Below are 44342 nucleotides of genomic sequence, written 5' to 3'. Positions count from 1 at the left end.
GCAACACCTCGACGACGGGCAGGTAGGACGCGGCCCAGGACTGGTAGAGCCATTCCTCGCCGACCGGCCAGCGACCGTGATGGGCCAGCCAGGGCAGGTGGGAGTGCAGGACCAAGGTGAACTGGCCCGGCACGGGGCTCGCTGCGTGGGTACTGCGATCGGTCAAGGCTTCACCGCGATGGCGATCAGATCCAGGCTCGCGTCGATGTCGGCGGCGAGCAGCTCGAAATCGTCCACCGTGACGCTCGCGACGTCCGCGGTGAGTTCCGCGGGCCAGGGCTCTCCGGCCAGCGCCCGTTCGATCTGCGCGTCGATGAACGACCCGCCGTGCTTGGCGTCCAACGCTTTCAGGCCCGGCCCGTGGTGCACGCCGATCATCTCCGCGACCTCGAACCCGGCATCGACCAGCAGTTCGGTCAGCTCGGCCGCGTTGAGTTCCCGCGTGTGGAACGGGTTGAGCGGAGTGTCGCGACCGGGCGAGAAAGTGATCCGGTTGGGGGTGCTGATCAGCAGCTCACCGCCGGGGCGAAGCACGCGCAGGCACTCGCGCAGGAACTGGGACTGGTCCCAAAGGTGCTCGATCACTTGGAAATTCACCACGACATCGACCGAGGCGTCGTCCAGCGGCAGCTCGGCGAGATTGCCCTGGATCATCTCGACGCGGGGGTAGCGCGCGCGCACGTGCTCGACGGCGCCGGTGTCGTAATCCACGCCGATCACCTTGGTGGCAACGCCCGCGATCATGTCGGCGCCGTAGCCCTCGCCCGAACCGGCCTCGAGCACGGTCTTTCCGGCACAGCGGTCGAGCAGGCGGGCGTAGGCGATCTCGTGCCTGCGGAACCAGTAGTTCTCCTCGGCGATGCCGGGAACGGTGCGCTCGCCGGTCAGCGGCAGTGGTTCGACGGCGCCGACGGTCGTCTCGGTAATGCCGGTCGGGTCGCCCACTGCGGCAGGGATCACAGCCTCGCTCATCACTCCGACGTTACTGGCACGGCATCCGCGGGGCATACCCCACCCGGCCGCCCCGGACTGCGGCTTCGCTCGCCGGGAAAGGGGCCGCTGGAACGGCGCACTGTAGTGCGTGGTAACCAATTGTGAGAGAGAAGCCACTAAGTTACCCACGGGTAACTTAACGTAGGGTAATGTCACGGCCTGAGCCACCCACCGGGGCGTACGGCGCAGTTCGTGCGACCACCACATACGTGTAACCAGAACAGGAGGTCGACGAAGACCGATGCCGAACATCGTCGTACTCATCAAGCAGGTTCCCGACACCTGGTCGGAGCGCAAGCTCACCGACGGTGACTTCACGCTCGATCGCGAGGCCGCCGACGCCGTCCTCGACGAGATCAACGAGCGCGCCGTCGAAGAGGCGCTGCTGATCAAGGAGGCCCAGGGCGGTGAGGTCACCGTGCTGGCCGCCGGTCCCGACCGCGCCACCGAGGCCATCCGCAAGGCGCTGTCCATGGGCGCCGACAAGGCCATCCACATCAACGACCCGGCCATCCACGGCTCCGACGCCGTGCAGACGGCGTGGGTGCTGGCGAGCGCGCTCGGCCAGGTCGAGGGTGTCGAGCTGGTCATCGCGGGCAACGAGGCCACCGACGGTCGCGCGGGCGCGGTGCCCGCGATCATCGCCGAGTACCTGGGCCTGCCGCAGCTGACCCACCTGCGCAAGCTGACCGTCGACGGTGACAAGATCACCGGCGAGCGCGAGACCGACGAAGGCGTGTTCAAGCTGGAGGCCTCGCTGCCCGCCATCGTCAGCGTCACCGAGAAGATCAACGAGCCGCGCTTCCCGTCCTTCAAGGGCATCATGGCCGCGAAGAAGAAGGAAGTGCAGACCTTCACGCTGGCCGACCTGGGCGTCGACCCCTCGACCGTCGGCGTCGCCAACGCGGGCTCCGTCGTCACCGCGGCCACGCCGAAGCCTCCGCGCACCGCGGGCGAGAAGATCGCCGACGAGGGTGACGGCGGCACCAAGATCGCCCAGTACCTGATCGGCCAGAAGATCATCTGATCTCGGTAGCGCAGACTTCCTAGGAGAGAACACACATGGCTGAAGTACTCGTGCTCGTCGAGCACGCCGAGGGTGCGATCAAGAAGGTCAGCACCGAACTGCTCACCGCCGCTCGCGCCCTTGGCGAGCCCGCCGCCGTCGTGCTCGGCACCGCGGGCACCGGCGAGAAGCTGGCCGACGCGCTGGCCGCCGCGGGCGCCGAGAAGATCTACATCGCCGAGTCCGACGATGTGGAGAACTACTTGGTGACCCCGAAGGTCGACGTGCTGGCCGCGCTGACCGAGTCGGTCTCGCCCGCCGCCGTCATCGTCGCCGCCTCCGCCGAGGGCAAGGAGGTGTCGGGTCGCCTGGCCGCCCGCATCGGCTCCGGCCTGCTGGTCGACGTCATCGACGTGAAGTCCGACGGCAGCGCCGTGCACTCCATCTTCGGTGGCGCGTTCACCGTCGACGCGAAGGTCACCGGCGACGTCCCGGTGATCTCGGTCCGCCCGGGCGCCGTCGAGGCCTCCGCGCAGGCCGGCGCCGGCGAGAAGGTGACCGTGGAGGTGCCTGCGCAGGAAGAGGGCGTCGTCAAGGTGACCTCGCGCGAGCCGGTCGTCGCCGGTGACCGTCCGGAACTCACCGAGGCGAGCATCGTGGTCTCCGGTGGCCGCGGCGTCGGTTCCGCCGACAACTTCTCGGTGGTCGAGGCTCTGGCCGACTCGCTCGGCGCGGCCGTCGGCGCCTCGCGCGCCGCCGTCGACTCCGGCTACTACCCGGGTCAGTTCCAGGTCGGCCAGACCGGTAAGACGGTCTCCCCGCAGCTGTACATCGCCCTGGGCATCTCCGGCGCGATCCAGCACCGCGCGGGCATGCAGACCTCGAAGACCATCGTCGCGGTCAACAAGGACGAAGAGGCGCCGATCTTCGAGATCGCCGACTACGGCATCGTGGGCGACCTGTTCAACGTCGCGCCCCAGCTGACCGAAGCGGTCAAGGCGCACAAGGGCTGACACGCCCGGAGCGATCGAAAGTGGCCCCGACCGAGACGGTCGGGGCCACTTTTTCGGTTTTTCACCGCTGAAAACGTGATGCCACAACGGATTTGAGCTACTGTTGGCGAGCGTTGCTGCACTGCGGAATGGGGGAAGGGGGGCGATGAGCGACGTCGTGGACAGCGGCGATCTTCAGACGGCGACCGGCGTGGACGGCGGTCTGCCGATCACCGCGCGGCAGGAACAATTCAGCCTCGGTTTCGTGCGCATGGTCGCCGCCGCTGCGGGCTGTTCGGTCAAGAGTCACGAGACCGACTACGACGGAGTCGACATCACGATCGTCGCTTCATCGGATTATGCGAGATACTACTGCCCCGAATTCGAAATGCAGCTCAAGTGCACGACGCAGCAGCACCTGTTGAGACCGCAGGACATTGTGTGGTCGCTGAAACGGGACCGGTTTCTCAAGCTGGTGAATCCCAAGCGGTTCGTGCCGGCAGTGCTCGGCGTGTTGCTCATACCGGACGAGCCGGATGAACTGTTAGACCTTTCCGAAGACGGGCTCAGAACAGCCAGCCGCATGTATTGGGAACGCGCGGCGAACCTCGGCGGGATCGAGGACGATAAAGCAAGCAAGACGGTCCACCTACCGCGAAGTAACCTCTTCGACGTGGGTGGGCTGCGCGGCATCATGCAGTCGATCGGCGAAGGAGGTCAGTGGTGAGAAGTGCTCCGCTCGACAACCTCCGGGAGGTCGCGTCCGCGCTATCGCCCCCAGCTGTGTCCCAGTACCTCGCGACCCATGACTGGCAGCTCGAGGTTCGCGAGCAAGGTGTCAAAGAGATTTGGCAACTTTCGGGCGAGGACGGCCTTCTAGGGCGGATCATGCTGCCCCTGGCGACCGACTACGTCGACTTCTCCCGGCGGTTCCGCGAAACACTGCAATCGCTCGCCACCATCTACGACTGGGACCCTGCACAACTGGTCGAACGAATAGCGGCTGCTCGAGCGGACTTGTTCTTCGTGCGACTCGACCAGGAAATGAGTGACGGCACCATCCCGTTCCGGCAGGCCGAGACAACCTTGGAAGCCCTGTTCACGATGATGAAGGCCGCCGCGACCACTGCCGACGACCCGACCCACTCGCATCGGGGTCGCAGATCGGCCGTGGTCACCAATTTTCTGGAAGACGACATTCGTCTCGGACACACCAAGCGCGGCAGTTTCGTGTTCACCGTGGTGACCCGTCTCGGCGAGATTCCGTTACCGCAAGTCGCCGGGCCACCAGCGGTGCCGTTTCCGCGCAAGGTGATGACAACGTTGGCGACAGGTCTGCAGTCGGCGCGGCAGCTCGCGCTCGACTGGGACGAGCGCGCCTTAGACCACGCGGGACAGTTGGGCCTGAGTGGCAGTTTGGTCGAATCTGTGCTGGACCTGACGCAGCCCGAAGCCCTACGCGCACTCGATCTATCCTTCGACTGGGCAGCCGGCGAGCGGCCGCCGGAGGTCGAGACCTCACGGATCGTTATCGACCGCAACGCGATGGCGGGGTTGCCTCGTGTCCGAGAGCGTTTGGTTCGCCGTGAAGAGCCGCCGCGTCATTTGACCCTGATCGGTCTGGTGCGCACCCTGAACCGGGATGACCTCGGTGACGATGACCAAGAAGCCACGAGCATCGTATTGTCGGCACACGTAGACGGACGTCTGCGAAAAGTGCACGTACCACTCGTCGGTGACGACTATCAGTGGGCGATCCGCGCACACCAGAGCAAGCAGCCGATTGTTGTGTCCGGCGATCTGGTGTTCGAACGCGGTGCTTGGCGCTTGACCGGAACGATAAACCTGGACCCGAGTTATCTGCACCGGGAGGGGTTGACCTAGGGTGCGAGCGACTTCACTGGAACGTCGCGGTCATCGTGGATGCCACCGTACAAATTCGCGCCCCAGCTGACCGAAGCGGTCGAGGCGCAAGGGCTATAGTGCTCTCGCCGTCGAACGGGCCCGGACCTCGTGTCCGGGGCCGTTCGCGTTCCGCGGGTGTGTCTTCTCGGCTTCGTGTTGTGACCGGTCGGAAAAGGCCGGCGCGAAATTGGTGCGAACTCTCGAGGCGTTCCGCGCGGATTCGTGACCGATGCGAAAGAAATTACGGCGCAGGCGATTTCGCGTCGAAGTCGCAGGTCGCGGACGTACACTCGGCCGGTGAGCATCCCAACGGAACCGATCGGTAGCATCCCTCGACCTCACGACCTGTTGGCCGCCATGGCCGACGATTCCGGCGACGCCGCCGCGCTCGCCGAACTCCAGCGGAGCGCAGTCGCCGAGACCATCCGCAAGCTGGAAGAACTCGGCTCTCCCGTCGTCACCGACGGCGAGCAGTCCAAGCCGAGTTTCGCCACTTATCCGATCGCCGGGCTGGAGAATCTGGCCCCTGACGGGGCGATCATCCCGTTCGCCGACGGGCACCAGAGACAGCTGCCCCGGCTGGCCTCGGGCCCGTTCCGCTATGTCGCCCACGCGGCGGACTATCTGCGCGACGCGCAGCAGCACGCCACCGTTCCGGTGAAGCAGGCCGTCATCGCGCCGTCGGCGCTGAGCCTGCTGTATCCGGCCGACGGGATCGAGGGTTACCCCCGCGAGCAGTTCCTCGCCGACCTCGCCGACGCGGCCGAGGCCGACATCCGTGGCTGTCTGGACGCGGGAGCGCACCTGGTGCAGCTCGACTTCACCGAGGGGCGGCTGTCGCTCAAGCTCGATCCGAGCGGCGGCGTGCTCGACCAGTTCATCGAGCTGAACAACACCGTGCTCGAGCGGTTCTCGGACGAGGAGCGGGCCAGGATCGGGGTGCACACCTGCCCGGGCGGCGACCAGGACTCCACACACAGCCTGGACGTGGATTACGTCGAATTGCTGCCGAAGCTGCTGCAACTGCGGGTAGGCGCGTTCTACCTCCAGCTCGCCAGCGAGCCGGACCCGGAGAAGGTGCTCGCCGTAGTCGCGGAACACCTGCCCGCCGAGGCGCGGGTGTTCATCGGCGTCACCGACCCGATCGACCCTCAGGTCGAGACACCCGAACAGGTCCGCGACCGGGTACTGCTCGCCGCCCGCTTCCTGCCCGTCGACCGGTTGGGCACCTGCGACGACTGCGGCTTCTCACCATTCGCAGACGACACCTCCACCTCGCGGGAGACCGCGTTCGCCAAGATCCGCGCGCGCATCGAGGGCACGGCGTTGGCGTCGACGGAATTGCGCGTCTGACCTATAGCGACTCGGACGACCGGCCCCGGGTGGACCTGGGGCCGGTCTCGTCCGGTGAGGAGCCGGGCTGCGGTTGCCCGATGGCTCAGCTCAGATGTCCACCAGGATCGTTGAGTTGTAGCGGAACCCAATAGACGTATGCGGAGCGGCCCCGCTCCGCCCGTGTGATGGGCGGAGCGGGGCCGATCGTTTCTGTCGGCGTGCGAGTAGGGTTCAGGCGGGGCCGAATTCGCCGCTCTGCATGCCTGTGGTGAAGGCGTCCCACTCGCCTGGTGCGAACACCAACGCCGGGCCGGTCGGGTTCTTGCTGTCCCTGACGCCGATCATGCCGCCATCGAGCCATGCCACTTCGACGCATTGCGAACCGCTGGCGCTGCGGCTGCTCTTGAACCAGTTCGCCTCGGATAGGTCACCGTTCACCGCTCGTAACTCCTTGCCACCCGCCGGAGCAGGTCTCGCGATTCCACTTCACCCAGGCACTTGTCCCGGATGGCCGAGGCGAGCTCACTATAGAGCCGAATCTCCTCGGCTTTCTCCAGGTATACATCCTGCGCCGGGCCTCCCTCCAGGTAAACGATCGGTGGTTCGATCGGCACACCTCTGGCGTTCGAGTCGAACTCCATGATGATGAACAGGCCGTGCGGCATCCCCCAAGCCATCCCGGCACTGAAGGGATGGATCCGCAGTGTGACGTTGGGCAGCTTCGAAATCTCGGCCATGTGCCGGTGCTGGACCGACATGATCTTCGGCCCTCCGACCATGCGGTGCAGTGCCGACTCATGCAGCAAAACTTCCAACGCAATCGGCTTGGTCTTGCGAGTGACTATGGCTTGCCGCCTGAGTCGGTGCTCCACACGCCGCTCGATGTCTTCCCTGCTGAATTCCGGATATGCCCCGATCACTGCGCGCGCGTAGTCTGCGGTCTGCAACCACCCAGGGACGTGTTCGTGGTACGTGGTCAGTCGACGCGCGGCCGCTTCGAGCCCGACGTACATGTTGAAAGCGCCGCTGTACAGACCGCCATACGCGTGGTACCAGCTCTTCGTTCTAGCTTGCACCGCAAGGTCCACCGCCGCTTCGGTATCCGGGGCCTCCACGGCGTACAGCTCGCATAGCGCCTGGACGTCCTGTTTACGGACTTTCTGGATCTGCCCGGTCTCCATGCGCTGGAGTACCGCCCGGGATAGATCGACGAGTTTTGCCGCCTCGGCGATGGTGAAGCCAGCCGCTTCGCGGCGGTCGCGCAGGAAGCGTCCGAGTTGGCGACGCGGCAGGGTCGATGAGGGACCTTCTTCATCAAGGCTGGTCACGCAGGTCTCCTAAAAGTGAGTCGTGCGGGATTGCAAACCGATCTGGGTCAGCTCGAGAACCGAGCACCGTCCTGGGCAATTGAGCCGATCAGGAGCGGGTGCTCGTTTTCGAGCGTATTCGCTGGTCACGGGTGGTGTGCTGGTTTCCGGCGTTCGAGGCGGAAACCCGTGCAGGGGGCTGCGCCTCAGGAAAGTGAATCCAAACACGCACGCTGTCAACATGATCCGGGAGCGATGATGCACGCCCAAAAGATCGGGACAACCGGCCGGCTCGCCACGCATAGGAGGCAGCCACCGAATGCCGTAGGACTGATACGAACCGAGATATCCGGACCGCACGCCCCACGGCACGCGCTCGAAATACGCCGCCACGCCGAACGATTGGGCTACCACTACCTCTACACCGTCCGGCCGCCGGAAGGGGAAGTCGATCCGGTCGGGTACGCGCTGGCCGTCGCGGTCGGTGTGCACGCTGCCGCCCTCGTCGTCCACGACCTGACCACCGTGGACAACACCCCCGCGCGGGTCTGCGAGACATGCGACCTCGAAACGGTGTGCCCTGCGGTAACTTGGGCGCGCGCTGAGCCCGGTGTGATCGGCCCTGGCCATACCCACCCTGACCACCCGCTCACCATCGCTGAATCGCATCGAATCATGCAGCAGCACAGAGGATGTCGTGCCGCCACCTGTCCACGGAAGGCGTCGGCGCTCAGCTGCCTGGTGCGGGCGGGCAAGCTCGTTCCGCCGGTTTCCAGCCCACGCGAACGCGCCGCGGCTCGTGGTCTGGCGTTCGAACCCGCCGATCGACTGTCCGTCTCGCCTGGCCCCAGCCTGGAAACACTGCTGAATGTGCTGGACGCGCTCGCCGCCTCCGTCGCGGATTCCCGAACGCTGGTATCCCGTCCGCGCGAAGTCGCGCACAGCGAGCGGGACTGATGTGGAATGCGCGACATCCATCACACCGAAGCCGAGGGCTTTCGGGCTACCTGGCGACCGGAAGGCCACCGCATCGCGATCTTGGTCGTGCGGGACGCATCCGACATGACGCCGATCGCCTTGTACCACCCCGGTTCTTACCCCGACCTCGCGCAAGCCCGCGAACTGCTGCCGGAATTGACCGGACTATGGGACGCGGTTCGCCACGACTTCTGGTCACAGCTCCTGCCCGGCCATCGACCTTCCACCGCCTGTGTCGACGGCTGGATGTGAGCACGTGGGTGGCCGGGTAACAGGCCGCGTCCCGCTCAGCAGCGGTGCAGCGCGGTGAGCAGGGTGTCCAGGATCGGTGAGCGTTTGGCGTCGGCGCGCAGCACCGCCGACACCGGAATCCGCAGCTTGTTCTCGGCCAATCGCAGGACGACGAGTCCTTCGGTGGTGCTTTCGGCGTAGAGGACGGTCCACGCGTCCGGGCGGTTGATCAGCTCCATCGTCGCGGTGTGGTCCGGCGGAATGGGCGGCCCGAACGTAGGCCCGGTGGGGAGTTCGGCGAAGGCGTTGCGAATGACGGTGTGCAGGAGGACCTGCTCCTGCTCCGGGGGCAGTAGCAGCGGGTAGGAGGCCAGATCCGCCAGGGTCACCGCGTCCTTCGTAGCCAGCGGATGCGCGCTGGAGGTGGCGATCACCAGATCCTCGACCCACAGCTGCTCGACCACGAGGCCGGGCTGGTCGACGCGGCCGCGGATCAGGGCCAGATCGCAGTCGCCGTCCGTCACCGCGGTGATGCGCTGGCGGAAGGGTTTGATGACGAACTCGATCTCCGCTTCCGGATGCGCGGCGCGCGCCCCCGCGATCGCGGACAGCGAGCGGGTGGCGAAGGACATGTTCGCGGCGAGCCGGATGCGCGGCCCCACCGTGCGCACGGCGGCGCGGATCGCGGACTCCAGGCTCAGCATTTGTTTCGCAAGGGGAAGTAGCCGTGCGGTGGCGTCGGTGGGCACGACCGACCGGGTCGAGCGCTCGAACAGTTGCACACCGAGGTCGCGCTCGAGCCGGGAGATCTGGTGGCTGATCGCCGACTGGGAGATGAAGCAGCGCGCCGCGGCGCCGCTGAAGCTGAGCTCCTCGCACACTGCGACGAAGTAGGTGAGCTGCCGAAGTTCCACGGCCGCCTCCTCATTAATTACGAATCGAGATAAGAGTCATCTGAATTATGCGCCCACACACCTGAAATATCCGCCCTCCGGATCGCGGTTCGTAATGAGAGAAGGAGGCTGTCATGCAGTACGTGGAAGCGGGAATCGAAACCGCGGGTGTCGTCATTGTCGGATCGGGGTTCGGCGGGCTCGCCGCCGCCAAGCAGCTGGCCAAGTCGGGGGTGGACTATGTGCTGATCTCCAGCACGCCCGAGCATCTGTTCCAACCGCTGTTGTACCAGGTAGCGACCGGTGTGCTCACATCGGAGGAGATCGCGCCGCCGATCGCGGGCATCCTGCGCCGCCATCGGGAGGCCGACGTGCGCCTGGGCACCGTGGTCGACATCGATCCCGACCGCGCCATCGTCACCTACGAGCACGAGGGCGTGTCCCATCGCATCCGCTACGGCTCGCTGATCGCGGCCACCGGCGCGAGCCAGTCCTACTTCGGCCGCGACGACTTCGCGGAGAAGACCTATTCGCTCAAGACCATCGATGACGCGCGGCGGCTGCGCGCGCAGATCGCGCGCGTCTTCGCCGAAGCCGCGCAGGCCGACGAGCAGACCAGGCGCAGGCTGCTGAGCTTCGTCGTGGTCGGCGCGGGCGCGACCGGCGTCGAGGTGGCCGGCCAGCTCAAGGAGCTGGCGAAACGGCACTTCCACCAGGAGGTCTCGGTCACGCTCGTCGAGGGCGCGGGCGAGGTGCTCCCGCCGTTCGGCGGCGGGCTGTCGGAGTACGCGAAGAAGTCGCTGACCAGCAGCGGCGTCGACGTGCTGCTCGGCACCTTCGTCACCGACATCGAGCACGGCAAGGTCACCGTCAAGGGCGCGGACGGCGTCGAGCACGCCATCGCGGCGGAGACCGTGGTGTGGTCGGCTGGCGTGCAGGCGGGCGGGTTCGCGAAGATCCTGGCCGAGGCCACGGGCGTGGCGACCGACCGGGCCGGCCGGCTGCTGATCAACCCCGATCTCACCGTCGGCGGCTACGCCGACATCTACGCCATCGGCGACATGACCTCGCTCAACGGCTACCCCGGCCAGTCGCCGGTGGCCATGCAGGAGGGCAGGCACGCCGCCGACATCATCCGCCGCAAGAAGCAGCCCGGCACCGCCTTCACCTACTGGGACAAGGGCAGCATGGCTGTGATCAGCCGATTCAGCGCCGTCACGAAGCTGAACGACCGCGTCACCTTCCGCGGCCTGATCGCCTGGGTCATGTGGCTCGCGGTGCACCTGTTCTACCTGGTCGGCTTCCGCAACCGCTTCGCCGCGGTCGCGTCCTGGCTGGTCGCGTTCATCTTCACCGGGCGTCCCGGTTTCGCCGAAGAGGACACGACCGCGCCGAAGGTACTCGCCGCGGAGAGTCGAGCCGCCTGACGGCTTCTCGCACCTGAGAATCGCGTCGAAGGCGGCGCGATTCACGGTGCGCGCGGCTTTTCCGCTGCACGGAACCGAACCGCGACTCGCGCGGTAAACGGCATGTCGGAAGCGGTTTCGATGCGGATGGGCGAACGCGGTGGAACCGTTCGGTGAACGCTCGGTGTGACAGCCGTCTCGTTCACCCAACCGGCATCGCGGCGACACTTCGAGGTTGCTGGGCGGCATTGTCGGACTGGCTTCATCGTGGATATGACTATTTCGTCCGTGCTGACGGCCCCGGCTCGACCGACGGACTCCGGGGAGGGACGGTCGCGTTACTCGCTGGTGGTCTCCTCCGACCTCGACCACCGCGTCGCCGCACAGCGCCTGCGCTACAACGTGTTCGCCAACGAGCCGGGCTTCCGGATCCCGGACGACGGCAGCGGTTTGGACGCCGACCGATTCGACGAGCACTGCGACCACATGCTGGTGCGCGACGACGCCAGCGGCGAGTTCGTCGGCTGTTACCGGATGCTGCCGCCGGACAAGGTCGCCGCTGCGGGCGGGTACTACACGGCGACGGAATTCGATCTCGCGCAACTGGATCCGGAGGGCATGCGGATCGTCGAGATGGGCCGCGCCTGCGTGGTCCCCGACCACCGCAACGGCTCGGTGCTCACGCTCATGTGGGCGGGGATCCTGCACTACATCCAGCTCACCGGCTACGAGTGGGTGATGGGCTGCGTGTCGGTGCCGATGCAGAACATTCCGGCCGATCCGCCCGGGGTGAACGTGCGCGGCGTGCGCGACATGCTGCTCGGCCGGCACGCCTCCGACCCGGAGCGCCGGGTACACCCGTACAACCCGGTGATCGTCGACGGCAAGACCCTGGACGAACTGACCCCGCCGTCGCGGCCGAAGCTGCCCCCGCTGGTGCGCGGATACCTGCGGCTGGGCGCGGAGATCTGTGGCGAGCCCGCCCATGATCCCGCTTTCGCGGTCGCCGACTTCGTCGTGCTGCTCGGGCTGAACACCATCAACACCCGCTACCTCAACCGCCTACAAGACGCCGCCGCGTCGTTCGACGGGGGACGGTGAGGACCGTGGTTTTCGACGCGCCACCCGCTACGGCCGCCGCGCACGCTTGGATGCCGTCGAGCCCCTGTGGTCCCGGCTGTATCGATTCGATCGACCAGGTCGGCCCGGCACGGGTGGCCGCCCGGCTGGCCGGGGTCGCCGGAGTGCTGCTCAGCTACCCGATCGCGCACGCGGTGACCCCGCGCGGCAAGCGGGCGCCGTTGCAGCGCGGCTACGCACGCCTCCTGCTCGGTTGCATCGGCCTGCGGTTGCGCATCGTCGACAACCGGGTCACCGCGGAGCGCGGTGTCGCCGATGAGGGCGACACCGCGCGCGCCGGTTTCGGCGCCGGCGACGCAGGCGTGCTGGTCGTCACCGGGCATATCAGCTGGACCGACATCGTCGCGCTCGCCTCGGTGCAGCCGCTCGGCTTCGTGGCCCGCGCCGACATGGTGGACTGGCCGCTGCTCGGCAAACTCGCCGAGCTGATGCGGGTGATCCCGATCGAGCGCGAGAGCCTGCGGCAGTTGCCCGGCGTGGTTGCCGCGGTCGCAGCGCGGTTGGCCGCTGGTGAGCGGATCGGCGTCTTCCCCGAGGGCACCACCTGGTGTGGCCGCGCCTACGGCGGCATGCGCCCCGCGTTGTTCCAAGCGGCGGTGGACACCGGCACCCCCGTGCAGCCGGTGCGATTGCGGTACCTGGACCGGCACGGTGTGCCGTGCACGGTGCCCGCATTCGTCGGCGTCGACACCTTCGGCTCCTCCGCCGCGCGGGTGCTGCGCTCGCGCGGAATGGTCGCCGAGGTGGTGCTGGAGCCGGTGCTGGAACCCGGCGCCGACCGGCGCGAACTCGCCCGCCGCTGCGAGGCCGCCGTCCGCGGCGCCGTGTCGCCGCGACACGGTGAGCTGGAAACCACGGAGTGGATCGAGGCGGGGCACACCCGAGTCCAAGACCCGTCGCTCGCCACCGAGACACCAGAAGTACGCCGACCTCGCCGCCGCCCGATTCTGCGCGGCCGCCGGAGTACTGCGGTCGCGCACTGAGCGGCACGTCCGCGTCCACCACTCGACAGGTCTCACGAGTGGTACACCACCGAGAGGTCTACTCGCGATTTGCCGCATGTACCACTCGCGGACGTTTCGCTGTGCTGCACACAGCTGCGGGGCGGGCCGATGTCGGCCCGCCCCGCAGCAGGGAATGACTCAGAAGCCGCTGCCCGTCGGCGGCCGCCACCTGTGGTCCCAGCCGGGCCTGCCGTGGTCCCAGTCGTCGTGGCGGTCGCGGCCGCGGAACCAGTCGTCGTGGCGGCCACGATCCCAGTCGTTGTGCCTGCCGCGGTTCCAGTCGTCGTGACCGTGGCGGCCGTGGGTCGCGTCGAGCTGGTCGGCGGGTTCGAGCACGATCGGGTCGGCGAGCGCGGGCACCGCGACGGCGGCGACCGGCATCAGGGCGAGTACGGACGCGGCGGCGGCGCGTGCCAGCACACGTCGCGTACGTCCATGGGTGCGTGGTTCCATCGGAACTTCCTCACTATCGATTCGTCCGGGAGTCGACCGCTCGGCGTCCCGGCCCGGATCCGCTCCCGAACGGAACGGATCGGCGATCAACACGCTGAACAACGTACCGCTATATAGCGGCGCATTCAATAGGTGAAAACCCTGAGATTCGGCCGGTCATAGGACGTTCGGGTGTGAATCGGACCGGTGAACGGACCCTGCGCGGGCGCGTGAGCAGGGGGGAATAACCGGCTGGGCGTGACGGCTATCCTTAACTGGTCATGAAGTCGGCTTTTTCGGGTCCGGTCAACGGTGCTGCGCCCCAGACGGTCTACCTCGATCACGCGGCCACCACACCGATGCTGCCCGCGGCCATCGAGGCGATGACGGCTGCCCTGCGCAGCACGGGCAACGCGTCGTCGCTGCACGGCTCGGGGCGCGCCGCCCGCCGGCTGCTGGAGGAGGCGCGCGAATCGATCGCCGCGGATTTGGGCGCCCGGCCGTCCGAGGTCATCTTCACCTCCGGCGGCACCGAGAGCGACAACCTGGCGGTGAAGGGCATCTTCTGGGCGCGCCGCGACGCCGATCCGCGCCGCAACCGGATCATCGCCAGCTCGGTGGAGCATCACGCGGTGATCGACGCGGTGGAGTGGCTGGAGCGGCACGAGGGCGCCGAGGTCACCTGGCTGCCGGTGGACGCCGATGGCGTGGTCGCGGCCGCGGTCCTGCGCGCCGCGCTCGCCGCCCATCCCGACGAGGTGGCGCTGGTCACCGTCATGTGGGCGAACAACGAGGTCGGCACGATCCAGCCGATCGGCGAACTCGCTTCCGTCGCAGCGGAATTCGGCGTCCCGATGCACAGTGACGCGGTGCAGGCCGCGGCGCAGCTGCCCATCGACTTCGGCGCGAGCGGCCTTTCCGCGGCCAGCTTCGCCGGGCACAAGGTCGGGGGACCGCACGGTATCGGGGTGCTGCTGCTCGGCAGGCAGGTGCCGTGCGTACCGCTGCTGCACGGCGGCGGGCACGAGCGCGACCTCCGGTCGGGCACCTCGGACACGGCGGCGGCCATCGGGCTGGCCGCCGCGCTGCGCCAGACCTCGATCGAACGCCACGCTCGGACCGCCGAGTTGGTCGCGCTGCGGGACGCGCTGATCGACGGTATCCGCGCGATGGCGCCCGACGCGGTGCTCAACGGTCCGGCCGGCGAACGGCGACTGCCCGGCAACGTGCACGTCACTTTCCCCGGCTGCGAGGGGGATTCGCTGCTGATGCTGCTGGACGCGGCGGGCATCGAATGCTCGACCGGCTCGGCGTGCACCGCGGGCGTCGCCACGCCAAGTCACGTGCTGATCGCCATGGGCGTCGAGCCGTGGCAGGCGCGCGGATCGCTGCGCTTCTCGCTGGGGCACACCTCGACGCGCGCCGACGTCGACGCAGTTCTGGAAGTCTTGCCGCAGGTGGTGGAGCGGGCCAAGGCCGCGGGCCTGGCCGGTGCGAAAGGAGGTGTCTGATGCGGGTACTCGCCGCGATGAGCGGTGGTGTGGATTCGGCCGTGGCGGCGGCGCGTGCCGTCGACGCCGGTCACGAGGTGGTCGGCGTGCATCTGGCGCTGTCGGCGACACCGGGCACGCTGCGCACCGGATCGCGCGGTTGCTGCTCGAAGGAGGACGCCGGGGACGCCCGGCGCGCCGCCGACGTGCTCGGCATCCCGTTCTACGTCTGGGATTTCGCCGACCGCTTCAAGGAAGACGTCATCGATGACTTCGTCGCGGCCTACGCGGCGGGTGAGACGCCGAATCCGTGCCTGCGCTGCAACGAGAAGATCAAGTTCTCCGCCCTGGCCGACCGCGCGGTGGCGCTCGGCTTCGACGCCGTGGTGACCGGGCACTACGCGCGGTTGGACGACGGTGTGCTGCGCCGCGCCGTCGACGCCGACAAGGACCAGTCCTATGTGCTGGCGGTGCTGACCGCGCAGCAGCTCTCCCGTGCGATGTTCCCGGTGGGCGACACCCCCAAGCCGCAGATCCGCGCCGAGGCCGCCGAGCGCGGACTCGCCGTCGCGAACAAGCCCGACAGTCACGACATCTGCTTCATCCCCTCCGGCGACACCCGTGCCTTCCTGGGCGCGAAGATCGGCATCCGGCCCGGCGCGGTCGTCGACGCCGACGGGCGGGAACTCGCGCGGCACGAGGGCGTGCACGGGTTCACCATCGGCCAGCGCAAGGGCCTCGGTTTGCCGGGTCCCGCCGCCGACGGCAAGCCGAGGTACGTCACCGGCATCGATCCCGAGTCCGGCACGGTGCGCGTCGGGTCGGCCGATGACCTGCGGGTCTGGACGGTCGAGGCGGAGCGAGCGATCTGGACGTCCGGCTCCGTGCCCACGGGTCCGATCGAGTGCGTGGCACAGGTGCGCGCGCACGGCGGCATCGCGCCCGCGGTCGCCGAGGCGGTGGGCGACGGACTGCGCGTGCGGCTGCGTGAGCCGTTGACCGGTGTCGCGCGCGGCCAGGCAGTGGTGCTCTATCGCCCGGATCCCGAGGGCGACGAGGTGATCGGAAGTGGCACCATTTCCGGTACCGCCAGCGAGCCGGTCCCGAGTGACGCGCGGGTCGACGCGCGGCGGTGATCTTCGGGCAGCGTCTCGCCGGCTGCCCGCGCGACAGTGCATCCGAGGACGGTCCAGCCGCTGAACGCGGCGCGGTGGCGTAACGGCGGAATCGAGCGGACGGAGTACGACGAGGGTGGACGAGACCGGCACGGCTGACGTGGCGCGAGACAGTGGGACGGGTACGGCGACCGAGCCGGTGCGCTTCCCGGGCGGCATCGCCACCGGCATCGGTTCCTGGCCGGGCACCGATCCGCGTGAGGCCGCGGCGACCATCGTCGGCGAACTCGGTGAGCTGCCGCACCTGGTGGAGTTGCCGGGGCGCGGTGCGGGCGCGGACCTGATCGGACGGGCCTCCGCCCTGCTGGTCGACCTGCGCTTCGACACGACGCCGAGGGGCTACCGGCTCGCGCAGCGGCCGGGCGCGGTCTCGCGCCGGGCCCGCGATCTGCTGCGCACCGATCTGGACGCGCTCGAGGAAGCATGGGAGAACGCGGGCTTGTCCGGCGGCGACCGGCTGGTCAAGGTGCAGGCGGCGGGGCCGCTGACGTTGGCCGCGCAGGTCGAACTGCCCGGCGGGCATCGCGTGCTCACCGATTCCGGTGCGGTGCGCGATCTTTCGGACTCGCTGGCCGAGGGGCTGGCGCAGCACGTCGCCGAGGTGGGCAAGCGGCTCGGCGCGCGCGTCGTCCTGCAACTGGACGAACCGTCGCTGACCGCGGTGCTGGAAGGCTCGCTGCGCGGGGTGAGCGTACTGAACACGGTACGCGCTGTGCCCGAGCCGGAAGCGCTCGCGCTGTTGGACACGGTGATCGCCGCTCAGTCCGCGCCCGTGCTGGTGCACAGTTGCGCGCAGCCGCCCGCGCTGGGTTTGCTGCGTCGCAGCGCCGCCGCCGCGATCGGCTTCGACCTGAGCGCGATCGGCACCAGGCAACTCGACGAAGTCGGGGAGACCGTCGAAGCGGGCAAACAGTTGGTGCTCGGTGTGGTCCCGACCGAAGTGCCCGCGACCCCGGTCACTTGGCGCGACCTCGCCGAGCCCGGTGTCCGGCTGATCGATCGGCTCGGCTTCGGCCGCCGCACGCTGGCACAACGGGTCGCGGTCAGTCCGGCGTGCGGTCTCGCGGGTGCTCCGCTGGAGTGGAGTCGGCGCGCACTGCGCTTGGCCGCGGAGGTCGCGCGCGCGTATGCGGAAGAGCCGGAAGAGCTTTCCTTCGACTGACCGATCGCACCGTCGAGACGGGCAGGCCGCGCGTCTGTGCCGCCGGAGCGCCTGTGCTCGCGCCGCGAAACGGACCGGCCGGAATTCGTCTCCGCAAGGCGGCGACGTGCGCGAACACGGCGACTCCCTGTCGGTGGCCTCCGCTAATGTGCGATGGGTGAGTGACAGCGAGAGCGCGGCGGCCCCGGCGACGCCAGAGCAGCGGGTGGAGTGGCAGCAACTCGCGGACGAGGTGCGTGAGCACCAGTTCCGCTACTACGTCCGGGACGCGCCGATCATCTCCGACGGGGAGTTCGACGCGCTGTTGCGGCGGTTGCAGGCCATGGAGGACGACCATCCGGACCTGCGCACGCCGGATTCGCCGACCCAGCTCGTGGGCGGCGGGTTCGCGACCGATTTCACCGCCGTCGATCACCTCGAGCGGATGCTGTCGCTGGACAACGTGTTCGACGTCGACGAGCTACACGCCTGGGCCGCCCGGGTGGAGGCCGAGACGGGGCCGGACCTGCACTACCTGTGCGAGGTCAAGATCGACGGCGTCGCGCTGAACCTGGTGTACGAGAACGGGAGGCTGGTCCGCGGCGCCACCCGAGGCGACGGACGCACCGGCGAGGACGTCACGCTCAACGCGCGCACCATCGATGACATCCCCGGCGAGCTGACTCCCAGCGAGGAGTTCCCGATCCCGCGACTGCTGGAGGTCCGGGGCGAGGTGTACTTCCGGCTGGAAGATTTCGAGACGCTCAACGCCGCCATCGTGGCCGAGGGCAAGCCGCCCTATGCCAACCCGCGCAACACCGCCGCCGGTTCGCTGCGGCAGAAGGACCCGTCGGTCACCGCGCGGCGCAGGCTGCGCATGATCTGTCACGGCTTCGGCCGGATCGAGGGCTACACGCCGACCTCGCAGTACGAGGCCTACCGCGCCCTCTCGGCATGGGGCCTGCCGGTGTCGGAGCACACCAGGCGGGTGCAGGGCATCGACGCGGTGATCGAGCGGGTCGCGTATTGGGGCGAGCACCGGCACGACATCGAGCACGAGATCGATGGCCAGGTGATCAAGGTCGACGAGACGGCGCTGCAACGCCGCCTCGGCTCCACCTCGCGCGCTCCGCGCTGGGCGATCGCCTACAAGTACCCGCCGGAAGAGGCGACGACGAAGCTGCTGAACATCCAGGTGAACGTCGGCCGCACGGGCCGGGTGACGCCGTTCGCGGTGATGGAGCCGGTGTCCGTCGCGGGGTCCACGGTCGCGATGGCCACGTTGCACAATGCGGCCGAGGTCAAGCGCAAAGGCGTGCTGATCGGCGACACGGTCACCATCCGCAAGGCGGGCGACGTGATCCCGGAGGTGCTGGGTCCGGTGGTGGACGCGCGTCCCGAGGACGCACGCGAGTTCGTCATGCCGACGCACTGCCCCGAATGCGGCACCGAACTGCGCCCGGAGAAGGAGGGCGACGCCGACATCCGCTGCCCGAATCAGCAGTTCTGCCCGGCCCAGTTGCGCGAGCGCGTCTACCACGTAGCAGGTCGCGGCGCTTTCGACATCGAGGCCCTCGGTTACGAAGGCGCCATCGATCTGCTGAAGTCCGGCGCCATCACCGACGAGGGCGACCTGTTCGACCTGGACGAGGCGGCGCTGCTCACCACCTCGCTCTACGCCAACAAGAACGGCAGCCTCTCCGCCAACGGCAAGCGGTTGCTGGAGAACCTGGCCGCGGTCAAGAACCGGCCGCTGTGGCGGGTGCTGGTCGGCCTGTCCATCCGGCACGTCGGCCCCACCGCAGCGCGGGCGCTGGCCGCCGAGTTCGGCAGCCTCGACCGCATCGAGGCGGCGTCGGTCGAGGAATTGGCCGCCGCCGACGGCGTGGGTCCGACCATCGCGGCCGCGGTGGCGGAGTGGTTCACCGTGGATTGGCACCGGGCCGTGGTGGCGAAGTGGCGGGCCGCGGGTGTGCGAATGGAAGACGAGCGCGACGAATCCATCGAGCGCAATCTGGAGGGTCTGTCCATCGTGGTGACGGGGTCGCTGCAGGGCTTCACCCGCGACGGCGCCAAGGAGGCGATCCTGGTGCGCGGCGGCAAGGCGGCCAGTTCGGTCTCGAAGAAGACCGCGTTCGTGGTGGTCGGTGACGCGCCCGGATCCAAGGCCGCCAAGGCGGAGGAACTCGGTGTGCCGATTCTCGACGAGGAGGGGTTCCAGCGGCTGCTGGCCGGCGGTCCCGAGGCGGTCACCCCGGAGACGGCCGCGGAGGACGCCGAAGCCGAGGAGTGATCGGCGCTTGACCTGAAGATACGTTGAGGTATGAGGATCGACTGGTAGGCGACTACCTGGAGGTCATCATGTCTCGTCCTACCGCACTGATCACCGGCGCATCGGCTGGATTCGGCGCGGCGCTCGCGCGGGCGCTGATCGAACAAGGGTGGCGGGTGCTGGGGACGGGGCGTCGTGCCGAGCGGTTGCGGCGCGTGGCCGACGAACTCGGGTCGTCGTTCCTGGCGGTTCCCGGCGACGTCACCGATCCGGCGGATCGAGCCCGGCTGGCGGATGCCGCGCGCGGCGCGGGAGAACTCGCCCTGGTGGTGAACAACGCCAGCCGCCTCGGGCCGAGTCCGCTGCCCCGCCTCGCGGAGTATCCGCTCGACGAATTCGAGCGCGTCCTGCGCACCAACGTGGTTGCGCCACTGGCTGTGGTGCGGATGGCGCTGCCGCTGCTGCGGTCGGACGGCGCCGTGGTGAACATCAGTTCCGACGCCGCCGTGGAGCCGTATCCCACGTGGGGTGGATACGGTTCGTCGAAGGCGGCGCTCGATCAGCTCACGGCGATTCTCGGCGCGGAACATCCGGATCTCTCCGTCTATGCCTTCGATCCCGGCGACATGCGCACCGAGATGCATCAGGCCGCGTTTCCCGGCGTCGACATCTCCGACCGGCCCGAGCCCGCGACGGTGGTGCCCGCACTGCTGCGGTTGCTCGCCGAGAAGCCGAAGAACGGGCGTTATGCCGCTGCGGACTTCATGGCCGGGCGTGCGTCATGACGGTGCGGACCGAACTGCCGTCTTTCGATCCGACTCCCGAACACAACGCCACCGTCCCGCCCGAAGCCCGGGGCATGGCCCGCGACGAGGTCCGTCTGCTCGTCGCCGACGATGGACTGACGCACGCTCGATTCCGGGAACTGCCCGATCGCCTGCACCCGGGCGACCTTCTGGTGGTGAACAACTCGGCGACCATGTCGTCGGCGGTCGACGCCACGATGGACGGCGAGCCCGTCGTGCTGCACTTCTCCACCTGGCTGGACGACGGCCGATGGGTAGTGGAGGTCCGGACCACCGAGCGCACCCCCTATCCGGCCGAGCGGGTCTCGGTCGGGACCGTGCTGCGGTTGCCGGGTGCGGCGGCGACACTCAGCGCGCCGTGGCTACCCGGCGGACGCCGTCTCTGGAGCGCGGACGTCACCGGTGACGTGTTCCGGTTACTGGCCGCGCACGGCCGCCCCGTCACGTATTCCTATGTGCCGCAGCGATGGTCGGCCGACTATTACACAACGGTCTTCGGCCGGGTTCCGGGCAGCGCGGAAATGCCAAGTGCGGCACGACCATTCACCGAGCGGCTGGTGCTGGATCTGATCGTCGCGGGCGTCGCTCTCGCGCCGATCACCCTGCACACCGGCGTCTCCTCGCCTGAGACCGGGGAACCGCCGAGCCCGGAGCGGTTCGTCGTCCCCGCCCCGACGGCGCGGCTGGTGAACGACACCAAAGCCGCCGGTGGGCGGGTCGTCGCGGTCGGCACGACGGTGACCCGGGCGCTGGAGACCGCCGCCGACGCGTCGGGCCTGGTCCACGCGTCGCGCGGCTGGACCGACCTGGTGCTCGGCGCCGAGCGACCGGCCCGTGTGGTGGACGGTCTGATCACCGGTTGGCACGCGCCCGGTGCGTCACACCTGGATCTCCTGGTAGCGGTGGCGGGGGAGGAAACCGTCGCCGCCGCCTACGCCGCGGCCGTGGACACCGGCTATCTATGGCACGAGTTCGGCGACAGCGCGCTGCTGTTCGGGCCCGACCCGCTCAGTGGACCGTGACCGTGGCGCCCAGCTGGCCCGCGATGTCGAACCGCCCGCAGCGGCCGTCGCTCAGGTCGAGCTTCTGGGTGATGATCTTGCCGCGGCGATTCTTGAACGTCGCCTCGGCGGACACGTCGGCGCTCGCCGTCGAGCACACCTTCGACACCACGCCGGGCGGGTCGTAGCTGACCGTCCCTCCGCCCTGGCAGGTGTTCGTGCTGTTGGCCAGGAACACGCGTGCGGTGCCCTCCGGACAGGGCGCGTCCGCCACCGCCTCCGGCGCCACGGTCAGCGAGCCCAGCGCGAGCGCGGCGACGGCGGAGCCTCCGACCACAACGCGACGAACCGTCGATCCCATCGTTACCCTCATCCCATCGAACAACTTCGGCAGTACGCCGCGGCAAGACCGCAGCGTGCAGGCATGCTAACCCGCTATCACCGCACTTGTCCCGGCGACGGACGCGGCTACCGCGCGCACAAGAGGTCGTCGACGTCGAGTTCGGTATCCGCGTAGCGCACCGGATGCGGTGGCCGGGCCAGTGCGCGATCTGGGCTCTGTGTATTCGCGCCGGTGGCTGCCAATGGTTCCGATGTGCAGCCGGGGCGCAGGTGTATGGCGCGCGACACATGAGCCGTACCGGCGGGTTGCCATGGCCTACCCGTCGCGCAGGCGGAAGTATGGCGGCATGCTGCGCAGTTTTCAGGTGACCAATCACAGATCGCTGGCCGACGAGCAGGAGTTGCGGCTCACCAAGGGGAGCGGGCCGGTGGCGGTGCCGGTGACCGCCGTGCACGGCGGCGCCGCTGCGGGCAAGACGAACCTGATCGATGCGCTGGGGCAGATGCGCGATGCGGTGCTGCACTCGGTGACGGGCTGGGACCCGTACGCGGGTCCGGTGCGGGCGCCGCATCTCGGATTCCCGGACCGGCCTTCGGAGTTCGTGGCGGCCTTCGTCGCCGAGGGGGTGCCGTATACCTACGGCTTCCGGCTGGACAACGCCGACGTCGTGGCGGAATGGCTGCACACCCACCCGCGGTCGCGTAAGCGAATCGTGTTCGAGCGCAACGGGGAACAGATCAAGATCGGTCCCATGTTCGAGGCGGCGCGCTACGGGATCACCGCGCTGGCTCCCTTGGTCCGTCCGAATGCCCTGCTGCTCAGTCTCGCCGGTCAGATGTACTCCGAGGCGCTGGTGCCGGCCTACCGCTGGTTCGAGTCCATGCTCGAGGTGCAGCGCGGTCCCGCCGGACCCGAGGCCATCGCCCACCGGCTGGGCAGCCACCTCTCCCGATCCCCGGACAACGCGGCGCGGTTGCTGATGCTGCTGCGCACGGCCGAACTCGGCATCACCGACCTGCTCGTCGCCGAACCCGACCCGATGTACGCCGACTACCTGCGCGACCTGGACGCCGACATCGCCGGTCTCGGCAAGCAGATCGACCTGTGCGCCTCCTCGCCCGGGTATGCCGACCAGTTGCTGCGCGACAACGGCCTCACCCCGGTGCTGCTCGAGCGCGAGCTGACCAACCTTGGTGCCGCCCGTGACGCCTTGTACGCGCGCATGGTGGCCCGGCGCGGCGTCGGCCTGAGCCTGGTGCACGACGGCATCGATGCCCCGTTCGGGATCGGTGACGAATCCTCCGCCACGCTGTTGTTGCTCCGGGTCCTGCCCGTGATGCTCGACGCGCTGGACGCGGGCCGGGTGCTCGCCGTCGACGACATCGGCGCGTGCCTGCCCGCGGAGGAGACCGATCGGTTGATCCAGCTGTTCCAGAATCCGGAGACCAATGCGCGCGGCGCGCAGTTGATCTTCACCACCGGCAATCGGCTGCTGATCGATCGGGGCAACGGACGCTCCCAGCGCACCCGCACGTCGGTCTGGCAGGTCCGGCGCACCGCTCGGGGCACCAGCGAACTCACGCCGGTGTGACGCGCACCTAGCATGGGGACATGCTGGAGTTCGTCGCGCTGGTGACCCTGACCGCGGTGCTGGTGACGCTGATCGTGTTCGCGATCCGCGGCAAGCGGGGCTATCGCCTGGCGAACCCGGAGGAGGGCACGCTGTACATCACCGGTGTGAGCCCGCCTCCGGACGCTCCCGGCGAGCAGTACGTCACCATCACCGGAAAACTGACCGGTCCTTCGGTCCCCGGCAAGATCGTGTACGGCCGTTTCGCCTGGGACACGGGTTCCTGGCCGTCGATCGGCGATCTGCTCACCGTCGTCTATCCGGCGGGCAAGCCCGACCGCTGGCAGATCTCTCGTCCCGGCTGAGCGGTTGCCGCTGCTCGCGGGCGGCTCCTCGGTCGATCGGCCGAACCACCCGCTCATCAGGCGATGGGACCCCGCGCGACGTAGCCCACACTATGGTCGATGGCATCATGCCGGGTATGGATGAGCGGGACGCGGGTGTCGTCGTCCGGGCGGCACGGCCCGAGGAGTACGCGGCGATCGGCGAGTTGACGGTGGAGGTCTACGTCGGCGAAGGCTACGTCGAGGCGGGCAGCTGGTACGCGGACGAGCTGGCCGACACCGCCCGCCGCGCCGCCTCCGCCCGGATCCTGGTCGCCACGCACGCGGACCGCATCGTCGGCTCGCTCACGGTCGCCGCGGCGGGCAATCCGTACGCGGAGATCGCGCAGCCGGGTGAACTCGAGTTCCGCATGCTCGCCGTCGCGAAGACCGCGCGCGGACTCGGCGCGGGAACGGCGTTGGTGCGCACCGTGATCGACCTCGCCCGCGCGGAGGGTTGCGCGGCGGTCGCCCTCACCACCATGTCCGCCATGGTCGACGCCCGGCGGATCTACGACCGCTTCGGCTTCCGTCCCGTACCGAGCCGGGACTGGCGTACCACCGCCGGAGAGCTGTTGCACGTGCTCCGGCTGCCGCTCGGTCCGTCCGGCGATTCCGCCTAGGTTCCCGCCGGATATCCGCTTCGCGGATGCGACCTTCGCCCGCGACGATGGGCTGTGGAGTATGTAGATGGCGGCGCGCCCAGTCCGACCGCGAACGGCAACCGGGCCGGCTCGTCCGCGATCCGAGGCTCCGTGCAGTTCCCGGGCACGCGCCGGGATTTTCCATCGACGTATTCCTCTGTGGCGCGGAACCTTCAGTGCCCCTGAGGAATTCAGCCGAGGACGGTGGCGACGATCCCGGCGAGGTAGCCGAGCCGGGCCACCTCGGAGGGCCGGAAGTCGGGACCGCCCGGCCGGCCGAGCAGCAGCACCTTCCCGGTGTTGCCGAGCGGAGCGGCGGCGAGTTTGGTGTCCATGTCGCGCCAGATCTGCGGCACCCAGTCGGCTTCGGGGTCGAGCACCGTCGGCTTCTCCAGCGGCATCCACGGCGCCGAACCCGCCTGTGTCTGTGGCGCACTCGGGCTGCCCACCACCCGGTAGGCCCCCTGCGGCCCGATGTCGATGATCGTGCTCCAGCCGACGCGCAGCACCCGCGGCACGCCGTCCACCAGCACCTGCATCCGGTCGTCGCGAGCACCGGCCACCTGATCGATGAGCTCGAGCTCACGGTGGGTGTCGAGCACGCCGGAGTACGGGCGGATCGAGTCCACGTGCACGTCGCCGATCGATTCGGCGGCGGTGATGAGGGTGTCGGGGAGCGCGCCGGAGGGTACCTCGACGACCAGATCGTCGACGGCGTAGCCCGCGCCGCGCTCGACCACGTCCAGCGAGAGGATGTCGGCGCCGACGGAGCCGAGTGCGAGGGCGAGCGCACCGAGGCTTCCCGGTCGATCCGGAAGTTGCACGCGGAGCAGATACGACACGTGCGTTTCCTTTCTTAGGGCGGCCGAGGCTCTGAACGGATACCCGGGTGACGCAATACTTACACCCCTTTCGGCCGGTTATCGAGTCGAAGTCCCTCCAGTGGCGCACGCCACTCGGCAAATTCGCCCGAAAGCGGCGTGTCGGGCTAGTAGGAGTGGCCGTGTCGCGGGCCGGAGGGGTTTGCCGGGGGCCTGCTGGGCGACGGTTCCCGCGCCGCGCCGACGAAGCCCGGGTGCCCGGGTGGTGAGCCGGTCGCCGGTGGCTAGGCTGTGTGGGTTGAGCACTGTTGATAACGAAGCCGAAAGGGGTCCCGCGGTGCCCGCCATCTCCCGCGACGAGGTCGCACACCTCGCCCGGCTGTCCCGGCTCGCGCTGTCCGACGCGGAACTGGATCAGTTCGCCGGACAGCTGGATTCGATCCTGAGCCACGTGCGGACCATTTCCGAGGTAGCCGCCGCCGACGTCCCGGCTACGGCGTCGCCGAACCCGGCGACCAATGTGACCCGCCCCGACGAGGTGGTGCCGGGCCTGACCCCGCGGGAGGCGCTGTCGGGCGCGCCCGCCGTGGACGAGCAGCGGTTCCTGGTGCCGCAGATTCTGGGGGAGGGCGAATGACGGATTTGACGACGCTGTCGGCGGCCGAGCTGGCCGACAAGATCCACGGCCGCGAGCTGTCCTCGGTCGAGGTCACCCAGGCGCACCTGGACCGCATCGCCGCGGTCGACGGCGAGTACCACGCCTTCCTGCACGTCGCGCAGGAGCGGGCGCTGGAGGCCGCGGCAGCGGTGGACGCCGCGATCGCCTCGGGCGCCGAGCCCGCCTCGCCGCTGGCCGGAGTTCCGTTGGCGCTCAAGGACGTGTTCACCACCACGGACATGCCCACCACCTGTGCGTCGAAGATCCTCGAGGGCTGGGTGTCGCCGTACGACGCGACGCTCACCACGCGGTTGCGCGCGGCCGGTATCCCGATCCTCGGCAAGACCAATATGGACGAGTTCGCGATGGGCTCCTCCACCGAGAACTCCGCCTACGGCCCGACCCGCAACCCCTGGGACACCACCCGCATCCCCGGCGGTTCGGGCGGCGGCTCCGCGGCGGCGCTGGCCTCCCACCAGGCGCCGCTGGCCATCGGCACCGACACCGGCGGCTCGATCCGCCAGCCCGCGGCCGTCACCGCCACCGTCGGCACCAAGCCCACCTACGGCACGGTGTCGCGCTTCGGCCTGGTCGCGTGCGCGTCGTCGCTGGACCAGGGCGGTCCGTGCGGTCGCACCGTGCTGGACACCGCCCTGCTGCACGAGGTGATCGCCGGATACGACCCGCGCGACTCCACCTCGCGCGACGTGCCGGTGCCGCCGGTGGTGGCCGCCGCGCGCGCCGGGGCGCAGGGCGATCTCCGCGGCGTCAAGATCGGCGTGGTGAAGGAACTGCACTCCGACAGCTACCAGCCCGGCGTGCTCGCCTCCTTCGACGCCGCCGTGGCGGTGCTGAAGGATCTCGGCGCCGAGGTGGTCGAGGTGTCCTGCCCGCACTTCGAGTACGCGCTGTCGTCCTACTACTTGGTGATGCCGTCGGAGGTGTCGTCCAACCTCGCGCGGTTCGACGCCATGCGCTACGGCCTGCGCGTCGCCGACGACGGGCAGCACAGCGCCGAGCAGGTCATGGCGGCCACGCGTGCGGCCGGGTTCGGCCCCGAGGTCAAGCGGCGCATCATGATCGGTACCTACGCGCTGTCGGCAGGCTACTACGACGCCTACTACGGCCAGGCGCTGAAGGTGCGCACGCTCATCGCCCGCGATTTCGACAAGGCCTATGAGCAGGTCGACGTGCTCGTCTCGCCGACCAGCCCGTTCACACCGTGGAAGCTGGGCGAGAAGGTCGACGATCCGCTGGCGATGTACCTGTCGGACCTGTGCACCCTGCCGACCAACCTGGCCGGTCACCCCGCCATGTCGGTCCCCTCCGGTCTGAGCAAGGACGACGGCATGCCCGTCGGCCTCCAGATCATGGCCCCCGCCCTCGCCGACGATCGCCTCTACCGGGTGGGCGCGGCCTACGAGGCCGCCCGCGGTCCCATCGCCTGACGTTCCTCGTAGAGCCGCTCGGTTTCGCGTATACGCGGAGCCGAGCGGCTCCGCGAGTGATCATGCGGGCCAGGTGAATTCGGGGTCGCTGACGTAGTCGGCGCGGCGTTGGTCCAACGCGAGTGCGACCATCTGGTGCGCGCCGGGCCCGATGATCTTGCGTAGCGGAGGGTTCGGCATGTTCACCAACTCGATCAGGCCCGCGGCGCCGACCTCCGGGGCCGCTTCGATCCACTCGCCTTCGGTGTCGGCCGACTCGACGGGAGCGGCGGGCTCGCTCGACGTATTCCCCGGCGCCGCGTCGGTCGACTCGGTTCCGGTCGCGGACGCCGCGACCGGGTAGTCCGGCATACCGAGGATGGCGCTGCGCAACTGCGTGTAGGCGGGAACGCCGGTGGCGAAGCGCATGCTCGACTTGGCCCAGTCGGTATCGAAGCCGCCCATCTGCGCGAGCGTGACCCGGATGCCGAAGGGGCGCAGTTCATCCGCGAGCGCGGCGCTGAATCCCTCCAGGGCCCACTTGCTCGCGTTGTACAGGCCGAACAGGGGGAGACTGCCCACGGCCCCGACCGTGGAGATCTGCACGATGTGCCCCGAACCCTGCGTGCGCAGATGTGGCGCCGCCGCTTGGGAAACCCAGAGGGCGCCGAAGAAGTTGGTGTCCATCTGGTCGCGGATCTGTGTCTCGGTCAGCTCCTCGACGGCGCCGACCAAGCCGTAACCCGCGTTGTTCACGATCACGTCGATCGTGCCCGTCAGCGCGAACGCGTTGTCCACCGTGGCGATCACGCTCGCACGATCGCGAACGTCCAGAGGCAGCACGGTCAGGCGGTCGTCGGCGATGTTCGCGAGGGCCTCCGGATCGCGGGCGGTCGCGACGACGCGGTCGCCCTCGGCGAGCGCGGCCGTGGTGAAGGCACGGCCGAGTCCACGGCCTGCGCCGGTGATGAACCAGGTTCTGGTCACAGGAAATCCTTTCGTCGCGAGACGCTCCGTCTCGCCGGATACGGTGCCAAGCCGTTCGGGACTTGTCAAGACGAGACGTTTCGTCTCGCTGTCTGCTACCGTGGCGGCATGGCCGACACTCCCACCGCCGCGCGCCGCAGTGAGCGCTCCCGTGCGGCGATACTCGCCGCGACCGCCGAGCTGATCCGCGAGGTGTCCTACGCGAAGCTGAGCATCGAGGCGATCGCGGCACGTGCGGGTGTGGGAAAGCAGACGATCTACCGCTGGTGGCCGTCGAAGGGTGCGGTCGTGTTCGACGCGATGCTCGAATCCGACTCGGGGCCGGAGGGGCCCGCCCTGCCCGACACCGGCGACGTCGCCGCCGATCTGCGCCGGCTGCTGCGCGGTTCGGTCGTCGCGCTCACCGATCCCGGGTTCGAATCCTTCCTCCGCGCGATGTACATCGAGATCCAGCAGGACGCCGAGTTGGGCGCGGCCTACCGAGAGCGCCTGTTGCTACCCCAGCGCGCCGCGGTCGCCGACCGCCTGGCCGCGGGCGTCGCCACCGGCGAATTGCGCGCGGACCTCGATCTCGAACTCGCCATCGACCTGCTGCTGGGTCCCACGCAGATGCGGTGGTCGCTCGGCCTCGGTGGCCTCACCGAGGCATACGCCGACGCCGCGCTCGACGCCGCGCTGGCCTACCTGCGCGCGTGAGTCCGCCCGCCGCGCAACCGCTTTCGCCGATTCGGGACCGGCTCGCCGCAGGAACGACCCACCGGGGTGGGCGGGCGCCTCGTTGTGCGGCATTCGTCCATCGCGCTCAGGGGAATCGCGCGGCGATCGCCGCGGAGATCGCGTCCGGGGCGTGTTCCTGAACGAAGTGCCGTGCGCGCGGCAGCTCGACTACGTCGAGATCGGTGAAGGCGGTACGCATTCGCGGAATACAGGCGTTCGGACGGAACACCATGTCGCGCATGCCCCACGCCAACAGGGCCGGTTTGCCGCCGAGCAGGGCGGGCACATCTCGGGCGAGTTGCTCCAGCAGCGGGCGCGCGGCGCGAATTTCCCTGGGGGTCACCGCGAGTGCGCACCGTGCTTCGGCGGTGGGCTGCACCGCCCGGTAGTGCTCGGCCTCGGCCGCGGTGAGCTTGCGCCCTAGTTCCGCGAGCAGGACGCGCTCGACGAGGAAATTCTGTTCGAGTATCCGCCGCCGCATCGGGCGGCTGCCCATGATCACGCTGAAAGCTCGATTGGCCATCGCTTCGATCGGCCAGAACACGGTGTTGCTCAACACGATCCCGCGCACCCGATCCGCGCGCGCGGCGGCCGCGCCCAGGCCGATGGGTCCGCCCCAATCCTGTCCCATCAGGACGAAGCCGTCGAGACCCAGGTGATCGATCAGCTCACCGAGGACCGCGGTGTGCTCGGCGATCGTGTAGCCGTAACCCGCGGGGCGCTCGGACAAGCCGAAGCCCGGATAGTCGATGGCGACACATCGGTACCGGTCGCGCAGGTCCTTCACGATGTGGCGGTAGAGGAAACTCCACGTCGGAGCGCCATGGCAGAACAGAATCGGCGGTCCGGCTCCCTCGTCGATGTAGTGCACCCGGCCGACGGACGAGTCGAACCAGCGCGACTCGAAAGGGTACAGATTCCCGTCCGGAACGAAGTCGATCAGCATTGGGCCCTCCCTCCCGATGCCAGACTATATGTGGTGCACCTCGGGCGCGGTAGCCCGCGCCGAAACCCTCAGGAAGCGCGCAGCGACTCGGCCTGCTTCCGGATGCCGTCGGTCATGCCCTCGAAACCACGGCGCAAGTTCTCGCCGAGCGACATGACGACCACGGGATGCAGCCAGCCGCCGAGCTCGAAGTGTGATTCGTAGCGCGCGCGGTCGTCCGGGAGCGGCGTCACGGTGTGCGAGCGCAAGCTGTGCAGCGCGCCCAAGGGCACGGGCTTCATCGAGTAGCTCAGCTCGCGGCCCGGGGTGTGTGAGCGAATCCATTCCCGCTGCCTGCGCGGCTTCGAGCCGGAGACCTGGACGAGCATGTCGATCGGCTCGCCGGGCACCAGCGAACTGCGGCACTCCGTGACGAAGGGATTCCACTCGCCGTAGCGCGGGAAATCGGTGATCACCTGCCACACCAGGGCGGCGGGGGCGTCGATGTCGGCGGCGAGGTCGATGACGAAGGCCATGAAGAAATTAGAACATGTTCTATGAAGGGCGTCGTGGGCGCCATGCCGAACGGCTCAGCACGAGGCCATCGCCGTCCCTTGGTCCAGGCCGTAACGGTGGCCGTGGCCCGGCGGAGCGTGCAGGGCGGCGAGCAGGTCGGCGGTGGTCTGCGCGAAACTGATCACCGGAAGCCATCGCGGAACCGGAGCGTCGACGCGGGCGCCGGCCAGGTCGGGCGCGCGCCACAGCTGGGAAAGCGACCAGTGGACCACCGGGTCGGAGCTGTTGGCCAGTACCGTCGCGCCGCCGCGGTGGACGTGGTCGGCCGGTGGGCCCGCCCACAGGACCGCGCAGGTCCGGTCGTCCTGCTCGGCGTCGTCGGCGAAGACGGCGTTGCCGCCGAGGGCGCCCAGACTCTGCCCGTACAGGTACAGCTTCGGCTTGTGCGCCATGCCCTCGATGTGGCGCTCGACGGCGGTGAACAAGGCGCGTGCGGCCGTCACTGCCGCGTCCCGGCCGAACACGAACGTCGCCCAGCTGGGGAGATAGGAGTATTGCAGCCCGACCAGCGCCACATCACCGTCGAAGCGGCGATCGAACCCCGTCACGGCGTTCGCATCGATCCAGCCCGATCCGGTGGGCACCGTGACGACCAGGTGCGAGCGCGCGAAGCCGCCCGATCGCTCCAGTTCCCGGATCGCCAGCGCGACGCGGCTGTCCAGGTCGGGTGCGGAGGCCACCCCGACATAGACCCGCACGGCGCGCACCGACGCGTCGCTGACGAACTTGCGCCCCTCGGCGCCCAGCGACGTCCAGCTCACCGCCGACGCGGCGCTACCCGACCCCGCGTGCGAAACCGGCCGCACCAGAGCGGGATCCAGCTCGGCATTGGCCCGCGCGTACGCCGCCTCCCGCCATCCGACCACCGCGGGCACCCCGACGAGATACAGCAGCACCGCCGCGACAGCGGCCAGCGAGACGCCCCGCGCCCAGCCCAGCTTCCGCCACGCCCAGGCGATCGAGCGGGTGGCCGCCGCGAACAGCCCGATGATCAGCGCCGCGCCGAGCGCGCACCGCACCCAGTAATCCGCGCCGATCGGCGGTGTGCCCATCGCGGCGCGCAGCCGGTTCTGCCAGTGTCCCGCGTTCGCCGCGGCCCCCGCCACCAGCACCGATGTCGCGATCAGCAGGGGCAGCCGCAGCCACGCATGGCGCCGATCGAAGTCGAAACCGCGCCGCCGCAGCAGGATTCGCAACGTACCCGCCACGCCGAGCGTCAGCGCCGCGAGGAGCCCGGTCAGCACCGCTTGCGCGCCCGGTGTGCGCGGGAGCAGGCCGGGGGCCAACGACGCCAGTGTGCCGACCCCGATGCCGAGCGTCGTGCCGATTCGTGGCGGTCGCACCCGGAACCGGGCACGGCGGTTCGGCCACTCCGCGACGAACGCCGTCATCGCCACACCGTCGCCGCGACGGGGGCAGGCGGCGGGCAAGCCGCGGGTTGCGAGCCACGTCGCCGGTTGCGGACCACGAAAACCGCGCCCAGGCCGGTGATTCCGGCGGCGAGCACGCCCAGCAGCGTCCAACTCGACCCTGGATCGGACTCGGCGGCGCTGAACAGGGGCTCGACCACCGGCGCGCCGTAGTCCTGCCGCCGCGAGTTCAGATCGACGGCGGTGTTGGCGATCGATGCCATCGCGTCGCAGCGCGCGCGAGAGAACGAGTCCGTCCGGGCGGTGCAGGCCTGGTGCATCTGCCGGTCCAGCGTCGCGTCGAGGGCTTGGCGCGCCCACGGGCCCAGCGGTTCGCCGCGCCGGTCGGCGTAGCGCAGCAGGTCGTAGCCGAGGTCATGAGCCTTGCACGCGGTGTCGAACTCGGCGGGCAGCGTCACCGGGGACGAGCAGTCCCCGTCCGGATCGACCAGCAGGCCGTCCACGGTGCTCGGCCGGTAGCCGAACGACGCCGCGAAGTCCGCCGGGATCGCGGTGAGCGCGCCGGGGCCGCCCGCGGCCAGTTCGGCGACGGCGGCGCTCGCCTGCGGGCTCTCGATCGGCGCGGCCGCCGCGGCGGCCTGCGGGGCGGGGGAGAGGAAGGCCGTCGCCGCCATGGTGGTCAACGCGGTCGCGGTGAGCGCGGCGTAGCGTCGCGTCTGCGCGCTGACGGAAGAGGCTGCGGCGGAATGATTTCGGGCTCCTGCGGCCGATGCGAACCGGGTCTGGCGCCCGGCGCTGGTCGGTGTGCTCATGGCGACGACGTTAGGGACCGGTGTTCCGTGCCCGCCTCACGCCCGGGGGCGTTTCGCGTGCCGTGCCGCCGGGGGAGCCGCCGGGCCGTCTCATACCGGGGTATCGGGGCGGAAATACCCCGTGGGTATGAGGCCGCGGTGAACTGGGATTTCCTAGTGTCGTAGGCATGAACCGAGAAAGTCGCGGCTGGATGCGACGGCTGGACGCGCGGACCTGGTTCGACCTCGGCACGGTGCTGATCGCGCTGATCTGGTACGCCGTGGCCTGGCCGACCCTGCACCTGACCCACGCGGTGCCCACCGCGGCGCAGCCGTTCATCGCGGCGCTCGCCGCCTTCCCGGTGCTGCTGGCCCGGATCAACCCGGCGTTGGGCTGGGCCATCTCGGCGGGCTCCGCGCTGGTGATCGCGCTGGCGATACCGCATCAGCCGAACAACGAGCTGCCGTTCCAGGTCGTCCACGTGCTGTGCCTGCTGGTGCTGCTGTTCGCCGTGGCGTTGCGCGCCCCGGGGCAGATCGTCGCGGTGGCCTGGGCGGCGACGGCCCTGCTGTTCGCGACCACCATGCCCGGCGAAGGCGAAGCGTTCGCGAACGCCGCGTGGGGCTGGCCGATCGCGCTGGCCGCGCTGGTGCTGTTCGGGCTGCTCATCCGCTGGCTGGCGCTGTCGCGGCGGCAGCTGGTGCGTCAGGAGGAGGAGAACGAACTCGAGCGGGCCCGCCGGGCCATCCTGGAGGAGAAGGCGCGCATCGCCCGGGACCTGCACGACGTCGTGGCGCATCACATGTCCTTGGTGGTGGTGCAGGCGCAGACCGCGCCGTACCGGGTCGAGGGCGTCACCCCGGCCGCGCGCGCCGAGTTCGAGTCCATCGGCGCCACGGCGCGCGAAGCGCTCAACGAGATCCGCGGCATGTTGGGTGTGCTGCGCAGCGACGGCCAGTTGCCCGAGCACGCGCCCCAGCCGAAGGCGGCCGACGTGATCGGCCTGTTCGAGGGCGCGCGCCGCGCGGGCGTCCACATCGAGTGGTCCGTCGATGGTGCGCTGGAGGCGATCCCGGAGACCATCGGCCTGGCACTGTTCCGCGTCGTCCAGGAATCACTGTCCAACGCCTCCCGGCACGCCCCGGGCGCGCCGGTCCGGGTGCGCATCGCATGCGGCGCGGAGCTGCTGCTCTACGTCGAGAACGAGCCGGGGGCCACGCCCGCCCGGACGGTCGGCAACGGCGGCCACGGCATCGCGGGTATGCAGGCGCGAGCGCTGGCCGTCGGCGGCGAGGTGACCGCGGAGCCACGCGCGGACGGCGGATTCGGAGTGCACGCGCGCTTCCCGCTCGCCGTGCCGGAAGTCGTCGGTGCTGCCGCGGTGCACGGCGAACCGGGACGTTGAGTACCGGTCCGCAGCCGCTGCCGCGCTCGGTGCCGGCACCGAGCGCAGTCGTACGGGGCAATTAGGGTGAGCGGGTGGCAATTACGGTGTTGATCGCCGACGACCAGGCGATGGTCCGTCAGGGGTTCGGAGCGCTGCTGGCCGCGCAGCCGGATATCAGCGTGGTGGGCGACGCGGCGGACGGGAAAGTCGCGGTGGCCGAGGCGAAGCGGCTGCGCCCGGATGTCGTGCTGATGGATGTGCGCATGCCGGAGATGAACGGGCTGGACGCGGCCCGTGCCATTTTGGCCGCCGGGTTCGACCCGCCGGTGCGCGTGCTGATGCTCACCACCTTCGACATCGACGATTACGTCTACGAGGCGCTGAGCCTCGGCGCCAGCGGGTTCCTGCTCAAGGACGCGCCCGCCGAGGAACTGGTCCGCGCGGTGCGCGTGGTCGCCGACGGGCAGGCGCTGCTCGCGCCGACGGTCACCCGCAGGCTCATCGCCGACGTCACCCGCCGCCGCAGCGCGGCCCGCGCCAAGCCGTCGCCGCAACTGTCCGCGCTGACTCCCCGTGAGCGGGAAGTGCTGGAACTGATCGCCAAAGGCATGTCGAACTCCGAGATCGCCGAAACCCTGTTCGTGGCCGAGCAGACCGTGAAGACTCATGTCTCCAAGGTGTTCTCGAAGCTGAACCTGCGCGACCGGGCGCAAGCGGTGGTGCTGGCCTACGAAACCGGCCTGGTCACCCCGGGCTGAGCCGGATTCACATCGGCGGGCAGGATCCGCCGCGAAGTTCGTCGAGATGACGGCCGAGCATCCGTGCCATCCGGCTCAGGATGGTGGCGGAGTCGTCGAAGCTGCCGGAATCGGCTGTCGCCGCGAGCGCGACGGCGATCGTGCCGGACCGTACCGGCACCAGGCCGAACTGGCGGACGGTGTAGACGCCGGTCTCGTCGTCGGGGCCCCAGCCGCCCTTGAAGGCCGTGCCCTCCAGTACGCCCAGACCCCATGCCTGTTCGGGTGTTATCTCCGTCATCAGCTCGGTGACCTTGAACGACTCGGGCAGGCACGGCAGCCGGGAGGCGAAGCGGGCCTGGTTGGCCAGCGTCCATTCGGTGCCGCCGAAGGAGGTGTAGTCCAGCGTGGTGCGCGGGCCGGCCACCCCGGTCGTGGCGTCGCCGGCCTCGTCGATCACGTCCTGTACCGCCTTGGCCGCTTGCAGCCCGTCGCCGAGCGATTGCCACAGCGCCTCGGCGGCGTCGTTGTCCGACCAGGTGATGGCGGCTTCCACGTCGTGGATGATCTCCTCCTGGGAGTCGTGCCGCAGCGCGGCGATCGCGAGCGGCACCTTGATGGTCGACCACGCGATGCCGCTGACCCAGTCGCCGAAGACGGTCATCCGGCCGCCGCCGACGGGCATGATCGCCATGCCGACCTGTCCGCCCAGCTGCGGCTGCAACTGGGTGAAATCGGCGGCCAGCGAGTCGGGCATGGACACCGCGAGTCGTGGCCGCCACGCCCCCGCGGTGTCGACGACCACCGCCGGGGGGTCGGTGTCGACTCGATCACCTGGAAGCAGCGTGCACGAGGTCAGCGTGAGCAGCACCACCATCGCTCCCGCGCGTAGCGCAGAACGACACGTCGAAGCAGATCTCGTCGACCTCACCACCGAGTCCTCCCCACCACCGGTGACGCGTCGCGCTGTAGAACGGCGGTGCAAAATATCTCATCGGGCCCGTCCGGTCGGTGACCGGACAGGAGACATCACCGCGGCGCGCGGAGGCGTCGGCAGGATGTCTCGAACATAGTTTTGCCGATCTTCCCGGAGAATTCGAAACCCCGTGGCCACGGCGTCACCCGGTAGGCTCCAGGATCGGTATGAAAGCGGTCACCTGAAGGGGGCGTGTTGCTCGACAGCGGTGCGGTGTTCGCCGGGTTCACCATAGAGAAGCTCCTCGGCCAGGGGGGCATGGGATCGGTGTATCTGGCCCGTCACCCCAGACTTCCTCGGCAGACCGCGCTCAAACTGCTCAACCGGGAGTTGTTCACCGACGTGGAGGTCAGGGCCCGCTTCGAGCGGGAGGCGGACCTGGCGGCGCAGCTGGACCATCCGAACATCGTCGCGGTGTACGACCGCGGCACCGAGGACGAGCAGCTGTGGATCTCCATGCAGTACGTCGACGGCGTCGACGCGGCGACGGTGAACCCGCAGAGCCTGCCGCCCGAGCGTGCCGTGCAGATCATCGAGGGCGTCGCGTCCGCCCTGGATTACGCGCACGGGATGGGGGTGCTGCACCGCGACGTCAAGCCCGCGAACATCATGCTGGCCCGCGCGGTGGGCGGCCACGGCGAGCGGGTCTTCCTCACCGATTTCGGCATCGCCCGGCTGCGCGAGGATTCCACCCACCTGACCCAGACCGGCATGTTCACCGCGACGCTGGCCTACGCCTCGCCCGAGCAGATGACCGGGGCCCACCTGGACCACCGCTCCGATCAGTACTCGCTTGCCTGCGCGCTGTACTGGTTGCTGACCGGCGTCGCCCCGTTCGACGCCCCCGCACCGGCCGACATCATTCGCGGCCATCTCCAGTTGCCGCCGCCGTCGGCCGCGGCTCGGCGTGCGGGCCTGTCGCCCGCGCTGGACGCGGTGATCGCCAAGGCCATGGCGAAGCGACCCGACGACCGGTACGTCTCCTGCGCCGAATTCGCCTCGGCCGCACGGCGAGCGCTCACCGAGCCCGCTCCGACGGTGGTGGTCGCGCAGTACCAGCCGCAGCCCGCGCCCACCGTACTCGCGCAACCGGCCTACCCCGGACCGGAGGCGAGTCCGCCGACCTACGTCCCCACCGCATCCGCCCCCGGCTACACCGCGCCGCCGCAGTACAACCCGAGTCCGATGAGCGGTCAGCAGTTTTCGGCCGCCAACGGCTATGCGGCACCTGCGCAGCCGAATTACCCGGCGGCGCCGCCGCATTCCGCTCCGACTCCGCCGATCGGCTATCCGCCCCACCAGCCGAGTTATCCGTCGCAAGGCCGCTCCAACACCGGCCTGATCGTGACGATCGTTCTGGTGATCGTGGCGCTGCTGATCGGGATCGGCGTCGTCGTGGCGAAGGTCGGATTCTCGAACTCCGCTTCGCCGCTGGATATCGGCACGAAGACGCCCTCGGGGCCGTCCGACGCGGACAAGCTCGCCAAAGCGTTCCCGGAACTGTTGCCGCAAGGTGTCGATACGAAGTACGACATCGGCTCGGGGCCGGGCTATCGCGGCAAGACCTGCTTCCTCGGCACCGCCAAGCCGGGCGGCAAGGTGTCCAGCGCCAATGGCGTACCCGACTTCCCGAACTGGACGACGGCCTGGAACTGCTGGGGCACGCCGATCGACGAGCCCGACTACGTCCTCATCGGCTTCAAGTCGGCCGACGACGCCAGGGCCGCGGTGCGGGACCTGCCGTCGAATACGTCCGCGACCGAACGCAACAACGGCGAGTCGTATTCGACCTACCGATGGCAGGAGGGCTCGGGCGGACTGCCGGACGGCTACCTCGTCGTCGAGTTCGACGACCCGGCCCGGTCGAACTACCTGCTGTTCGCCACGGTGACCCTGACCGACAGCATGCCCACCTCCGGATTCGGCATCACCTCGGTGAAATTCAAGACGTGGTTCGCCGACCTGCCCCTGTGAACCGGCGAGCTCAGTCGACCGCCAGCGCCTCCACGATGGGCATCCTGGCCGCGCGCAACGCGGGCGGAATCGACCCGAGCAGCGCCAGCGCCAGCGCGATCACGGCGTAGACCAGCAGCATCGGGCTCGGCCGGTAGTCGACGTCGATGGTCAGGGCGTGGCCGATGGCGACCGTGCCGAGGAACTGCACCGACGCGCCGAGCGCCAGGCCGAGCACCGCGCCGACGAGCCCGATTCCCGCCGCCTCGGCCAGCACCGAGCGCATCAGGAACTTGCGCCCGGTGCCCATGGCGCGCAGCACGCCGAGCTCCCTGCGGCGCTCCAGCACCGAGAGCATCAACGTGTTGAGCAACGCGACGGTGGCGACCAGCACCACGATCCAGAGGATGGAGTTGCTCATCGCCATGCCCTGCCGGATGCTCGACGAGGCGGCCACCACCGTGTCCGCGCCGGTATCCACGTTCAGCTCCGGCGGCACCACCTGCCGGATCGCCGCGAACACCGCGGCGCGATCGGCGCCGGGCGCGATGTCGACCGCGATGACCGTCTCGCCCGGGCGCTCGTACCAGCTGCGCATCAGGTTCAGGTCCATCATCACCACGCCCGCGATGGCGGAGAAATACGGAATGACTTGCAGCACACGCACGGTGTGCGGGCCGGTCGGGGTCGGCAGGGTCAGTTCCGCGCCCGCGCCGACGCCGAGTGAGCGCGCCACGTCGCGCGAGATCGCCACGCCTTCGCCGGCCGACAGCCGGGCGACCGACTCGTCGGTGAGCATGCGCATCCGCGTCTCCCTGGCATCGGGCGGAAACCCTTGCAGCATCACGCGACTGCCGCCGAGTGTGGCGAAGGCCATCTGCGCCGGGCTGAGATGCGCTACACCGGGTACCGCCGCGAGCTTGCCCGCCAGATCCGCCGGCAGCAGCGGCCCGGTCGGGAACTGCGCCATCGAGGCGGGGCTGACGTAGACGTCGTTGCGGGCCAGATCGGTGAAAGTGACCGTGGCCGAGTCGATCATGTTGCTCGAGGCGCCGCTCATGCCGACGGTGGCGCCGACGCCGATCATCACCGTCATCGCGGTCGCCCACACGCGCCGCGGCGAGCGTTCCAGCGTGGTCGCGCCCAGTGCGCCGGGAGCGCGGAACCAGCGCGCGATCCCCGCCGCGGCCCGCACGATCGGGCCGGTGGCGGCGAAGCAGATCAGGATCGCGGCGATGAACGATATCGAGATGGCGGTCAGCGAGTACCGACCGAGATCGCTGCTCGCGATCAGCACCGCGGCCCCGGCCAGCCCACCGCCCGCCACGACGGCCAGCCAGCGCAGCAGCGGGCTCGCGGTGTCGGTGCGGCCGGCCCCGACCGGAGCCAGCGCCTCGATGGGCTGGACCTTGTACACCTGGCGCGCGGCAAGGGATGCCGCGAGCACGCTGGTGAACACGCAGGCCGCGACCGCGAAGGGAATCACGTACCAGGGCACCGAGTATTCGGTGCGCGCCTCCACGGACTCCACGATCGCGGTGGGCAGCGTGCCGATCGCGATGCTGCCCATGAACACACCGATGACCGCCCCCACCGCGCCGCCGAGTACGCCGAGCAGCGTCGCCTCCGCGAGCAGGTCGCGCACCATCGGGCCGCGCTTGCCGCCGATCGCGCGCAGCAGCGAGAGCATCGGCCTGCGCTGCGCGATCGCCATGCTCATCGCGTTGTAGATGAGGAATGCCGAGACGATCAGCGCGGCGGCCGATGCCATGGTGGTGGAGTAGCGGACCATCTGCACCGCGCCGCCCGCCTGCGCGGTGCGCATACTCGGCTCGGCGACCACCGCGCGGCCGTCCACCGCGTCGGTGAGCGCCGCGCGCACCTGTCCGAGGTCGGCGCCCGCGGCGGGGATGATCTGCACCGAATCCAGCCGCCCGGCCCGGTCGGTGATCTTCTGCGCGAGCCCGAGTGGTGCGGCGATGAGGTGACCGTCGTTGAGTTTCCTGGACGTCTCCGCGTCGAGGACACCCGCGACCGTGACCGTCGTTGCGCCCACCGCGAACTGCTCGCCCTCGGCGCGGCCGAGCCCGGTACCGACCAGCACTCCGTTGGGCACCGAGAGCAGCTTCCCCGTGAAAGCGCTCATCGGCGTGGTCAATTCGCTGCCCAGCGCGCCGATATTCGAATCGGCGCCGATCAGCAGCGCGCGGTCGGCGCCGCTACCGATCTGCGCCCGCAGCATCGGCACCGCCACCGCGACGCCGGGCGTGGTCGCGATCCGCCGCAGCAACTGCTGGTCGAAGCCCGCGTCGGTGATCCCGCTGACCTCCAGTTGCGCCTTGCCGCCGAGGCCGCGGGTCAGCTTGTCCACCGAGCCGGTGACCGAGCCGGAGATGCTCAGCACCGCCACCAGCAGCGATGCCGAGACGCCCATCACGATCAGCGACATGAAGGTGCGGCCGCGGTGGGCGAGCAGTTCGCCGATGTTGAACAGGCGCAGGCGGTCCCACGCGGCGATCATGCGTTGACCGTCCGCTCGACCTTGTCGTTGGATCCGATCCGGCCGTCGCGCAGGGTGATCACGCGGTCGCAGTAGGTCACCGCGCCCATATCGTGGGTCACCATCACCACCGAACTGCCCGATCCGGCGATCTCGCCGAGCAATTCGAGAATGGCGGCGCCGGTCTTGGAGTCGAGGTTGCCGGTGGGCTCGTCGGCCAGGATCAATGGCGGGTCCATGATCAGCGCCCGCGCCACCGCCACCCGCTGCATCTGCCCGCCGGACAATTCGGCGGGACGGTGTTCGGCCCGCGCGGCCAGGCCCACCCGATCGAGCAACTCCAAGGCGCGCGGCTTGGCCTTGCGCAGACCCGTGCCGTCCAGCAATTTCGGTATCGCCACGTTCTCCCAGGCCGAGAGCGTGGGCAGCAGGTTGAAGAATTGGAACACGAAACCGACCTGATGCCGCCGGAATTCCGATTGCTGTTCCTCGTCCAGCGCGCCGATCTCCTCGCCACGGAACCGGATCGAGCCCGCGTCGGGACTGTCCAGCGCGCCGAGCAGGTGCAACAGGGTGCTCTTACCGGAACCGGACGGCCCGATGATCGAGGTGAATTCCCCTGTCTCGATGCGCAAAGCGACGTCGTCGAGGGCGCGCACCGCCTGGCCGCCGACCCGATACTCCTTCGTCACGCCCGATAGTTCCAGCATCGCCGGTTCCGGCATCGTCGTCCCCCGCTCCGTATGGTCGATCAAAGTTCTTCGTTCCTCGTCGCGCGTTACCGCGCCATGGCCTCCGACGCGAGTTTGCGGCGACGATACTGTGCGTCGAGCACCGCGCGCAGCACCGGCTGCTCGGCCGCCAGTTCGAGATAGGCCTCCATCGCCGTCGATCCTTGGTCGAGCTTCGCGGCGAAGTGCAGGTCCCACCGGTAGCGCAGCGCCAGCAGGAGCCCGTCTTCGCCGCCGAACAGCCGATCCAGGTCGGGGAACCCCGCGAACAGGTCGGGATCGGCCGGGTCGAGCGCCGCGCGGGTGAGTACGGTGTGCACGATGTCGGTTCTAGCGTGCTGATCCGTCCAGGACATGGCCATCGCCTTCCTCTGTGAACTACCGCCAACGCTACGGACGCGGCCGTCTTGTTGTCGTCGTGCCAGGGACCCGAATGTGTCTCCGACCACGGTAGGAGCGACGGCCCGCTCGCGGGACGATGTACCGCCCCCGATGCGGCGGCTAGCCTTACAGAATGGGTTCGACCGGCGTATCCGAAGCACCGCCCGATACGCCTCGCGCGGGCCGCGTGCGGGCCTCGATGCGGCGTGTCGGGGAGCGGTGCGCCGAGTTCGCGCGCGATCCGGTCGCGGCCTTCCGGCGCAGCGTCGAGGAGTTGCCGTACGACTACCCGCCGTCGGTCATCATCAGCGTCGACATCGCGGTCTTCGTCGTGGCGGTCGCGGCGGCGGTGCAGCGGCACAGCTATTTCCCGACTCCGCTTCCGATCCTGGCGGTTTTGCTGACCTGCGCCTTCGGTCCGTTGCACGCGTTGCTCGGCGTGCTGCCGCGCCCGCTGCTGCTCGGCGTGCTGGCGATGGCGGCCGAGGCGCTGTTCCTCGCCCAACCGGTCGAGGCCGATTTCGCGCCGTTCGTGCTGGTGGCCGCCGCGGGCGAGATCGCGGCCATCGCGCCGAAACGGGTGAGCATCCCGGTCACGATCGCGATGATGCTGCAACTGGTCGCCTTCGATGCGATCGGCCACGTGCCGGAAGGGTTGCCGACCTATCTCGTCGGCATCGCCTTCGGCTGGATGGCGGGGCTGATGCTGCAGTATCAGCGCCGCTTCCTGTACCAGGAACGCGGGTATCAGGACATTCGCGCGGCGCAGGCCGCCGACGAGGAGCGGCGCCGGATCGCCAGGGAAGTGCACGACGTGATCGCGCACTCGCTGAGCGTCACGCTGTTGCACCTCACCGCCGCCCGGCACGCCCTGGAGACCGATCGCGACGTGGACGAAGCCGTCGAAGCGCTGACCGATGCCGAGCGGCTCGGCAGACAGGCGATGGCCGACATCCGCCGCACGGTCGGCCTGCTCGACGCGCGCCCCTGGAAGCAGGCGCCGGAACCGGGCGTGGAGGACATCGAGGATCTGGTCGGCGACTTCGTGCGGGCCGGCCTGGACGTGCGCTACGACCGCGAGGGCGATCTCGGCGCGGTGTCACCCGCGGTCGGGCTCGCGCTGTACCGGATCGGTCAGGAGTCGCTGGCGAACGTCGTCAAACACGCGCACGGCGCGTCCGCCACGATCCGGCTCGCGGTGGACACGACGATGGTGACCCTCACGGTGGACAACACGGTGCCCGCCGGGCTGCCCGCCCAGCGCGGCGCCGGTATGGGCCTGTCCGGTATGCGGCAGCGCGCCGAACTGCTGGGTGGCCGGATGACGGCGGGCCCGTCCGGGCGCGGCTGGTCGGTGCGCGCGGGTATTCCGCTCGCCCCTGGTCGCGGCGGATTCTCCTGTCCGGTGCTGCCCGCGACGACCGGACGGGAGGGTTCGTGAGCGTGCGTCGGCGAGTGGGATCCGGAGCATCCGTCGTGATCGGGCGGCAGCGAAGTGAGGTCGTGCGCGTTCAGCGGCGAGCGAATCGAGAACGGAGCGTGCCGTTGTGCAGGTCGGAACCGAGCGAGGTGCGGTCGTGAGTGTGACGACACCCGCCAGTGGCGAGGATGCCGTGACCGTGCTGGTGGTCGACGACCAGGAACTCGTGCGCGGCGGCCTGCGGCGCATCCTGCGCAGACGGGACGGATTCGTGGTCGCCGAGTGCGCCGACGGCGACGAGGTGCCCGCCGCCGTCGCGGAGGTCCGCCCCGACGTGGTGCTGATGGACCTGCGGATGAAGCGGGTCGGCGGCATCGACGCGACCAGGATGCTGCGGGCGAGCGACGGAGCCCCGCCGGTCCTCGTGCTCACCACCTTCGACGACGACCAGCTGCTGTCCGGAGCGCTGCGGGCGGGCGCGGCCGGATTCATCCTGAAGGACTCGCCCGCCGAGGACCTCATCCGCGCGGTGCGGATGGTCGCGGGCGGCGGCGCCTGGCTCGACCCCGCGGTGACCGGCCGCGTGCTGTCGGCCTACCGCACCGTCCGCCCGGTGCGCACCAATACCGACGCGCGCCTGTCCGAACTGACCGCGCGCGAATACGAGGTGCTCGAATTGATCGGGCGCGGCCGGGTGAACGCGGAAATCGCTCGGGAACTCGGCATCTCGGAAGTGACCGTGAAAAGTCATGTGGGACATATCTTCGGCAAGCTCGAGCTGCGCGATCGCGCCGCGGCGATCGTGTTCGCGTTTGACCACGGGGTGGTGACACCCGGAGAATCCAATCTGTGACGGGCGGGCTCCGGTCGCGTACCTCGTGATCTCGTGTGCGATCCCTGCCCGGGATGCGGAGGATGACGGGTGCAGGAACCTGGGCCGAGAACCGGTACGCGGTTCGGGCCGTACGAACTGCGGTCGTTGCTGGGCAAGGGGGGAATGGGGGAGGTATACGAGGCGTACGACACGGTCAAGGACCGGGTGGTCGCGGTCAAGCTGCTCTCGGAAGAACTCGCCAAAGACCCGATGTACCAGCTGCGTTTCCGGCGCGAATCGCAGGCCGCGGCACGGCTGGCCGAACCGCATGTCATCCCGATCCACGACTGGGGCGTGATCGATGGGGTGCTGTTCATCGACATGCGGCTGGTCCGCGGCGTCGACCTGCGCACCCTGTTACGCGGCAAGGGACCGCTGAGCCCGGCTCGCGCCGTCGGCATCATCGAGCAGATCGCCTCGGCCCTGGATGCCGCGCACGCCAACAATCTGGTGCATCGCGACGTGAAACCGGCGAACATCATGGTCACCGACGCGGATTTCGCGTATCTCGCCGACTTCGGTATCGCGCACACCGAGGGTGACAGCGCGGTGACGCTGGTCGGCATGGCCGTCGGCTCCTACATCTACATGGCCCCGGAACGTTTCGACGTCGGCCCGGTGACCGGCCGCGCCGATGTCTACTCGCTGGCCTGCGTGCTGCAC

44 protein-coding genes and 1 pseudogene are annotated in these 44342 nt (G+C 69.3%); 28 read left to right on the top strand and 17 right to left on the bottom strand.

Going from position 1 to position 44342, the window contains the following annotated elements; translation table 11 throughout:
* Both ON21_RS38520 and ON21_RS19685 read right to left on the bottom strand, forming a co-directional pair.
* Window positions 1-166 (bottom strand): annotated as a pseudogene (locus tag ON21_RS38520) (1,4-alpha-glucan branching protein); the annotation flags it as partial.
* Window positions 163-972: a class I SAM-dependent methyltransferase gene (locus ON21_RS19685; RefSeq protein WP_039799718.1), complete on the bottom strand. Its 810-nt coding sequence runs from the start codon at window positions 970-972 to the stop codon at window positions 163-165. The pseudogene ON21_RS38520 and the gene ON21_RS19685, both read right to left, overlap by 4 nt.
* Window positions 973-1234: 262 nt before the next feature.
* Between ON21_RS19685 and ON21_RS19680 the strand changes: the two genes are divergently transcribed.
* The 5 genes from ON21_RS19680 to ON21_RS19660 all read left to right on the top strand — a co-directional run bounded on the left by ON21_RS19680 (window position 1235) and on the right by ON21_RS19660 (window position 6249).
* A complete protein-coding gene (locus ON21_RS19680) occupies window positions 1235-2020 on the top strand; it encodes an electron transfer flavoprotein subunit beta/FixA family protein (protein WP_039799716.1) in 786 nt (261 codons plus the stop codon).
* A gap of 35 nt (window positions 2021-2055) precedes the next feature.
* Entirely contained in the window at window positions 2056-3012 is a 957-nt protein-coding gene (locus ON21_RS19675; protein WP_039799714.1) for an electron transfer flavoprotein subunit alpha/FixB family protein, read from the top strand.
* A 145-nt stretch (window positions 3013-3157) separates the two neighbouring features.
* Window positions 3158-3718 carry a DUF4365 domain-containing protein gene (locus tag ON21_RS19670; RefSeq protein WP_039799713.1) on the top strand — a complete coding sequence of 187 codons (561 nt, stop codon included), beginning with the start codon at window positions 3158-3160 and terminating at the stop codon, window positions 3716-3718.
* A 56-nt stretch (window positions 3719-3774) separates the two neighbouring features.
* Window positions 3775-4875, top strand: coding sequence for a hypothetical protein (locus ON21_RS19665; protein ID WP_051021027.1), 1101 nt, complete (start codon window positions 3775-3777; stop codon window positions 4873-4875).
* Window positions 4876-5193: 318 nt separating this feature from the next.
* A complete protein-coding gene (locus ON21_RS19660) occupies window positions 5194-6249 on the top strand; it encodes a uroporphyrinogen decarboxylase/cobalamine-independent methonine synthase family protein (protein WP_039799711.1) in 1056 nt (351 codons plus the stop codon).
* Between the two features lie 213 nt (window positions 6250-6462).
* Here the strand turns inward: ON21_RS19660 and ON21_RS19655 are convergent, their stop codons facing one another.
* Both ON21_RS19655 and ON21_RS19650 read right to left on the bottom strand, forming a co-directional pair.
* Window positions 6463-6669, bottom strand: a complete 207-nt coding sequence (locus ON21_RS19655) for a DUF397 domain-containing protein (RefSeq protein ID WP_039799710.1) — start codon at window positions 6667-6669, stop codon at window positions 6463-6465.
* Window positions 6666-7559, bottom strand: a complete 894-nt coding sequence (locus ON21_RS19650; protein ID WP_039799709.1) for a helix-turn-helix domain-containing protein — start codon at window positions 7557-7559, stop codon at window positions 6666-6668. Before ON21_RS19650 ends, ON21_RS19655 begins: the two co-directional genes overlap by 4 nt.
* Before the next feature lie 381 nt (window positions 7560-7940).
* Here ON21_RS19650 and ON21_RS19645 point away from each other — a divergent pair, with 381 nt between their 5' ends.
* Both ON21_RS19645 and ON21_RS19640 read left to right on the top strand, forming a co-directional pair.
* On the top strand, window positions 7941-8495 hold the full coding sequence (locus ON21_RS19645) for a hypothetical protein (RefSeq protein WP_039799708.1): 555 nt from the start codon (window positions 7941-7943) through the stop codon (window positions 8493-8495).
* Between the two features lie 6 nt (window positions 8496-8501).
* Window positions 8502-8768: a hypothetical protein gene (locus ON21_RS19640; protein WP_039799707.1), complete on the top strand. Its 267-nt coding sequence runs from the start codon at window positions 8502-8504 to the stop codon at window positions 8766-8768.
* Between the two features lie 35 nt (window positions 8769-8803).
* On the opposite strand, the gene ON21_RS19635 is transcribed toward ON21_RS19640, so the two are convergent.
* Window positions 8804-9661, bottom strand: a complete 858-nt coding sequence (locus ON21_RS19635; protein ID WP_039799706.1) for a LysR family transcriptional regulator — start codon at window positions 9659-9661, stop codon at window positions 8804-8806.
* 113 nt (window positions 9662-9774) lie between these two features.
* Between ON21_RS19635 and ON21_RS19630 the strand changes: the two genes are divergently transcribed.
* The 3 genes from ON21_RS19630 to ON21_RS19620 all read left to right on the top strand — a co-directional run bounded on the left by ON21_RS19630 (window position 9775) and on the right by ON21_RS19620 (window position 13169).
* Window positions 9775-11067, top strand: a complete 1293-nt coding sequence (locus ON21_RS19630) for an NAD(P)/FAD-dependent oxidoreductase (protein WP_051021025.1) — start codon at window positions 9775-9777, stop codon at window positions 11065-11067.
* A 252-nt stretch (window positions 11068-11319) separates the two neighbouring features.
* A complete protein-coding gene (locus ON21_RS19625) occupies window positions 11320-12147 on the top strand; it encodes a GNAT family N-acetyltransferase (RefSeq protein WP_039799705.1) in 828 nt (275 codons plus the stop codon).
* 5 nt (window positions 12148-12152) lie between these two features.
* Window positions 12153-13169: a lysophospholipid acyltransferase family protein gene (locus ON21_RS19620; protein WP_306307706.1), complete on the top strand. Its 1017-nt coding sequence runs from the start codon at window positions 12153-12155 to the stop codon at window positions 13167-13169.
* A 159-nt stretch (window positions 13170-13328) separates the two neighbouring features.
* On the opposite strand, the gene ON21_RS19615 is transcribed toward ON21_RS19620, so the two are convergent.
* On the bottom strand, window positions 13329-13643 hold the full coding sequence (locus tag ON21_RS19615) for a hypothetical protein (protein WP_157170887.1): 315 nt from the start codon (window positions 13641-13643) through the stop codon (window positions 13329-13331).
* A gap of 260 nt (window positions 13644-13903) precedes the next feature.
* On the opposite strand from ON21_RS19615, the gene ON21_RS19610 reads away from it, so the two are divergent.
* The 6 genes from ON21_RS19610 to ON21_RS19585 all read left to right on the top strand — a co-directional run bounded on the left by ON21_RS19610 (window position 13904) and on the right by ON21_RS19585 (window position 21528).
* Window positions 13904-15133 (top strand): cysteine desulfurase family protein, encoded by a 1230-nt coding sequence (locus ON21_RS19610; RefSeq protein ID WP_039799702.1) that lies wholly within the window; start codon window positions 13904-13906, stop codon window positions 15131-15133.
* Window positions 15133-16248, top strand: a complete 1116-nt coding sequence (gene mnmA, locus ON21_RS19605) for a tRNA 2-thiouridine(34) synthase MnmA (RefSeq protein WP_051021020.1) — start codon at window positions 15133-15135, stop codon at window positions 16246-16248. Before ON21_RS19610 ends, mnmA begins: the two co-directional genes overlap by 1 nt.
* A 139-nt stretch (window positions 16249-16387) precedes the next feature.
* Window positions 16388-17449, top strand: coding sequence for a methionine synthase (locus ON21_RS19600; RefSeq protein WP_051021030.1), 1062 nt, complete (start codon window positions 16388-16390; stop codon window positions 17447-17449).
* Between the two features lie 157 nt (window positions 17450-17606).
* A complete protein-coding gene (gene ligA, locus ON21_RS19595) occupies window positions 17607-19721 on the top strand; it encodes an NAD-dependent DNA ligase LigA (RefSeq protein ID WP_039799727.1) in 2115 nt (704 codons plus the stop codon).
* A gap of 68 nt (window positions 19722-19789) precedes the next feature.
* Entirely contained in the window at window positions 19790-20485 is a 696-nt protein-coding gene (locus ON21_RS19590) for an SDR family oxidoreductase (RefSeq protein ID WP_039799726.1), read from the top strand.
* The gene (locus ON21_RS19585) at window positions 20482-21528 is read left to right on the top strand and encodes an S-adenosylmethionine:tRNA ribosyltransferase-isomerase (protein ID WP_039799701.1); all 1047 of its coding nucleotides are present in this window, start codon (window positions 20482-20484) and stop codon (window positions 21526-21528) included. The genes ON21_RS19590 and ON21_RS19585 overlap by 4 nt, the downstream gene beginning before the upstream one ends.
* Here the strand turns inward: ON21_RS19585 and ON21_RS19580 are convergent.
* On the bottom strand, window positions 21515-21868 hold the full coding sequence (locus ON21_RS19580; protein WP_157170886.1) for a hypothetical protein: 354 nt from the start codon (window positions 21866-21868) through the stop codon (window positions 21515-21517). The genes ON21_RS19585 and ON21_RS19580 overlap by 14 nt on opposite strands.
* Before the next feature lie 328 nt (window positions 21869-22196).
* Between ON21_RS19580 and ON21_RS19575 the strand changes: the two genes are divergently transcribed.
* The 3 genes from ON21_RS19575 to ON21_RS19565 all read left to right on the top strand — a co-directional run bounded on the left by ON21_RS19575 (window position 22197) and on the right by ON21_RS19565 (window position 24426).
* On the top strand, window positions 22197-23441 hold the full coding sequence (locus tag ON21_RS19575) for an AAA family ATPase (RefSeq protein WP_039799725.1): 1245 nt from the start codon (window positions 22197-22199) through the stop codon (window positions 23439-23441).
* A 20-nt stretch (window positions 23442-23461) separates the two neighbouring features.
* On the top strand, window positions 23462-23785 hold the full coding sequence (locus ON21_RS19570) for a hypothetical protein (RefSeq protein ID WP_039799699.1): 324 nt from the start codon (window positions 23462-23464) through the stop codon (window positions 23783-23785).
* 116 nt (window positions 23786-23901) lie between these two features.
* A complete protein-coding gene (locus ON21_RS19565) occupies window positions 23902-24426 on the top strand; it encodes a GNAT family N-acetyltransferase (RefSeq protein WP_039799698.1) in 525 nt (174 codons plus the stop codon).
* Between the two features lie 212 nt (window positions 24427-24638).
* On the opposite strand, the gene ON21_RS19560 is transcribed toward ON21_RS19565, so the two are convergent.
* Window positions 24639-25289 (bottom strand): ACT domain-containing protein, encoded by a 651-nt coding sequence (locus tag ON21_RS19560; RefSeq protein ID WP_039799697.1) that lies wholly within the window; start codon window positions 25287-25289, stop codon window positions 24639-24641.
* A gap of 316 nt (window positions 25290-25605) precedes the next feature.
* Here ON21_RS19560 and gatC point away from each other — a divergent pair, with 316 nt between their 5' ends.
* On the top strand, window positions 25606-25905 hold the full coding sequence (gene gatC / locus ON21_RS19555; RefSeq protein ID WP_039799695.1) for an Asp-tRNA(Asn)/Glu-tRNA(Gln) amidotransferase subunit GatC: 300 nt from the start codon (window positions 25606-25608) through the stop codon (window positions 25903-25905).
* Window positions 25902-27374, top strand: coding sequence for an Asp-tRNA(Asn)/Glu-tRNA(Gln) amidotransferase subunit GatA (gatA, locus tag ON21_RS19550; RefSeq protein WP_039799694.1), 1473 nt, complete (start codon window positions 25902-25904; stop codon window positions 27372-27374). Before gatC ends, gatA begins: the two co-directional genes overlap by 4 nt.
* Before the next feature lie 60 nt (window positions 27375-27434).
* Here the strand turns inward: gatA and ON21_RS19545 are convergent, their stop codons facing one another.
* Window positions 27435-28340 (bottom strand): SDR family NAD(P)-dependent oxidoreductase, encoded by a 906-nt coding sequence (locus ON21_RS19545; protein ID WP_039799693.1) that lies wholly within the window; start codon window positions 28338-28340, stop codon window positions 27435-27437.
* Window positions 28341-28448: 108 nt separating this feature from the next.
* Here ON21_RS19545 and ON21_RS19540 point away from each other — a divergent pair, with 108 nt between their 5' ends.
* Window positions 28449-29036 (top strand): TetR/AcrR family transcriptional regulator, encoded by a 588-nt coding sequence (locus ON21_RS19540; RefSeq protein WP_039799691.1) that lies wholly within the window; start codon window positions 28449-28451, stop codon window positions 29034-29036.
* 106 nt (window positions 29037-29142) lie between these two features.
* On the opposite strand, the gene ON21_RS19535 is transcribed toward ON21_RS19540, so the two are convergent.
* The 4 genes from ON21_RS19535 to ON21_RS19520 form a co-directional block, all read right to left on the bottom strand.
* Window positions 29143-30003, bottom strand: coding sequence for a haloalkane dehalogenase (locus ON21_RS19535; RefSeq protein ID WP_039799690.1), 861 nt, complete (start codon window positions 30001-30003; stop codon window positions 29143-29145).
* Window positions 30004-30071: 68 nt separating this feature from the next.
* Complete coding sequence (locus ON21_RS19530; RefSeq protein WP_039799689.1) at window positions 30072-30518, bottom strand: SRPBCC domain-containing protein; 447 nt, start codon at window positions 30516-30518, stop codon at window positions 30072-30074.
* Window positions 30519-30572: 54 nt separating this feature from the next.
* Window positions 30573-31949, bottom strand: a complete 1377-nt coding sequence (locus tag ON21_RS19525; protein WP_039799724.1) for an alpha/beta-hydrolase family protein — start codon at window positions 31947-31949, stop codon at window positions 30573-30575.
* Window positions 31946-32740, bottom strand: coding sequence for a hypothetical protein (locus ON21_RS19520; RefSeq protein ID WP_373281139.1), 795 nt, complete (start codon window positions 32738-32740; stop codon window positions 31946-31948). The genes ON21_RS19525 and ON21_RS19520 overlap by 4 nt, the downstream gene beginning before the upstream one ends.
* Window positions 32741-32907: 167 nt before the next feature.
* Between ON21_RS19520 and ON21_RS19515 the strand changes: the two genes are divergently transcribed.
* Both ON21_RS19515 and ON21_RS19510 read left to right on the top strand, forming a co-directional pair.
* Complete coding sequence (locus ON21_RS19515; protein WP_039799688.1) at window positions 32908-34125, top strand: sensor histidine kinase; 1218 nt, start codon at window positions 32908-32910, stop codon at window positions 34123-34125.
* Window positions 34126-34199: 74 nt separating this feature from the next.
* Window positions 34200-34865: a response regulator gene (locus tag ON21_RS19510; protein WP_039799687.1), complete on the top strand. Its 666-nt coding sequence runs from the start codon at window positions 34200-34202 to the stop codon at window positions 34863-34865.
* Window positions 34866-34872: 7 nt separating this feature from the next.
* Here ON21_RS19510 and ON21_RS19505 read toward each other — a convergent pair whose 3' ends face one another.
* The gene (locus ON21_RS19505; protein ID WP_051021019.1) at window positions 34873-35721 is read right to left on the bottom strand and encodes a serine hydrolase; all 849 of its coding nucleotides are present in this window, start codon (window positions 35719-35721) and stop codon (window positions 34873-34875) included.
* Between the two features lie 291 nt (window positions 35722-36012).
* On the opposite strand from ON21_RS19505, the gene ON21_RS19500 reads away from it, so the two are divergent.
* Window positions 36013-37794, top strand: a complete 1782-nt coding sequence (locus ON21_RS19500) for a serine/threonine-protein kinase (protein WP_051021016.1) — start codon at window positions 36013-36015, stop codon at window positions 37792-37794.
* A 10-nt stretch (window positions 37795-37804) separates the two neighbouring features.
* Here ON21_RS19500 and ON21_RS19495 read toward each other — a convergent pair whose 3' ends face one another.
* Genes ON21_RS19495 through ON21_RS19485 form a run of 3 tightly spaced genes read right to left on the bottom strand, consistent with a single transcriptional unit; the run spans window position 37805 to window position 41360 of the window.
* Window positions 37805-40294: an FtsX-like permease family protein gene (locus tag ON21_RS19495; protein WP_039799685.1), complete on the bottom strand. Its 2490-nt coding sequence runs from the start codon at window positions 40292-40294 to the stop codon at window positions 37805-37807.
* Window positions 40291-40998, bottom strand: coding sequence for an ABC transporter ATP-binding protein (locus ON21_RS19490; protein WP_051021014.1), 708 nt, complete (start codon window positions 40996-40998; stop codon window positions 40291-40293). The genes ON21_RS19495 and ON21_RS19490 overlap by 4 nt, the downstream gene beginning before the upstream one ends.
* A 53-nt stretch (window positions 40999-41051) precedes the next feature.
* Window positions 41052-41360, bottom strand: a complete 309-nt coding sequence (locus ON21_RS19485) for a hypothetical protein (protein WP_051021029.1) — start codon at window positions 41358-41360, stop codon at window positions 41052-41054.
* Window positions 41361-41518: 158 nt separating this feature from the next.
* On the opposite strand from ON21_RS19485, the gene ON21_RS19480 reads away from it, so the two are divergent.
* From ON21_RS19480 to ON21_RS19470, 3 genes are all read left to right on the top strand, one after another.
* Entirely contained in the window at window positions 41519-42826 is a 1308-nt protein-coding gene (locus tag ON21_RS19480; protein ID WP_039799683.1) for a sensor histidine kinase, read from the top strand.
* A gap of 178 nt (window positions 42827-43004) precedes the next feature.
* Window positions 43005-43658: a response regulator gene (locus tag ON21_RS19475; RefSeq protein WP_039799720.1), complete on the top strand. Its 654-nt coding sequence runs from the start codon at window positions 43005-43007 to the stop codon at window positions 43656-43658.
* 69 nt (window positions 43659-43727) lie between these two features.
* A partial coding sequence (locus tag ON21_RS19470) for a serine/threonine-protein kinase (RefSeq protein ID WP_039799719.1) occupies window positions 43728-44342 on the top strand: 615 nt, incomplete at its 3' end.

Source organism: Nocardia araoensis NBRC 100135, assembly GCF_000308435.1.
Taxonomy (GTDB): domain Bacteria; phylum Actinomycetota; class Actinomycetes; order Mycobacteriales; family Mycobacteriaceae; genus Nocardia; species Nocardia araoensis.
Note: the sequence above shows the minus strand (reverse complement) of the source record. Positions and strands in the feature narration are given on the sequence as shown.

Excerpts from the sequence above, each read along its gene's own strand:
- ON21_RS19685 (WP_039799718.1), bottom strand. The coding sequence starts at position 972 with ATGAGCGAGGCTGTGATCCCTGCCGCAGTGGGCGACCCGACCGGCATT.
- ON21_RS19680 (WP_039799716.1), top strand. The coding sequence starts at position 1,235 with ATGCCGAACATCGTCGTACTCATCAAGCAGGTTCCCGACACCTGGTCG.
- ON21_RS19675 (WP_039799714.1), top strand. The coding sequence starts at position 2,056 with ATGGCTGAAGTACTCGTGCTCGTCGAGCACGCCGAGGGTGCGATCAAG.
- ON21_RS19670 (WP_039799713.1), top strand. The coding sequence starts at position 3,158 with ATGAGCGACGTCGTGGACAGCGGCGATCTTCAGACGGCGACCGGCGTG.
- ON21_RS19640 (WP_039799707.1), top strand. The coding sequence starts at position 8,502 with ATGCGCGACATCCATCACACCGAAGCCGAGGGCTTTCGGGCTACCTGG.
- ON21_RS19630 (WP_051021025.1), top strand. The coding sequence starts at position 9,775 with ATGCAGTACGTGGAAGCGGGAATCGAAACCGCGGGTGTCGTCATTGTC.
- ON21_RS19625 (WP_039799705.1), top strand. The coding sequence starts at position 11,320 with ATGACTATTTCGTCCGTGCTGACGGCCCCGGCTCGACCGACGGACTCC.
- ON21_RS19615 (WP_157170887.1), bottom strand. The coding sequence starts at position 13,643 with ATGGAACCACGCACCCATGGACGTACGCGACGTGTGCTGGCACGCGCC.
- ON21_RS19610 (WP_039799702.1), top strand. The coding sequence starts at position 13,904 with ATGAAGTCGGCTTTTTCGGGTCCGGTCAACGGTGCTGCGCCCCAGACG.
- mnmA (WP_051021020.1), top strand. The coding sequence starts at position 15,133 with ATGCGGGTACTCGCCGCGATGAGCGGTGGTGTGGATTCGGCCGTGGCG.
- ON21_RS19590 (WP_039799726.1), top strand. The coding sequence starts at position 19,790 with ATGTCTCGTCCTACCGCACTGATCACCGGCGCATCGGCTGGATTCGGC.
- ON21_RS19585 (WP_039799701.1), top strand. The coding sequence starts at position 20,482 with ATGACGGTGCGGACCGAACTGCCGTCTTTCGATCCGACTCCCGAACAC.
- ON21_RS19580 (WP_157170886.1), bottom strand. The coding sequence starts at position 21,868 with ATGGGATCGACGGTTCGTCGCGTTGTGGTCGGAGGCTCCGCCGTCGCC.
- ON21_RS19575 (WP_039799725.1), top strand. The coding sequence starts at position 22,197 with ATGCTGCGCAGTTTTCAGGTGACCAATCACAGATCGCTGGCCGACGAG.
- ON21_RS19570 (WP_039799699.1), top strand. The coding sequence starts at position 23,462 with ATGCTGGAGTTCGTCGCGCTGGTGACCCTGACCGCGGTGCTGGTGACG.
- ON21_RS19565 (WP_039799698.1), top strand. The coding sequence starts at position 23,902 with ATGGATGAGCGGGACGCGGGTGTCGTCGTCCGGGCGGCACGGCCCGAG.
- gatA (WP_039799694.1), top strand. The coding sequence starts at position 25,902 with ATGACGGATTTGACGACGCTGTCGGCGGCCGAGCTGGCCGACAAGATC.
- ON21_RS19540 (WP_039799691.1), top strand. The coding sequence starts at position 28,449 with ATGGCCGACACTCCCACCGCCGCGCGCCGCAGTGAGCGCTCCCGTGCG.
- ON21_RS19535 (WP_039799690.1), bottom strand. The coding sequence starts at position 30,003 with ATGCTGATCGACTTCGTTCCGGACGGGAATCTGTACCCTTTCGAGTCG.
- ON21_RS19530 (WP_039799689.1), bottom strand. The coding sequence starts at position 30,518 with ATGGCCTTCGTCATCGACCTCGCCGCCGACATCGACGCCCCCGCCGCC.
- ON21_RS19525 (WP_039799724.1), bottom strand. The coding sequence starts at position 31,949 with ATGACGGCGTTCGTCGCGGAGTGGCCGAACCGCCGTGCCCGGTTCCGG.
- ON21_RS19520 (WP_373281139.1), bottom strand. The coding sequence starts at position 32,740 with ATGAGCACACCGACCAGCGCCGGGCGCCAGACCCGGTTCGCATCGGCC.
- ON21_RS19515 (WP_039799688.1), top strand. The coding sequence starts at position 32,908 with ATGAACCGAGAAAGTCGCGGCTGGATGCGACGGCTGGACGCGCGGACC.
- ON21_RS19505 (WP_051021019.1), bottom strand. The coding sequence starts at position 35,721 with ATGGTGGTGCTGCTCACGCTGACCTCGTGCACGCTGCTTCCAGGTGAT.
- ON21_RS19495 (WP_039799685.1), bottom strand. The coding sequence starts at position 40,294 with ATGATCGCCGCGTGGGACCGCCTGCGCCTGTTCAACATCGGCGAACTG.
- ON21_RS19490 (WP_051021014.1), bottom strand. The coding sequence starts at position 40,998 with ATGCCGGAACCGGCGATGCTGGAACTATCGGGCGTGACGAAGGAGTAT.
- ON21_RS19485 (WP_051021029.1), bottom strand. The coding sequence starts at position 41,360 with ATGTCCTGGACGGATCAGCACGCTAGAACCGACATCGTGCACACCGTA.
- ON21_RS19480 (WP_039799683.1), top strand. The coding sequence starts at position 41,519 with ATGGGTTCGACCGGCGTATCCGAAGCACCGCCCGATACGCCTCGCGCG.